Annotated in this window: 51 protein-coding genes, 10 tRNA genes, 2 pseudogenes and 2 riboswitches (2 of these 65 running past the window's edge); of the genes and pseudogenes, 60 read left to right on the plus strand and 3 right to left on the minus strand. The window is 35.5% G+C overall.

What is annotated here, in order from left to right; genetic code table 11:
* A protein-coding gene (locus TKV_RS02705; RefSeq protein ID WP_049684656.1) for a S8 family peptidase crosses the window boundary here: on the minus strand, positions 1-145 show its start. The gene continues 1,094 nt to the left of window position 1, outside the view; the window shows 145 of its 1,239 coding nt (coding positions 1-145); the start codon lies at positions 143-145; its stop codon lies off the left edge, out of view.
* A 305-nt stretch (positions 146-450) separates the two neighbouring features.
* On the opposite strand from TKV_RS02705, the gene TKV_RS02710 reads away from it, so the two are divergent.
* The 43 genes and pseudogenes from TKV_RS02710 (at position 451) to TKV_RS02920 (ending at position 49,112) form a co-directional block, all read left to right on the plus strand.
* Positions 451-636 (plus strand): hypothetical protein, encoded by a 186-nt coding sequence (locus TKV_RS02710; protein ID WP_049684657.1) that lies wholly within the window; start codon positions 451-453, stop codon positions 634-636.
* Positions 637-711: 75 nt separating this feature from the next.
* Positions 712-906 carry a hypothetical protein gene (locus TKV_RS02715; protein WP_049684658.1) on the plus strand — a complete coding sequence of 65 codons (195 nt, stop codon included), beginning with the start codon at positions 712-714 and terminating at the stop codon, positions 904-906.
* A 275-nt stretch (positions 907-1,181) separates the two neighbouring features.
* Positions 1,182-2,144 carry a hypothetical protein gene (locus tag TKV_RS02720; RefSeq protein WP_049684659.1) on the plus strand — a complete coding sequence of 321 codons (963 nt, stop codon included), beginning with the start codon at positions 1,182-1,184 and terminating at the stop codon, positions 2,142-2,144.
* Between the two features lie 244 nt (positions 2,145-2,388).
* Complete coding sequence (gene groES / locus TKV_RS02725) at positions 2,389-2,673, plus strand: co-chaperone GroES (RefSeq protein ID WP_049684660.1); 285 nt, start codon at positions 2,389-2,391, stop codon at positions 2,671-2,673.
* 14 nt (positions 2,674-2,687) lie between these two features.
* Positions 2,688-4,313, plus strand: a complete 1,626-nt coding sequence (gene groL / locus TKV_RS02730; RefSeq protein WP_049684661.1) for a chaperonin GroEL — start codon at positions 2,688-2,690, stop codon at positions 4,311-4,313.
* Positions 4,314-4,413: 100 nt separating this feature from the next.
* Positions 4,414-4,490: transfer RNA gene (locus TKV_RS02735), tRNA-Arg, on the plus strand.
* A gap of 145 nt (positions 4,491-4,635) precedes the next feature.
* Positions 4,636-4,737, plus strand: a riboswitch (purine riboswitch).
* A 164-nt stretch (positions 4,738-4,901) separates the two neighbouring features.
* Positions 4,902-6,356, plus strand: a complete 1,455-nt coding sequence (guaB, locus tag TKV_RS02740; RefSeq protein WP_049684662.1) for an IMP dehydrogenase — start codon at positions 4,902-4,904, stop codon at positions 6,354-6,356.
* Between the two features lie 13 nt (positions 6,357-6,369).
* Positions 6,370-7,908 carry a glutamine-hydrolyzing GMP synthase gene (guaA, locus tag TKV_RS02745; RefSeq protein WP_049684663.1) on the plus strand — a complete coding sequence of 513 codons (1,539 nt, stop codon included), beginning with the start codon at positions 6,370-6,372 and terminating at the stop codon, positions 7,906-7,908.
* An 84-nt stretch (positions 7,909-7,992) separates the two neighbouring features.
* Positions 7,993-8,094: riboswitch (purine riboswitch) on the plus strand.
* A 153-nt stretch (positions 8,095-8,247) separates the two neighbouring features.
* Complete coding sequence (locus TKV_RS02750) at positions 8,248-9,582, plus strand: NCS2 family permease (protein ID WP_148307238.1); 1,335 nt, start codon at positions 8,248-8,250, stop codon at positions 9,580-9,582.
* Positions 9,583-9,639: 57 nt separating this feature from the next.
* Positions 9,640-10,101 (plus strand): 5-(carboxyamino)imidazole ribonucleotide mutase, encoded by a 462-nt coding sequence (gene purE, locus TKV_RS02755; protein ID WP_049686182.1) that lies wholly within the window; start codon positions 9,640-9,642, stop codon positions 10,099-10,101.
* Between the two features lie 19 nt (positions 10,102-10,120).
* A complete protein-coding gene (gene purC, locus TKV_RS02760; protein ID WP_049684664.1) occupies positions 10,121-10,828 on the plus strand; it encodes a phosphoribosylaminoimidazolesuccinocarboxamide synthase in 708 nt (235 codons plus the stop codon).
* A 1-nt stretch (position 10,829) separates the two neighbouring features.
* Positions 10,830-11,078, plus strand: a complete 249-nt coding sequence (gene purS, locus TKV_RS02765; RefSeq protein WP_049684665.1) for a phosphoribosylformylglycinamidine synthase subunit PurS — start codon at positions 10,830-10,832, stop codon at positions 11,076-11,078.
* Between the two features lie 2 nt (positions 11,079-11,080).
* Entirely contained in the window at positions 11,081-11,758 is a 678-nt protein-coding gene (purQ, locus tag TKV_RS02770; RefSeq protein WP_049684666.1) for a phosphoribosylformylglycinamidine synthase subunit PurQ, read from the plus strand.
* Complete coding sequence (gene purL, locus TKV_RS02775) at positions 11,758-13,959, plus strand: phosphoribosylformylglycinamidine synthase subunit PurL (RefSeq protein WP_049684667.1); 2,202 nt, start codon at positions 11,758-11,760, stop codon at positions 13,957-13,959. Before purQ ends, purL begins: the two co-directional genes overlap by 1 nt.
* Entirely contained in the window at positions 13,938-15,335 is a 1,398-nt protein-coding gene (purF, locus tag TKV_RS02780) for an amidophosphoribosyltransferase (protein WP_049684668.1), read from the plus strand. Before purL ends, purF begins: the two co-directional genes overlap by 22 nt.
* A gap of 154 nt (positions 15,336-15,489) precedes the next feature.
* Positions 15,490-16,500, plus strand: a complete 1,011-nt coding sequence (purM, locus tag TKV_RS02785; RefSeq protein WP_049684669.1) for a phosphoribosylformylglycinamidine cyclo-ligase — start codon at positions 15,490-15,492, stop codon at positions 16,498-16,500.
* Positions 16,497-17,108, plus strand: a complete 612-nt coding sequence (gene purN / locus TKV_RS02790; RefSeq protein WP_049684670.1) for a phosphoribosylglycinamide formyltransferase — start codon at positions 16,497-16,499, stop codon at positions 17,106-17,108. The genes purM and purN overlap by 4 nt, the downstream gene beginning before the upstream one ends.
* Positions 17,109-17,149: 41 nt before the next feature.
* Positions 17,150-18,676, plus strand: coding sequence for a bifunctional phosphoribosylaminoimidazolecarboxamide formyltransferase/IMP cyclohydrolase (gene purH, locus TKV_RS02795; RefSeq protein ID WP_049684671.1), 1,527 nt, complete (start codon positions 17,150-17,152; stop codon positions 18,674-18,676).
* Between the two features lie 15 nt (positions 18,677-18,691).
* Positions 18,692-19,942: a phosphoribosylamine--glycine ligase gene (purD, locus tag TKV_RS02800; RefSeq protein ID WP_049684672.1), complete on the plus strand. Its 1,251-nt coding sequence runs from the start codon at positions 18,692-18,694 to the stop codon at positions 19,940-19,942.
* A gap of 259 nt (positions 19,943-20,201) precedes the next feature.
* Positions 20,202-20,996, plus strand: coding sequence for a glutamate racemase (gene murI / locus TKV_RS02805; RefSeq protein ID WP_049684673.1), 795 nt, complete (start codon positions 20,202-20,204; stop codon positions 20,994-20,996).
* Between the two features lie 18 nt (positions 20,997-21,014).
* The gene (locus TKV_RS02810) at positions 21,015-22,181 is read left to right on the plus strand and encodes a M20 metallopeptidase family protein (RefSeq protein WP_049686183.1); all 1,167 of its coding nucleotides are present in this window, start codon (positions 21,015-21,017) and stop codon (positions 22,179-22,181) included.
* A gap of 441 nt (positions 22,182-22,622) precedes the next feature.
* Positions 22,623-23,066, plus strand: a complete 444-nt coding sequence (locus TKV_RS02815; protein WP_049684674.1) for an S-ribosylhomocysteine lyase — start codon at positions 22,623-22,625, stop codon at positions 23,064-23,066.
* A gap of 51 nt (positions 23,067-23,117) precedes the next feature.
* Positions 23,118-24,674, plus strand: a complete 1,557-nt coding sequence (gene spoVB, locus TKV_RS02820) for a stage V sporulation protein B (protein WP_049684675.1) — start codon at positions 23,118-23,120, stop codon at positions 24,672-24,674.
* Between the two features lie 72 nt (positions 24,675-24,746).
* The gene (hydG, locus tag TKV_RS02825; RefSeq protein ID WP_049684676.1) at positions 24,747-26,147 is read left to right on the plus strand and encodes a [FeFe] hydrogenase H-cluster radical SAM maturase HydG; all 1,401 of its coding nucleotides are present in this window, start codon (positions 24,747-24,749) and stop codon (positions 26,145-26,147) included.
* A gap of 407 nt (positions 26,148-26,554) precedes the next feature.
* Positions 26,555-28,636, plus strand: a complete 2,082-nt coding sequence (locus TKV_RS02830; protein ID WP_049684677.1) for a BglG family transcription antiterminator — start codon at positions 26,555-26,557, stop codon at positions 28,634-28,636.
* 13 nt (positions 28,637-28,649) lie between these two features.
* A complete protein-coding gene (locus TKV_RS02835) occupies positions 28,650-28,895 on the plus strand; it encodes a hypothetical protein (protein WP_003870492.1) in 246 nt (81 codons plus the stop codon).
* A 22-nt stretch (positions 28,896-28,917) separates the two neighbouring features.
* A complete protein-coding gene (locus TKV_RS02840; RefSeq protein WP_003870491.1) occupies positions 28,918-29,244 on the plus strand; it encodes a PTS sugar transporter subunit IIB in 327 nt (108 codons plus the stop codon).
* Positions 29,245-29,256: 12 nt separating this feature from the next.
* Positions 29,257-30,573 carry a PTS sugar transporter subunit IIC gene (locus TKV_RS02845; RefSeq protein ID WP_049684678.1) on the plus strand — a complete coding sequence of 439 codons (1,317 nt, stop codon included), beginning with the start codon at positions 29,257-29,259 and terminating at the stop codon, positions 30,571-30,573.
* Positions 30,574-30,594: 21 nt separating this feature from the next.
* The gene (locus tag TKV_RS02850) at positions 30,595-30,912 is read left to right on the plus strand and encodes a PTS lactose/cellobiose transporter subunit IIA (protein ID WP_049684679.1); all 318 of its coding nucleotides are present in this window, start codon (positions 30,595-30,597) and stop codon (positions 30,910-30,912) included.
* 235 nt (positions 30,913-31,147) lie between these two features.
* Positions 31,148-31,450, plus strand: coding sequence for a YerC/YecD family TrpR-related protein (locus tag TKV_RS02855; protein WP_003868774.1), 303 nt, complete (start codon positions 31,148-31,150; stop codon positions 31,448-31,450).
* A gap of 37 nt (positions 31,451-31,487) precedes the next feature.
* A complete protein-coding gene (gene pcrA, locus TKV_RS02860; protein WP_049684680.1) occupies positions 31,488-33,623 on the plus strand; it encodes a DNA helicase PcrA in 2,136 nt (711 codons plus the stop codon).
* 17 nt (positions 33,624-33,640) lie between these two features.
* The gene (gene ligA, locus TKV_RS02865) at positions 33,641-35,629 is read left to right on the plus strand and encodes an NAD-dependent DNA ligase LigA (RefSeq protein ID WP_049684681.1); all 1,989 of its coding nucleotides are present in this window, start codon (positions 33,641-33,643) and stop codon (positions 35,627-35,629) included.
* Positions 35,630-35,703: 74 nt separating this feature from the next.
* Complete coding sequence (gene gatC / locus TKV_RS02870) at positions 35,704-35,991, plus strand: Asp-tRNA(Asn)/Glu-tRNA(Gln) amidotransferase subunit GatC (RefSeq protein ID WP_003868770.1); 288 nt, start codon at positions 35,704-35,706, stop codon at positions 35,989-35,991.
* A 12-nt stretch (positions 35,992-36,003) separates the two neighbouring features.
* A complete protein-coding gene (gene gatA, locus TKV_RS02875; RefSeq protein ID WP_049684682.1) occupies positions 36,004-37,470 on the plus strand; it encodes an Asp-tRNA(Asn)/Glu-tRNA(Gln) amidotransferase subunit GatA in 1,467 nt (488 codons plus the stop codon).
* Positions 37,470-38,897, plus strand: a complete 1,428-nt coding sequence (gatB, locus tag TKV_RS02880; protein ID WP_019907433.1) for an Asp-tRNA(Asn)/Glu-tRNA(Gln) amidotransferase subunit GatB — start codon at positions 37,470-37,472, stop codon at positions 38,895-38,897. Before gatA ends, gatB begins: the two co-directional genes overlap by 1 nt.
* 504 nt (positions 38,898-39,401) lie before the next feature.
* Positions 39,402-41,054 (plus strand): peptide ABC transporter substrate-binding protein, encoded by a 1,653-nt coding sequence (locus TKV_RS02885; RefSeq protein WP_049684683.1) that lies wholly within the window; start codon positions 39,402-39,404, stop codon positions 41,052-41,054.
* Between the two features lie 603 nt (positions 41,055-41,657).
* Positions 41,658-43,310: a peptide ABC transporter substrate-binding protein gene (locus TKV_RS02890; protein ID WP_049684684.1), complete on the plus strand. Its 1,653-nt coding sequence runs from the start codon at positions 41,658-41,660 to the stop codon at positions 43,308-43,310.
* A 95-nt stretch (positions 43,311-43,405) separates the two neighbouring features.
* Positions 43,406-44,335 carry an ABC transporter permease gene (locus TKV_RS02895; RefSeq protein WP_049684685.1) on the plus strand — a complete coding sequence of 310 codons (930 nt, stop codon included), beginning with the start codon at positions 43,406-43,408 and terminating at the stop codon, positions 44,333-44,335.
* A 2-nt stretch (positions 44,336-44,337) separates the two neighbouring features.
* The gene (locus TKV_RS02900; RefSeq protein ID WP_049684686.1) at positions 44,338-45,255 is read left to right on the plus strand and encodes an ABC transporter permease; all 918 of its coding nucleotides are present in this window, start codon (positions 44,338-44,340) and stop codon (positions 45,253-45,255) included.
* A gap of 12 nt (positions 45,256-45,267) precedes the next feature.
* A complete protein-coding gene (locus TKV_RS02905) occupies positions 45,268-46,299 on the plus strand; it encodes an ABC transporter ATP-binding protein (protein ID WP_049684687.1) in 1,032 nt (343 codons plus the stop codon).
* Positions 46,292-47,254, plus strand: coding sequence for an ABC transporter ATP-binding protein (locus tag TKV_RS02910; protein WP_049684688.1), 963 nt, complete (start codon positions 46,292-46,294; stop codon positions 47,252-47,254). The genes TKV_RS02905 and TKV_RS02910 overlap by 8 nt, the downstream gene beginning before the upstream one ends.
* Positions 47,255-47,851: 597 nt before the next feature.
* Complete coding sequence (locus TKV_RS14075) at positions 47,852-48,169, plus strand: recombinase family protein (protein ID WP_049684689.1); 318 nt, start codon at positions 47,852-47,854, stop codon at positions 48,167-48,169.
* A gap of 5 nt (positions 48,170-48,174) precedes the next feature.
* Positions 48,175-49,112: pseudogene (locus TKV_RS02920) on the plus strand (RNA-guided endonuclease InsQ/TnpB family protein).
* A 136-nt stretch (positions 49,113-49,248) separates the two neighbouring features.
* Here TKV_RS02920 and TKV_RS13125 read toward each other — a convergent pair.
* A complete protein-coding gene (locus TKV_RS13125) occupies positions 49,249-49,419 on the minus strand; it encodes a hypothetical protein (protein ID WP_173402320.1) in 171 nt (56 codons plus the stop codon).
* A 177-nt stretch (positions 49,420-49,596) separates the two neighbouring features.
* On the opposite strand from TKV_RS13125, the gene TKV_RS02925 reads away from it, so the two are divergent.
* From TKV_RS02925 to TKV_RS03005, 17 genes and pseudogenes are all read left to right on the plus strand, one after another.
* Positions 49,597-51,366, plus strand: coding sequence for an N-acetylmuramoyl-L-alanine amidase family protein (locus TKV_RS02925; protein WP_049684690.1), 1,770 nt, complete (start codon positions 49,597-49,599; stop codon positions 51,364-51,366).
* A 140-nt stretch (positions 51,367-51,506) separates the two neighbouring features.
* Complete coding sequence (gene rph, locus TKV_RS02930; protein ID WP_049684691.1) at positions 51,507-52,292, plus strand: ribonuclease PH; 786 nt, start codon at positions 51,507-51,509, stop codon at positions 52,290-52,292.
* A complete protein-coding gene (locus tag TKV_RS02935) occupies positions 52,252-52,851 on the plus strand; it encodes an XTP/dITP diphosphatase (protein WP_049684692.1) in 600 nt (199 codons plus the stop codon). Before rph ends, TKV_RS02935 begins: the two co-directional genes overlap by 41 nt.
* A complete protein-coding gene (locus TKV_RS02940; protein WP_049684693.1) occupies positions 52,848-53,348 on the plus strand; it encodes a metallophosphoesterase in 501 nt (166 codons plus the stop codon). Before TKV_RS02935 ends, TKV_RS02940 begins: the two co-directional genes overlap by 4 nt.
* A gap of 198 nt (positions 53,349-53,546) precedes the next feature.
* Positions 53,547-53,620: transfer RNA gene (locus tag TKV_RS02945), tRNA-Gly, on the plus strand.
* Between the two features lie 4 nt (positions 53,621-53,624).
* Positions 53,625-53,701: transfer RNA gene (locus tag TKV_RS02950), tRNA-Arg, on the plus strand.
* A gap of 11 nt (positions 53,702-53,712) precedes the next feature.
* Positions 53,713-53,789, plus strand: a tRNA-His gene (locus TKV_RS02955).
* Between the two features lie 3 nt (positions 53,790-53,792).
* Positions 53,793-53,867: transfer RNA gene (locus TKV_RS02960), tRNA-Gln, on the plus strand.
* A gap of 6 nt (positions 53,868-53,873) precedes the next feature.
* Positions 53,874-53,949, plus strand: a tRNA-Lys gene (locus TKV_RS02965).
* Between the two features lie 36 nt (positions 53,950-53,985).
* Positions 53,986-54,072, plus strand: a tRNA-Leu gene (locus TKV_RS02970).
* Between the two features lie 7 nt (positions 54,073-54,079).
* Positions 54,080-54,155: transfer RNA gene (locus TKV_RS02975), tRNA-Gly, on the plus strand.
* Between the two features lie 15 nt (positions 54,156-54,170).
* Positions 54,171-54,247: transfer RNA gene (locus TKV_RS02980), tRNA-Arg, on the plus strand.
* A gap of 36 nt (positions 54,248-54,283) precedes the next feature.
* A tRNA-Lys gene (locus TKV_RS02985) sits at positions 54,284-54,359 on the plus strand.
* Between the two features lie 419 nt (positions 54,360-54,778).
* A pseudogene (locus TKV_RS02990) lies at positions 54,779-55,813 on the plus strand (BglG family transcription antiterminator); the annotation flags it as partial.
* On the plus strand, positions 55,801-56,217 hold the full coding sequence (locus tag TKV_RS02995; protein WP_049684694.1) for a PTS sugar transporter subunit IIA: 417 nt from the start codon (positions 55,801-55,803) through the stop codon (positions 56,215-56,217). The pseudogene TKV_RS02990 and the gene TKV_RS02995, both read left to right, overlap by 13 nt.
* A 41-nt stretch (positions 56,218-56,258) precedes the next feature.
* A complete protein-coding gene (locus tag TKV_RS03000) occupies positions 56,259-56,750 on the plus strand; it encodes a hypothetical protein (RefSeq protein ID WP_236617314.1) in 492 nt (163 codons plus the stop codon).
* 129 nt (positions 56,751-56,879) lie between these two features.
* Positions 56,880-57,191, plus strand: coding sequence for a PTS fructose transporter subunit IIB (locus TKV_RS03005; protein ID WP_049684695.1), 312 nt, complete (start codon positions 56,880-56,882; stop codon positions 57,189-57,191).
* Between the two features lie 292 nt (positions 57,192-57,483).
* Here the strand turns inward: TKV_RS03005 and yfcE are convergent, their stop codons facing one another.
* Positions 57,484-57,671, minus strand: partial view of a phosphodiesterase gene (gene yfcE, locus TKV_RS03010; RefSeq protein WP_049684696.1) — the final stretch only. Its footprint extends 364 nt past the window's final position; the window shows 188 of its 552 coding nt (coding positions 365-552); its start codon lies beyond the right edge, outside the window; the stop codon is at positions 57,484-57,486.

Raw genomic sequence — 57,671 nt, forward strand, 5'->3', positions numbered from 1 at the left:
TATAGGGTAATCTTGAATATAAGATTACTGGTACACATTCACTTCTTAAATAAGCTACTTTATTTAATAATCTTTTGTCAATTTTGTTTTTAATAAATATGTCTTTCGCTATCTTAGAAAATACAAATATTGGTATCAAGTTCATTTGCGTACCTCCTTTCATACTATTAACAGAATATGTGGTAAATAAAAATTTGTTAGCCAAAATTTAAAAAGTGTCACCATCTGAAGTTATGACATATTATATAGTAGGTCTTGAAAGACCCACATAGAAAGGCTAAGACCTGAAAGGAGGAAAATTATTTATGCCTGTAGATAAAAGCGGAGCAGGATTTGCATGGTGGTTTTGGATTATAATTATAATATTGTTAATCTTCCTGTTTGTACCAGGTATCATTGTTGAAGAACCAAAGGCTTAAACATGTTAAAATTGTTTAAAGGGGGATTAATATGGCAGGAACAAGCTCAGTTTTTGGGCAAAGCAATTTGCTGTTTTTCTTCTTGATACTTGTTTTAGCTCTTGGTGGAGGCTGGCTTAATGTACCATGGTCATTAGAAACATTGTTGTTCTTCTTCATACTACTTGTAATAATAATGGACGGTGGATTAGGTTGGTTCTTCAATGAAGTCAAATAATTTTAAAGGGCTCTATCCTCCGGTAGAGCCCTTTTTACATGTGAAAGAAAAATAATCGCAATGGAGTGATATTGTATGTCCATATCCGGAGATACATTGTTGTTTTTCTTTGTAATATTGACCCTTTTGCTAGATGTGAGATTTGAGTTTGAAACTTTGCTGTTTTTCTTTATAATACTTGTAATTTTACAAGAAGAAAAAACTCGTAAAAAAGCGAGACGTTTTTTATGGTCTTTAGCAGGGATAAATTTTGGTAACACAAATCTTTAAATTACGTATTATATATTAGGTTGACAAAAGGATGAATAAATTAATTTGTCCGCAATTTACCTATTTGAAGGGGGGTATATCCAATGCCTGAAGAAAAAGGGGTAGGATTTGTTGCAGGTTGGTTCTGGATTTTTCTAATAATAATTTTAATACTCTTCTTTGTGCCGGGAATAATCATTTGTGAGAAAAATTAAGAAAATAAGGGGCAGTCTATAATAATAGACTAACCCCTTACATATATTTAGTAAGAGATTAAAAGGTAGGGGGAATTTCTATTGCAAAAAGAAATTTTATTAAAAGTACTTGCCATAGAATTTCTTATTATAGCTTTTGTAAGATTTCAAGTTTTGGGAGTGGAAAGAGAAAAGGTAGAAGTAGCAGATGGCAAAGAAAAAAATAAACTTGGCAAACCCGAAAAAGATAAAATAAATGTTGATTTATACGAAGTCATTACAAAAGGGAAAGACTTTGTAGGAAGTATAAAGCCATATTTAAACAAAAGAGACCAGTATTATGTAGATATTTTTTCGAAGATAGCAGAAATAGTTGAAATACAAAAGAATTTAATGAACCTTTCAGAAGAGGAAATCACGGCAATGGACAAAGCTGAAATAGATAAAATAGGGATTTTAAAAGCGATAAAACCTTACATAGCAGAGGATAAAAAAGTGGTTGTAGATAAATTTTTAAAATTTCATGAGGCGTTAAAGAATTTGCAACAAAAAATGGAGAAATATTCGAAAGAGGAAGGAAAGGACAATATTTTTGACAAAATAGTCGATATTTATGAAGCTATAAAGCCTATAATTCCAGAAGATAAAATGGAGACAGCTGATAAACTTGCGAAAAATATAAAATTATTGGAGGTACTTAATAAGGCAGAAGGAATTATGAATAGTATGAAGGAAGAGAAAGAGCAAAATCAACAGATTACCAGAAGCATGCCAGATGAAACGGAAGAAGCAGCTGAAGTAGTAAAATTAGAAGAAGAAAATCTTGAAAAAGAAGAGAAAAAAGAGGAAGTGTATGAGCAGCAGGAACAAGACGATGATAATACCACGTTGCCTCCAGACTTATCTGAGCAGCAATTAGCTGTCATTGACAATTTAAAATCCATGTTAACAAAAGAACAACAACAATATATGTATAACATGATAAATTATTTAAAACAACAAGGATTAGTCAATTCGGCTGACAAAAAAGAGGAAAAGGATAATGAAAAGGATAATAATTCATAATAAGGGGAGTGTATATTCCCTTGTTTTTTTATTTTAAAATGGAAGATTAAGAAATGTAGTTTAAATCGATAAATAATGGCATAAAATCAAAGTATTTGGGCAAAATCATAAATAATCGGATTATACAGCTGAAAATGAGCTGTAATGCAGTTTGATATGTTTTACTACTTAAATTAATATAGAGATTGGGATTAGCACTCACACAAGATGAGTGCTAACAAATGAAGGAGGAGGGATAAAGTATATGAGGTTAAAACCACTCGGAGACAGAGTTGTAGTTAAAGTAATACAGGCAGAAGAAGTTACAAAAGGTGGAGTTATTTTGCCTGGTACAGCTAAGGAAAAGCCACAGCAAGGAGAAGTTGTTGCAGTAGGGACGGGACAATACATAGACGGCAAGAAAGTAGAATTAGAGGTAAAAGTTGGCGACAGGGTTATTTTCTCAAAATATGCTGGAACAGAAGTTAAATTGGATGGGGAAGAGTATTTGCTTTTAAGAGAAAGCGATATTCTAGCAATTGTAGAATAAGGAGGTAGTTAAAGATGGCAAAACAAATCAAATATGGAGAGGAAGCTCGCAGAGCATTAGAAAGAGGAGTTAATGCCGTTGCAAATACTGTAAAAGTTACATTAGGACCGAGAGGCCGCAATGTAGTGCTTGACAAAAAATATGGCTCACCAACAGTTACAAATGATGGTGTAACGATTGCAAGAGAGATAGAATTAGAAGATCCATTTGAAAACCAAGGTGCACAACTCCTTAAAGAAGCTGCTACTAAGACTAATGATGTTGCTGGTGACGGTACAACGACAGCAACGCTTTTGGCTCAGGCAATGGTTCGTGAAGGATTGAAAAACCTCGCTGCAGGAGCTAATCCAATGCTTTTAAGAAGAGGAATTGCAAAAGCGGTTGATGCTGCAGTTGAGGGATTAAAGAGGATATCTAAACCCATTGACAATAAAGAGTCAATTGCTCATGTTGCTTCTATTTCAGCTGCCGATGAAGAAATAGGCAGGCTTATTGCTGAAGCAATGGACAAAGTAGGGAAAGATGGCGTTATAACTGTTGAAGAATCAAAGACGCTTGGAACAACCCTTGAGGTTGTTGAAGGAATGCAATTTGACAGAGGTTATATTTCTCCATACATGGTAACTGATGCAGAAAAAATGGAAGCAGTATTAGAAGAACCTGTTATACTCATAACAGACAAAAAACTCTCAAATATACAAGATTTGTTGCCACTGTTAGAACAAGTGGTACAACATGGTAAGAAACTCCTTATTATAGCTGATGATGTAGAAGGAGAAGCATTAGCAACATTAGTTGTTAACAAATTAAGAGGTACATTTACTTGTGTCGCGGTAAAAGCTCCTGGTTTTGGCGACAGAAGAAAAGAAATGTTGCAAGATATAGCAATATTGACAGGTGGCCAAGTAATTTCAGAAGAATTGGGTTATGACTTAAAAGATGTAAAATTAGAAATGCTTGGCCGTGCAAGACAAGTTAAAGTCACAAAAGAGACTACTACAATTGTTGATGGTGCAGGTAATCCTACGGATATTAAGAACAGAATCAATCAAATTAAAGCTCAGATAGAAGAGACCACATCTGATTATGACAGAGAAAAATTGCAAGAAAGATTGGCAAAATTAGCAGGTGGCGTAGCTGTCATTCAAGCTGGTGCTGCTACTGAGACAGAGCTCAAAGAGAAGAAACACAGAATTGAAGACGCGTTAGCAGCTACAAAAGCAGCAGTAGAAGAGGGGATAGTGCCTGGTGGCGGTATCGCATTGCTTAATGTAATGGAAGATGTACAAAAGGTTGTTGATTCATTAGAGGGCGACTTCAAGACAGGAGCAAAGATAGTGCTCAGAGCTTTAGAAGAGCCAATAAGGCAGATTGCAGAGAATGCCGGTGTTGACGGTTCTGTAATAGTAGAGAAGATAAAAGCAGCTAAAGATCCAAACTATGGATATGACGCTTATAAAGAAGAATTTACAGACATGTTCAAAGCAGGCATTGTAGATCCGACAAAAGTTACGAGAACTGCTTTGCAGAATGCTGCATCAATTGCTTCAATGATACTTACAACAGAGGCAATAGTTGTCGATATACCAGAGAAGAATACATCAATGCCTAATCCAGGCGCAGGGATGGATATGATGTAATAAAAAGGCTGAGCTTTAGCTCAGCCTTTTTGAGTTTATGACCTTGACAGGTTATTGATTGTCTGATAGAATATTTCTGTAACTGATTTGTGATATTTGTGCGCCCGTAGCTCAGCAGGATAGAGCAACGGTTTCCTAAACCGTGTGCCGGAGGTTCGAGTCCTCTCGGGCGCACCATGTAGAAGGTAGAAGCCTCAAAGTTTTGAGGCTTTTTTATTTTTTTATTGAGAAAAGCTTTAAATGTGTATATTGTATTTTTTGTACTGTTGACATGAACATTCAAATTTGATATATTGAATAGTAAATTCATATGGACAAGTTAATAATTTATTACTGGGAAGCTCATATAATCCCGTGAATATGGCACGGGAGTTTCTACAAAGCGGCCGTAAACTGCTTTACTATGGGTGGGATTTACTTTTGCCTTTTTTTGGCCTGAGGAAAATTCTACCCTCAGGCTTTTGACTTAAAAAGGCGTATAAACTTCATAGTTTTGAATTAATGTAATTGTATAAATTGTTTGATGTTATTAAGGATTTTCTAAAGTAAGTATGTTATAATATAAATATTAAGAAGGAGATGTAAAATATGGAGGAGAAGTTTGTCAAAGAAGGTTTAACTTTTGATGATGTGCTTTTGATTCCTGCTAAATCAGATGTGCTTCCTAAAGATGTAGATTTAAAGACAAAGCTTACCAAAAAAATTACACTAAATATTCCTCTGATGAGTGCGGGCATGGATACAGTTACAGAGTCGAAGCTTGCTATAGCTATAGCAAGAGAAGGCGGCATAGGTGTAATTCACAAAAACATGTCCATTGAAAGGCAAGCTTTGGAAGTTGATAAAGTCAAGAGGTCGGAACATGGAGTTATAACTGATCCCTTCTACCTTTCTCCCGATCACACCATAAGAGATGCAGCAGAATTGATGGCGAGATACAAAATATCCGGTGTTCCAATTACTGTTGATTCAAGACTTGTAGGTATAATAACTAACAGAGATATAAGATTTGAAGATGATTTAGACAAACCTATAAAAGAAGTCATGACAAAGGACAATCTTGTAACTGCACCTGTTGGCACAACTTTAGAAGAAGCTCAGAAGATACTTAAAAAGCATAAGATAGAAAAATTGCCTTTGGTAGATGAAAACAATGTTTTAAAAGGGCTCATAACAATAAAAGATATAGAAAAGGCAGTAGAATTTCCTAATGCTGCAAAGGACAGCAAAGGAAGACTTTTGGTAGCGGCTGCTGTCGGTGTTGGGAAGGACATGATGGACAGAGTTAAAGCATTAGTAGATGCAGGTGTAGATGCTATCGTGATAGATACAGCTCATGGGCATTCTAAAGGCGTATTAGAAGCAGTATCTAAGATAAAAGAGAAATACCCTGATTTGCAGCTGATAGCAGGAAATGTAGCTACTGCTGAAGCCACAAAAGACTTGATAGAAAGAGGAGCCGACTGCGTAAAAGTTGGTATTGGTCCAGGGTCAATCTGTACTACGAGAGTAATCGCTGGTGTTGGCGTACCGCAGATCACTGCTATTTACGATTGTGCACAAGAAGCGGACAAATACGGTATTCCGATAATTGCAGATGGAGGAATAAAATATTCGGGAGACATTGTTAAAGCTATTGCTGCAGGGGCTTCTGTTGTGATGTTGGGAAGTCTTTTTGCAGGTACAGAAGAAAGTCCAGGTGAAATAGAGATATATCAAGGAAGAAGTTACAAAGTGTATAGAGGAATGGGGTCTTTAGGAGCGATGAAAGAAGGAAGCTCAGATAGGTATTTCCAAGAAGATGTTACAAAGTTTGTGCCTGAAGGTGTGGAAGGGAGAGTACCATACAAAGGGCCTTTGAAAGAGACGGTGTATCAATTGGTTGGTGGTTTGAGAGCAGGAATGGGCTATTGCGGTGTCCGCAACATAGATGAACTTAGGACAAAAACAAAGTTTATAAAAATAACACAGGCAGGATTAACTGAAAGCCATCCTCATGATATAATTATTACAAAAGAAGCTCCCAATTATAATTTGAGATAAGAGGAGGATTTTAATGGGGATTAAGCGTGAAGTAATTTTGATTTTGGATTTTGGAGGCCAGTATACCCAACTCATTGCGAGAAGAATAAGAGAAGCAAATGTCTTTTGCGAGATTGTTCCTTACAATATTTCTCCAGAGGAGGTACGAAAAAAAGAGCCAAAGGGAATTGTGCTTTCTGGAGGACCTGCCAGTGTATATGCAAAAAATGCTCCTAAATGTGATAAAGAAATTTTTGAATTGGGTTATCCTGTGTTAGGTATATGTTATGGTGCACAACTTATGACAGAGCTTTTAGGTGGAAAAGTTGCGCCAGCACCTGTGAAGGAATATGGCAAGACAGAAATTGTCTTAAATAATACTATTCCTTTGTTTAAAGGGATAGAAAGAGACACTGTTGTTTGGATGAGCCATACTGACCACATAGAACTTCCTCCTCCAGATTTTAAGGTAGTAGCCTCTACTGACAACTGTCCTATTGCAGCAATTGCGAATGTAGAAAAGAAATTGTATGCGGTTCAATTCCATCCTGAAGTTTCACACACTCATAGAGGAACAGAGATTATAAGAAATTTCCTTTTTGAAGTATGTGATTGCGCGGCAGATTGGACAATGGAGTCTTTAATTGAGCAGACAGTAAAGGAAATAAAAGCGAAAGTAGGAAAACACAAAGCTGTATGTGCCCTGTCTGGCGGTGTAGATTCTTCAGTTGCTGCTGTTTTAGTGGATAGAGCCATTCACGACCAATTGGTATGCATTTTTGTTGATACAGGGCTTTTAAGGAAAAACGAAGGATATATGGTTATTGAAACCTTTAGAAAAAATTATGACATGAACATAATCCGGGTAGATGCAAAGGATAGATTTTTGTCACGACTTAAGGGAGTTACAGATCCAGAAGAAAAGAGAAAAATTATTGGTAATGTTTTTATAGATGTTTTTAAAGAAGAGGCCTTAAAAATAGGAGATGTGAAATTTTTGGTGCAAGGTACTTTGTATCCTGATGTAATAGAAAGTGGCAATGGCGTGTCTTCTACTATTAAAAGCCATCACAATGTTGGAGGTCTGCCTGAAGATATAGGTTTTGAACTTATTGAACCTTTGAGGATGCTTTTTAAAGATGAAGTAAGGCAAGTAGGAAAAGAATTAGGAATTCCTGAGGAGATATTATATAGACAGCCCTTCCCTGGACCAGGATTAGCAGTTCGAATCCTTGGTGAAGTTACAGAAGAGAAGTTAGAAATTTTGAGACAAGCTGACAGTATAGTTTTAAGGGAAATGAAAAAGTTTGGCTGGTACAATAAAGTATGGCAATCTTTCGCGATTTTGCCTGGCATAAAAAGTGTTGGAGTCATGGGGGATGAAAGGACTTACGCCTATGCCATAATTTTGAGGGTAGTAGATAGCTACGACGGAATGACAGCGGATTGGACAAAGCTTCCTTATGAAATTTTGGAGAGCATATCTACAAGCATTACTAATGAAGTGCCAGGAGTAAACAGAGTGCTTTACGATATTACTTCAAAACCACCAGCTACCATAGAATGGGAGTAAAAACCGAACATTAATTTAGTTTTTTATAAAAAAATTCGCAAATGAGGTTGACTAATATTAAAAAAGTTGATAAGATATAAGTGGGACAATTGAATAAAAAGCACTCATATAATCTCGAGAATATGGCTCGAGAGTCTCTACCGAACAACCGTAAATTGTTCGACTATGAGTGAAAGTGTACCTAGGGTTCCAGCCTAGTTTATAGGTGTTTGGACCGAGCGGTACAGGTATATGGGTTTTCATATACTACACCTAAGGGATAAAAGCCCGGGAGGATAGGTTTCACTCTATTCCTGCCGGGCATATTTTTTTCTTAAAATTGAAAAAGGAGGATAATTGATGAAAAACAAGTCAAATATGCAGAACGGACTAATTGAAAGATTATTTAAATTAAGAGAGAGAAACACAGATTTTAAGACAGAAGTTTTGGCAGGTACTACTACTTTTATCACTTTAGCTTATATAATATTTGTAAACCCACAGATTTTAAGCGAAGCCGGAATTCCAAAAGAGGCTGCAATTGCTGCTACTATATGGTCTTCGGCAATTGCTACGACTCTTATGGCTCTTCTAGCAAATTATCCTATTGCTGTTGCGCCGGGCATGGGGTTAAATGCTTTTTTTACCTATACAGTAGTTAAGCAGTTTGGACTGCATTGGACTGTAGCGCTAGGAGCCGTGTTTTTTTCAGGAGTAGTCTTTTTAGTTCTCACTGTCACTAAGATAAGAAGCTGGATAATAGAAGCTGTTCCTCCTTCACTAAGGTCAGCTATTCCTGTAGGAATAGGACTTTTCATAGCATTTATAGGACTTATAAATGCAGGGATAGTTGTAAAATCTGATGCTACTTTGGTAGCTTTTGGGCATATTTTAAAGCCCGAGACTCTCCTTTCTATTTTTGGACTTATACTGGCAGCTGTTCTGATATCTAGAGGTGTCAGAGGAGCTCTCATAATATCAATTCTAGCTACCACTGTGGTATCTATGATATTTGGCGTTTCACCTCTTCCTAAAGGGATAGGCGATGTGATAAGCCTTCACATACCGAGTCTTGCTCCCACATTTGGTAAACTTGATATTATAGGAGCTTTTCATTATGGACTTTTAAACATAATTTTTACTTTCACAATAGTTGAACTTTTTGACAACATGGGAACTTTGATGGGGCTTCTTAAGAAAGCAGGGTTGCTAGGAGAGAAAGATGAATCTCCAGCTTTAGGAAGGGCTTTTATCTCTGACTCTGTTGGGACGATGATTTCGCCAGTTTTAGGGACATGTACTGTGACTTCTTACATTGAAAGTGCTGCGGGCATTGCAGAAGGAGGAAAAACTGGATTGACAGGCATTACAGTAGCAGTGTTTTTCTTGTTGGCACTTTTCATAGCTCCTTTGGTAGGGCTAGTTCCAGCATTTGCTACAGCGCCAGCTTTAATAATAGTTGGAGCTTTGATGATGACGGAGATAGTACACATAAACTTTGAAGATTTTACAGAAGTTTTTCCTGCTTTTATTACTATAATAGGAATGCCTTTGACTTACAGCATTGCCACAGGATTGGGTTTGGGATTTATTTCTTATACATTGGTTAAATTATTATCGGGCAGAGCTAAAGAGATACATTGGATGATGTATGTAATTGCTGTTGCTTTTACAATAAATTTTGTTTTGAGATAAGAGGGGTTTTCCCCTCTTTTATAAAAATTTAAAACAGATAGGAGGTTTTTATTGAAAATGCCTAAAGTTGCAATAGTAATTGGAAGTAAATCTGATTTTCCTGTGATTGAAAGATGCACAAAAATTCTTGAAGAATTTGAAATTTCCTATGATGTTAAAGTACTGTCTGCTCACAGAACTCCTTTTGAAACGCAAGAGTTTGCTGTAAATGCCGATAAGTATTATGACATAATTATTGCGGCAGCAGGAAAAGCAGCTCATTTACCTGGGGTTATCGCTTCCTATACCTTACTTCCAGTTATTGGTCTTCCCATACAATCTTCTACCTTAGATGGACTTGATTCCCTTTTGTCAATTGTGCAAATGCCAAAAGGCGTGCCTGTTGCAACAGTAGCTATAGATGGGGCAGAAAATGCGGCGCTTCTGGCTTGTCATATCCTTTCGTTAAAATATCCTTACTTAAAAGAAATGCTTATGGACTATAGAAATCAAATGGCAGAAGAAGTGTTAAACAATTAAAAAGAAAAGGAGGGTAAAAATGAAAAAGACAGAATTGCTTTATGAAGGAAAGGCAAAGAAGGTTTATAAAACAGAGGATGAAAATTTTTACATCATTGAGTACAAAGACGATGCAACAGCTTTTAATGGTCTTAAAAGAGGTACAATACATCAGAAAGGCGTTTTGAACAATAAAATTTCGGCAATATTATTTGCACTTTTAGAGAGAAATAACATACCTACTCACTATGTAAAAAAATTGAGTGACAGAGAAATGCTAGTAAAAAAAGTAGAAATCTTGCCTTTAGAAGTCCTTGTAAGAAATTATGCTGCAGGAAGCCTTTCTAAAAGACTGGGGATTGAAGAAGGTAAAAAATTAAAAACAACTGTGTTAGAATTTTGTTATAAGAGCGATGAATTGGGCGATCCAATGATTAATGAATATCATATAGAAGCGATGGACCTTGCGACAAAGGAAGAAGTTGAAACAATAAAAAAGATGTCACTAAAAATTAACGACATTCTTTCAGAATATTTTTTATCTAAAGACATAATTCTTGTCGATTTTAAATTAGAATTTGGCAGATGTAGAGAAGGAGTTATTTTAGCTGATGAGATTTCACCTGATACTTGTAGATTATGGGATAAAAATACAATGGAAAAACTTGATAAAGATAGATTTAGAAGAGACTTAGGAAATGTAGAAGAAGCTTATATTGAAATTTTAAAGAGACTTGGAGGTATATGAAGTGGTGGTTGCAAAAGTTTATATAACACTTAAGAAAGGAATACTCGATCCCCAAGGAAAAGCAGTAAAAGGTGCGTTGCATTCAATGGGATATGAGGGTGTCAAGGATGTGAGGGTTGGAAAATATATTGAATTAACTTTTGAGGATGGTGATTTATCCCTCCTAGAGCAAAAAGTCGATGAGATGTGCAAAAAGATACTGACAAACCCCATCATAGAAGATTACACCTTTGAAATTGGGGAGGGATAAGGATGAAATTTGCTGTTGTAGTTTTTCCAGGGTCCAATTGCGATGTGGACTGCTATTATGCGGTTAAATATGGTCTTAATCAAGAAGTAGAATACGTGTGGCATCAAGAGAAAGACTTGAGCAAATACGATGTTATAATGCTTCCAGGCGGATTTTCATACGGAGACTATTTGAGGGCAGGAGCTATTGCGAGGTTTTCTCCTATTATGGAAGCTGTCAAAGAAGCCGCGGAAAAAGGAAAATATGTAATAGGTATATGCAACGGATTTCAAATACTTACTGAAGCAGGACTGCTTCCAGGGACATTGAGAAAAAATGAGGGACTGAAATTCATTTGTAAGACAGTGAGTATAATAGTGGAAAATGACAAAACTCCTTTTACTACAAGGCTTAAAAAAGGACAAGAGATAAGTCTTCCCATTGCTCATGGAGAAGGCAATTATTATGTAGACGGTCAAACACTGGAAGATATGAAGAAAAACGATCAAATTGTATTTAGGTACAAAGAAAATGTCAACGGTTCAGTTGAGAGAATAGCAGGGGTTATAAATAAGGAAGGCAATGTGTTAGGTATGATGCCACATCCAGAAAGAGCGTATGAACCTTTGCTCGGCAACACCGATGGTCTTTATATTTTAGGGTCCATAGTGGATAATTTTATAAAAGGCGGGGTTAATTGATGGAAAAGATATGGAGAAAACTTGGTCTTACTGACGAAGAATATGACAAAATAGTATCCATTTTAAAAAGAGAACCTAATATAACTGAGCTAGGAATGTACAGTGTTATGTGGTCAGAACACTGCGCATATAAAAATTCTAAGCCCATGCTAAAATATCTTCCTACAAAGGGAGAAAGAGTAATACAAGGGCCAGGGGAAAACGCTGGAGTATTAGATATTGGGGACAATTTAGCCGTTGTAATGAAGATAGAAAGCCACAATCATCCCTCCGCTATTGAACCTTATCAAGGAGCAGCGACAGGGGTGGGAGGAATAATAAGAGACATATTTACGATGGGAGCAAGGCCAATAGCTCTTTTAGACTCATTAAGATTTGGACTACCCGATGATAAAAGAACTAAATACATTATAGAAAATGTAGTTGCTGGCATAGCAGGGTATGGAAACTGCATAGGAATTCCGACGGTTGGTGGAGATACTTACTTTGACGATGCGTATAAAGGAAATCCCTTAGTAAACGCGATGTGTGTAGGAATAGTAGAAAAAGATAAAATAAAAAAAGGCGTGGCAAAAGGTATAGGAAATTCTGTAATGGTAGTCGGTGCAACTACCGGAAGGGATGGCATTGGAGGAGCAAGTTTTGCATCCCAAGAATTAAGTGAAGAGTCTGAAGAAAAGAGACCTTCTGTGCAAGTGGGAGACCCATTCATGGAAAAACTACTTCTGGAAGCTTGTCTTGAACTTTTTGAGACAGATGCAGTAGTTGCAATACAAGATATGGGAGCAGCAGGACTTACCTCTTCTTCTTGTGAGATGGCTTCTCGCGGCGGAGTTGGCATGGAACTTGACCTTGACAAGGTGCCTTTAAGAGAAGAAGGAATGACGCCCTATGAAATAATGCTTTCGGAATCTCAAGAGAGGATGTTGGTAGTAGTACAAAAGGGAAGAGAAGAAGAGGTACAAAAGGTATTCAAAAAGTGGGGATTAAATGCGGCTACAATAGGGAAAATCACTGATGATGGAATGCTTAGGGTTATCAAAGGAGGTAAAGTTGTTGCAGAAGTTCCTGTAAAATCTTTGACAGAAGATGCGCCACAGTATGTTAGAGAAGCAGAAGTGCCTGCATGGAAGGAAGAAGTTAACAAATTTAGTATTGACGAAATTAAATGCCCTGAGGATATGAATAAAACCTTGAAAGATGTCATTTCTTCTTTCAACATTACAAATAAAGAGTGGATATACAGTCAATACGATTATATGGTAAGAACAGACACAGTAATAGGACCGGGTATGGATGCAGCTGTTGTGAGAATAAAAGGAACTAAAAAGGCTATTGCTTTGACAACTGATTGCAATGGAAGGTATTGTTATTTAGATCCTTACAATGGGTCGCAAATTGCCGTTGCAGAAGCAGCGAGAAATCTCTGTATGGTTGGGGCGAAACCAATTGGTGTCACAGATTGTTTGAACTTTGGAAATCCTGAAAAGAAGGAAATTTATTGGCAATTTAAAAATTCTATATTTGGCATAGCGAAAGCTTGCGAAACGCTTGGAATTCCTGTAGTAAGCGGCAATGTAAGTTTTTATAATGAAAGTGAAGGAAGTGCTATTTATCCTACACCAGTGATAGGAATGGCAGGGCTTATAGAGGATGTGTCAAAAATTTGCACAATGGACTTCAAAGAAGAAAACGACCTTATCATAGTATTAGGTGAAAACAAAGGTGAAATTGGAGGAAGTGAATATCTAAAGGTCTACTTTGGGATAACAAGAGGACAAGTACCCCAAATAGATTTAGACAAAGAAAAAAGATTACAAGTTTTGGTATTAAAGCTTATAGAGGAAAAATTGATAAAGTCTTCTCACGACATTTCAGAAGGTGGTTTTGCAGTTGCATTAGTAGAAAGTGCGATTTTGGGCAAAAAAGGTGCTAAAATATCATTAGAAACTACTTTTAGGGAAGATGTAGAATTGTTTTCTGAATCTCAATCAAGGGCAATAGTCACTGCGAACAACAGCAATTTAGAAAGAATTCTTGACCTTGCTCACAAATATCAAGTTCCAGCTAAAGTGGTAGGGCATGTGACAGCGAAAGATATTGTAATTGATGTAAACAGAAAGAGAGTAATAGACATTCCTTTAGAAGTCCTAGAGGAAAGCTGGAGAGGGAGAATAAAATGGGAAATGGAGGCAAATTAAAAGAAGAGTGTGGAGTTTTTGGTGCATATAGCTTGACTACTTCTGTGCATTCTTACATTTACTATGGCTTACAAGCTTTACAACACAGGGGGCAGGAAAGTGCAGGTATAGCTGTTTACAACGGTGAAAATGTTCAGTGTGTTAAGGGATTAGGACTTGCTATAGAGGTTTTTAATAAAGAAAATTTAAAGATATTAGAAGGGAAAATGGGTATAGGCCATGTAAGGTATTCTACAACAGGAAGCAATGACATTGTAAATGCACAGCCCCTTGTGGCAAATTTTAAAAATGAGTACATGGCTCTTGCCCACAATGGCAATTTGATAAATGCTGAGGAATTGCGAAATGACCTTGAAAATGATGGTAGAATATTTCAGACGACGACGGACAGCGAAATAATACTCCATTTAATTGCCAAGAACTATCAAAAAGGGTTGATAGAAGCTCTCAAAGAGACTATAAAGCAAATAAGAGGTTCTTATGCTTTAGTGATTTTGACTGACAATAAGTTGATAGGGATAAGGGATGTTAACGGTATAAGGCCTCTTTGTATCGGCAAAAAAGATGACACTTATTTCCTATCTTCTGAGTCTTGTGCTCTTGATGTGATAGGAGCTGAGCTAATACGGGATGTTGAAGCAGGGGAGATAGTCATCATCGACAAAAGTGGGTTAAATTCTGTTAAATTAGAGACAAATAAAAAGAGAATGCCCTGTGTTTTTGAGTATATCTATTTTGCCAGACCAGATAGCGTTATAGATGGCAAAAGCGTTTATTTTACGCGATTTGAGATGGGCAAAAGATTGGCAATGGAAGCACCTGTAGAAGCAGACCTTGTGGTGCCTGTGCCGGATTCGGGGATTGCGGCAGCAAGAGGTTATTCAATACAATCGGGTATACCTATGGGAGAAGGACTTATCAAAAACAAGTACATTGGCAGGACTTTTATAGCGCCCGACCAAAAAGACAGGGAGACAGGAGTTAGGGTAAAATTAAATGTGTTAAAGGAATTGGTAAGAGGGAAAAGGATAGTTTTGATTGACGATTCAATAGTGAGGGGTACTACGATGAAAAGATTAGTTAATTTATTAAAAGTTGGAGGAGCAAAAGAAGTACACGTGCGAATAAGCTCGCCTCCTGTTAAATATTCCTGTTATTTTGGAATTGACACCCCTACAAAAAAAGAGCTAATAGGAGCCAGAATGACAGTTGAAGAAATGTGCAGATTGATAGGAGCTGATAGCCTTCAATTTTTAAGCATTGAAGGCCTTAAAAAAAGTGTAGGATTAGATTCTATTTGTGCAGGATGTTTTGATGGAGTATATCCTATGTATGTGCCAAAAGAAGGAAGTAAATATCTCTTTGAGAAGAAATAACACTTTTGCGATACATTTTATGCATAAAAGCATAGACTCACTTCTGTCATTCTGAGCCGAAACCTTGAGCATAAGCGAAGGGGTACCGAAGGACCTCGAAGAATCTCAGACCCGAAAGAAATGCCATAAAATATTAAAAAGTAGGTGTGTAATTATGAAATATAAAGACGCTGGGGTAAATATAGATGAGGGCAATAGGCTGGTGGAAATGATAAAGCCTATAGCAAAGCAAACTATGACAGACAATGTTTTAGAAGGCGTAGGAGGCTTTGCAGGGCTTGTTGAAATAAAAAATTACAAAAATCCTGTACTTGTATCCAGTACTGATGGTGTTGGGACCAAACTTAAGATAGCTTTTATGATGGACAAGCATGATACAATAGGCATAGACCTTGTGGCTATGTGTGTAAATGATATTATTGTAACAGGCGCAAAGCCTATTTTTTTCCTTGACTATTTTGCAACGGGAAAGTTAAAAAGTGAAGTGGCAGTTGAGGTAATTAAGGGGATCGCAGAAGGTTGTAAAATGGCTGGATGTGCTTTAATAGGGGGTGAAACAGCAGAGCTTCCGGGCTTTTACAAGGAAGGAGAATACGACCTTGCTGGTTTTGCGGTAGGTGTTGCGGAAAAAGAAGGGTTAATTGACCCAAATCGCATGTGTGAAGGTGATGTGATATTAGGACTTCCTTCTTCTGGCATTCACAGTAATGGCTATTCTTTAGTTAGAAAAATCTTTTTTGAGGAAAACAATCTTTCTGTTAAGGACTTTATACCTGAACTTGACATGAAATTAGGAGAAGTGCTTTTAACTCCCACAAAAATATATGTCAGGTCAATAGAGGCATTAAAGGGGTTAAAAATTAAAGGAATAGCCCATATTACAGGTGGAGGTTTTATTGACAACATCCCAAGGATTGTAAAGAAGGGGTTGTCTGCAAAAATAGATAAAGGTACATGGGAAATACCGCCTATATTTAAACTAATTCAAAAAATGGGCAAAGTTGAAGAAAGAGAAATGTTTAGAACATTTAACATGGGCATTGGCATGATAGTTATAGTAAGCCCTGAAGAAGTAGATGAAGCAATAAATAGATTAGGTCAAATAGGGGATAAAGTGTATGTCATAGGTGAAATACAAAAGGGTGAAGGCGGTGTAGTTTTATGAACCTTGTAGTAATGGCATCAGGAAATGGGAGTGATTTACAGTCAATAATTGATGCCATTGAGGAAGGTTATATTAAAGCCACTGTATGTGCTGTGATAAGTGACAAAAAAGAGGCATACGCTCTTGAAAGAGCAAAAAAACACGGAATTGCTGCTTATTGCCTTCCTAAAAAGGAATTAAAAGAGAGATTTCAACAAGAATTGTTAAAACTTCTTGAAAAAATAAACCCCGATGGAATAATACTTGCTGGCTGTATAACAATTCTCGACGAAAAAATCGTGCAAAAGTTTCCTAATAGAATAATAAACATACATCCCTCCCTCATTCCCGCCTTTTGTGGGGAAGGCTTTTATGGAATGAAAGTACATAAAGCGGTGTACGAATACGGAGTAAAATACACAGGCTGCACGGTTCACTTTGTGGACAGTGGTGCTGATACAGGACCTATTATCCTTCAGGAAGTTGTGAAAGTCGATGAAGAGGATACGCCAGAGACCATTGCCAAAAAAGTGCTTGAAGTAGAACACAAAGTTTTACCTTATGCAGTCAAGCTTTTTACAGAAGGAAAGCTCATAGTAGAAGGAAGGAAAGTGCGCATAAAAGGATAGACTTTCAAGAGAGTAAAAAAGAAAAAACAGGAGGTAGTTTTATGGCAAAAAGAGCATTAATCAGTGTCTCAAAAAAAGAAGGGATAGTGGACTTAGCTAAGAAGCTCAATGAACTGGGCTATGAGATAATATCAACAGGTGGGACTTATAACCTTCTTAAAGAAAATGGCGTAAATGTAGTAAAAGTATCAGACATAACAGGATTTCCCGAAATTATGGATGGAAGGGTAAAGACACTTCATCCGAAAATCCACGCAGGGCTTCTTGCTGTAAGAGATAATGAAGAACACATGAAAGCCCTTAAAGAGCATGGTATTGAGCCTATCGATATCGTCGTAATAAACCTCTATCCCTTTAAAGAGACTATTCTTAAAGAAAATGTTGCTTTAGAAGAGGCTATAGAAAACATAGATATTGGCGGTCCTTCAATGATAAGAGCTGCTGCTAAAAACTACAAGTATGTGACTATTCTTGTTGACCCAAAAGACTATGATATGGTTATAAGGGAAATAAAAGAGAACGGTAATACTAAAGAAGAGACAAGGTTTTATCTTGCGGCAAAAGCCTTTGGACATACAGCACTTTATGATTCTTTAATATACAATTACTTAATAGAAAAGACTGGTGTAGAGTTCCCAGAGGTTATGACATTTGCTTATGAAAAAGCCCAAGACATGAGATATGGCGAAAACCCTCACCAAAAAGCGGCTTTCTATAAGAATCATTTAAAAGCTTATGGTATTGCAGAATGTGAACAATTGCATGGCAAAGAGCTTTCTTTTAACAATATAAACGATGCTAATGCGGCGATAGAACTTTTAAGAGAGTTTGAAGAGCCTGCAGTGGTTGCTATAAAGCACACAAATCCTTGTGGAGTAGCTGTTGCAGATGACATATACAATGCTTACTTAAAAGCCTATGAATGTGACCCTGTATCCATATTTGGAGGTATTGTGGCATTAAATAGGACTGTAGATGTTAAAACAGCTGAAAAATTGATAAAGATATTCCTTGAAATTGTAATTGCCCCTGACTTTGAATCTGAGGCTTTAGAGATTTTAAAGAAAAAGAAAAACTTGAGAATATTGAAACTTAAAGAAGGATACGTGAGAGAATATGATTTAAAGAAAGTAGAAGGCGGACTTTTAGTACAAGAAAAAGATGAAGTAGACTTAGAAGAGGATAATTTAAAAGTAGTTACCAAAAAAGCACCCTCTCCAAAAGAAATGGAAGATTTGAGGTTTGCATGGAAAGTAGTAAAGCACGTAAAATCTAATGCAATTGTACTTGCAAAAGATGGCGCAACTGTAGGTATTGGCGTTGGACAAGTCAACAGAATATGCTCGACAGAACAAGCAATAAGACAAGCTGGTGAAAAAGCAAAAGGAAGTGTTCTTTCATCAGATGCCTTTTTCCCATTCCCAGATGTTGTGGAAGCAGCTGTAAAAGGCGGCATAACTGCTATAATTCAGCCAGGTGGCTCACAAAACGATGCTTCATCAATTGAAGCTGCGGATAAGGGCGGCATATCTATGATATTCACAGGTATAAGGCATTTTAAACATTGATGAGGAGGAATGTACATGAAAGTTTTAGTGATAGGCGGAGGAGGGAGAGAACACGCTATTGTCCACAAACTTTCAAAGAGCCCTAAGGTGGACAAAATTTACTGCGCTCCCGGAAATGCTGGAATAGCTGCCCTTGCGGAATGCGTCGATATAAAAGCTGGCGATGTTGAAAAACTTAAAGAATTTACTCTTCAAAATAACATTGACCTAACAGTTGTAGGTCCTGAAATGCCTTTAGTACAGGGAATTGTGGATGAGTTTGAAAAAGAGGGGCTTAAAATCTTTGGACCTAAAAAAGATGCTGCAGCGATTGAAGGAAGCAAATACTTTACCAAACAATTGCTTCATAAATACAATATTCCTACTGGAAGATTTAAAGCTTTTGAAAAATATCAGGATGCACTGAAATTTTTAAAAGAAACGTGGCATCCCGTTGTGATGAAAGCAGACGGGCTTGCACAGGGCAAAGGGGTGTTCATTGTAGAAAACTTCATAGAGGCAAAGGAAGTTCTTGACCTCATGATGAAGAAAAAAATATTTGGAACGGCAGGAGATACTGTCATCATAGAGGAAATGCTGTTTGGGAAAGAAGCATCTGTATTTGCTTTTACAGACGGTAAGGCTATTGTACCTATGGTTTCGGCTATGGATTACAAAAAGATTTACGAAGAAGACAAAGGGCCTAATACTGGTGGTATGGGCAGCATTGCACCAAATCCCTATTTTGACGACAAACTCTTAAAAGAAGTGATGGACAAAATATTGAAGCCAGTGATAAACGCACTACAAAAAGAAGGCATTGTATATAAAGGAGTGTTGTATGCAGGGTTAATGCTTACAAAAGAGGGTCCTAAAGTCCTTGAGTTTAATGCGAGATTTGGAGATCCTGAAACACAAGTTGTATTGCCTCTTTTAAAAACAGACCTTGTTGATATAATTGAAGCTATAATAGAGGAAAAACTTGATAAAATCCACATAGAGTGGGAAAATAAAGAAGCTGTATGCGTGGTTGCGGCATCTCATGGTTATCCAAGGGAATATCAAACAGGTTTTGAAATAACAGGGTTAGAAGATGTAAAGGGAGCTTTTGTATATCACGCAGGGACAGCTTTAAAAGAAGGGAAAATTGTAACGGCAGGAGGAAGAGTACTCGCTGTTACAGCAATTGGAGATTCATATAAAGAGGCGAGAGACAAAGTATATGAGGAACTTAAAAAAATAAATTTCAAAGGCATGTATTACAGGAAAGATATTGCTATAGTATAAGCCAGTCAAAGACTGGCTTTTAAATTTATACAAAGTCACATTAAAAAGGTCTCCGCTTTTATGCGTAAAGTGTATTGCGGAAGTATCTTAGTGTGTCTCCTCTGCACAAAATGAGCCATAGACACGACTTAGTGAGCCTGTGTTTTTAGACGTTGACTGTGAAACAGGTGCAAAAAAATGTGATATAATAGATATCATGAGTGCGTAAAGTCCATAATATAATAAGTAGGACTTAAATTCTTAATTGGGATGTGGTGAAATGGACTCAAGACCTATTGGGGTATTTGACTCAGGAGTGGGAGGACTGACAGTACTTAAAAGGCTTGTTGAGGTTTTGCCAGGAGAAGATTATATCTATTTTGGAGATACCAAAAGAGTGCCTTATGGTGACAGAAGCAGTAAAGAGATAAAGAAATTTGCAGAGCAAATCATAAATTTCATGAAAGAAAAAAAGGTAAAAGCTGTGGTAATAGCGTGTAATACCACTTGTGCTACTATAAATAAAGAAGATTACGATGTCATTCTCTTTGACGTTCTTCAAGCAGGTGCCCAAAGTGCGGCAGTGTTTACAGTAAACAAAAAAGTAGGAGTTATTGGAACTACAAGGACGGTTGAAAGTAAAAGCTATGAAAAAAACATAAAAAACATTGATAAAAATATTGAGGTTTACCAAGTTGCATGTCCGGATTTTGTTCCAATTATTGAAAAAGGTCTTTCCAATTCTCCTGTAGCCTACCAAGCCGCAAATAAGTATTTGGTAAGCCTCAAAGATAAAAATATAGATACACTTGTTTTGGGGTGTACTCATTATCCTTTGATGGCGGAGGTTATCGAAGAAATCATGGGAGAAAATGTGAAACTCGTTGACCCAGCGATTAAGTTGGCTTATGATGTAAAAGACTATTTGATTCAACAAAACTTATTAAATCCACAAGAAAAAGGGAGTATTCAATTTTTTGTAAGCGGTGATAAAGATAATTTCATAAAAACAGCAGAGCTGATATTGGGCGAAAAAGTTGACAATATTTATGTTGTGAATATAGAAAAATACTAAAAGTTGGGTGAGATTATGGTGGATATATTATCAGAGGTGAAAAAAATTGAAAAAGAAGTGATAGATTTAAGGCGGAAAATACACATGTACCCCGAATTGGGATTTGAAGAGACAAAAACTTCTGAACTTGTTTATGACTATTTAAAAAGTTTAGGAATTGAAGTGAAAAGAATGGCTAAAACTGGTGTTGTAGGTACCCTTAAAGGCGACGGCAGCAAGACGATAGCCATAAGGGCAGATATGGACGCACTTCCAATTCAAGAAGAAAATGATATAGAATACGCCTCTCAAATTCCAGGTAAGATGCATGCCTGTGGCCACGATGTTCATACAGCAGTTCTTTTTGGCACTGCTAAGATTTTGGCAAGTTTAAAGGACAATTTAAAGGGGAATGTTAAATTTATATTTCAGCCGGCAGAAGAAACAACTGGTGGAGCACTTCCAATGATTGAAGAAGGGGTTTTAGAGGACCCTAAAGTGGATGCTATTATAGGACTACATGTGGACCCTGAACTTCAGGTGGGACAAATAGGAATAACCTATGGAAAAGCTTATGCTTCATCAGATATGTTTGACATAATAGTAAAAGGCAAAAGCAGTCATGGAGCAGAGCCGCATAAATCAGTAGATTCGATAGTAATTGCTGCAAATATTGTAAATATGCTACAAACAATAGTTAGTAGAAATGCAAATCCTTTAAGCCCCATCGTACTTACTATAGGGACAATTGAGGGAGGACATGCGAGAAATATAATCGCTAATAAAGTTAGGATGTCAGGGATTATAAGGATGATGGAAGAGGATAAAAGAGACGAAGTTGTTGAAATGGCGGAAAAAATTTGTCAAAATGTAGCTAAAGCCATGGGAGGAGAAGTGGAGTTTAAAAGAATAAAAGGATATCCATGCCTTGTCAATCACAAAGAAATGACAGACCTTGTAAAAAAAGCTGCTTCTTCCGTATTAGGTTACCATAATGTGGTAGAAGTTGCACCTACAATGGGGGTAGAAGATTTTGCCTATTTTTTAGAAAGAGTGCCAGGGTGTTTTTATAAGCTTGGCTGTGGAAACAAAGAAAAAGGAATAGATAAGCCTATACACAACAACCAATTTAATGTAGATGAAGATTGCATTAAAATAGGTGTTGCTGTTAATGTGGCTACAGTGCTAAATTATCTAAGTGATTAAAAATTTTTTTAAGGAATTACAAATTATTTGGAAAAATTCATTGCACGTTGTTTATAAATATACTTTGTAAAACTGCAGAAAAAGTTTACTGCAGTTTTATTTATTTATAACCATTAATAATGTTGCAAAATTGCAGGAAATCCTTCATAAGAAAAATTTTCTTAAATAAATCTTGACATTTTTCTTCAATTGTTGCATAATATTTATCGTGAGCAAGTGATGAGGGATATTATTCATAATAATGCTCTTCACCTTGCTGATGGCGATTAGATGTGCAGAGGAAGCCGCTTATAATTATAAATTTTAAACCATAGATTGTGTACTTAACAAAAATTTCTCCCCCTAATCCCCCTTTAACGCCGGCTTAATGCCGTTTTTTTTATATTTGAGATAGTGTGTTAAAATAAATATAAAGTCAATACATTAGGAGGAAAGATAAAAATGGATATTAAAGTTGAAAGCTTTAAACTGGATCACAGAACTGTAAAGGCGCCATATGTGAGAAAAGCAGAGCAACTGGTGGGGCCAAAAGGAGACATTATAACGAAATATGATGTGAGGCTTATCCAACCTAACACTGATGCCATTCCAACAGGGGGCATGCATACGTTAGAACATTTATTTGCGACCTATTTTAGGGAATATTATGATGACATTATTGATATATCGCCAATGGGATGTAGAACAGGATTTTACTTAATAAAATTTGGAGATACTCCTTTAGAGGAATTGAAAGAGACTTTGAAAAAAGTCTTGCAAAAGGTCATAGAAACCAAAGAAGAGGAAGTACCAGCAGTAAACGAAATTCAGTGTGGCAATTATAAAGACCATTCCCTTTTTACTGCAAAGGAATACGCAAAGCAGGTGCTTTTAAAGCTTGAATGACTTTTTCATATATTAAAAGCACCGTGAATAAACTATTGTGAGGTGTCGTTTATGCACAATAGGTCTTTTATTCGCGGTGCTTTTATATTAACTGTTGCCAATATCATAGATAGAGGTATTGGTTTTGTTTTTAGAATAATTTTATCAAACATATTAGGGCCAGAGGGCACTGGAATATATCAATTGGTCCTTCCTATATACTTTGTGTCTATAACTTTTTTGACCTCCGGCATAATGGCTGTAACTTCTCGCTTTGTTTCAGAAGAAAGAGCAAAAGGAAACAAAAAAAATATGTTTAAAATTTTAAAAATTACTTTTTTGATAGTATTGATAATTGCTTTTACTATTTCTTCGTTGCTATTTTTTAATACTAAGTACGTAGCTGAAAAGTTACTTCACGAACCAAGAGCACTTTTATCAATTCTCATTTTTGCACCGGTGCTTATCATTGTTGCTTCTTCATCAGTGTTTAAGGGATTTTTTCAAGGAGTTATAAATATGATACCTGCTTCAGTTTCAGAAATTGTTGAACAAATAGTACGGGTATCAACAACTTTATATTTAATACAGCTTTTTACAGGAGCTAAACTTGAATATTTAGTAGCGATAGCTATATTTGGCATATCTGTAGGTGAAATTGTCAGTTTTCTTATGTACATACTTTTTTACAAAAGGGAAGTAAAAATTATAAACAAAGAAATGCCTTATGATGGAAAGGAATGGGATACTTTTTCTATAGTAAAAACGATAGTGGTTACTTCCATACCTATAACTTTTTCAAAATTAATTGTAAATGTGTTGGATTTAGCGGAATCTTTAATAATTCCTTCAAGACTTGTTGTCTCAGGTCTCACTCACAGTGAAGCGATGTCTGAATTTGGCAAAATGTTAGGTATGGCAGTGCCTCTTGCATACATGCCAGCAGTTATAACTTCAAGTCTTTCCACTACTGTACTTCCTGCAGTTTCTGAAGCAGCTGCTCTAAAAAAGTGGGATACAGTAAGACTTAGGATTAACCAAGCAATTGGCTATACTACTTTAGTAGCTTTTCCTGCTATAATTTTATTTTTAGCTCTTCCTGAGCAAATTTCTCAGCTTTTGTATCCTTCTTCCCCAGGAGTAGGGGCTTTTGTGAGAGTGATTTCCATGGGAAGTATTTTCGCCTTTCTAGAAGCAGTAGTAGCGAGTATTCTCCATGGATTAGGAAAACAAACTGTAGTTTTAAAGAATTCCATAATATGGCTAGGAGTCTGTATTATAGGTATGTATTACTTGACCGCTATGCCACAACTTAGACTTTTTGGATATATATACAGCTTTATATTTGCCGATGCTCTTATTTTAATGCTAAATATGTTTGAGCTCATAAAAATGACAGGATTAAGAATAGACTATTTAAATTGGCTTATAAAACCGATAACAGCATCAATAATTATGGGAATAATTGTTATAATTATCCACAGTAAATTGTTGACAGTTAATGTTAATATGTGGATAAATATTTTTTTATCAATTTTTATAGGAATTCCTGCCTATTTACTGCTTTGCTCTGCGCTGAAACTACCTTATCTTGAGGATTTAAGAAAAATAATTTTGTTGAAAAATTAACAATTATAGTATATAATAAAAATAAAACTAAGCCCAAGGGGATTTTCCTGAGGGCGAGGGAGGAGATAAAGTATGATAAAAGAAAAAGCGGATTTTATTGATGATGAAAAGATAAGACAGGATTTGGAAAAGGCTAAAAAAGCGACAAGTAAAGATGCATTAGAAATTATAGAGAAAGCTAAAAAACTAAAAGGCATTACTCCTGAAGAAGCAGCGGTACTTTTAAATGTAGAAGATGAGGGTTTGCTCAATGAGATGTTTAAAGTAGCAAGGTATATAAAAGAAGAAATATATGGAAATAGGATTGTAATATTTGCTCCCCTTTATGTAAGTAACTACTGTTTAAACAACTGTAGATATTGTGGTTACAGACATTCTAATGAGCAGGAAAGAAAAAAGCTTACAATGGAAGAAGTGAGAAGAGAAGTTGAGATTTTGGAAGAGATGGGACATAAGAGATTAGCAGTTGAAGCTGGAGAAGACCCTGTAAATTGCCCTATAGATTATATTATCGATGTAATAAAGACGATATACGATACAAAACTTAAAAACGGAAGTATTAGAAGAGTAAATGTCAATATAGCGGCGACTACTGTAGAAAATTATAAAAAACTTAAAAAAGAAGGAATAGGGACTTATATTTTATTCCAAGAAACTTACCATAGGCCCACTTATGAATACATGCATCCACAGGGACCAAAACACGATTACGACTATCATTTGACTGCTATGGACAGGGCTATGGAGGCAGGTATTGACGACGTAGGATTAGGGGTTTTGTATGGGCTTTATGATTACAAATACGAAACTGTTGCAATGCTTTATCATGCGAACCATTTAGAGGAGAAATTTGGAGTTGGGCCACATACTATTTCAGTACCGCGACTTAGACCAGCTCTTAACACTTCCATAGATAAATTTCCATATATTGTATCAGATAAAGACTTTAAAAAATTAGTAGCAGTCATAAGAATGGCAGTGCCCTATACTGGAATGATTTTGTCTACAAGAGAAAAGCCTAAATTTAGAGAAGAAGTAATAAGCATTGGCATTTCTCAGATTAGTGCAGGTTCTTGTACAGGAGTAGGTGGATATCATGAAGAGATATCCAAAAAATGTGGTTCAAAGCCACAATTTGAGGTAGAAGATAAAAGAAGCCCTAATGAAATTTTAAGGACTTTGTGTGAACAAGGGTATCTTCCAAGTTATTGTACTGCTTGCTACAGAATGGGACGTACAGGAGACAGGTTTATGACCTTTGCGAAATCAGGGCAAATACACAACTTCTGTCTACCTAATGCGATACTAACCTTCAAAGAGTTTTTGATTGATTACGGGGATGAAAAAACTAAGGAAATTGGAGAAAAAGCTGTAGCGGTAAATTTAGAGAAAATTCCATCAATAACTGTAAGGGAAGAGACAAAGAGAAGACTAGAAAGAATAGAAAATGGAGAAAGAGATCTTTTCTTTTAATATGCAAAATGCCAATAAAATAAAACTTATCAACAAACTTTCGTAAAGGAGATATTTTGCATAAGGAGCGACTTGTTACAAAGCGGTAACAAAACTTAGCAAGACCGAGGGTGGAGGCAGGGCCGAAGCCAAGGATGGCGGAGGCGGGCACCTTAAGGCATGGATGCCACCTGACGTAGGTACCCTGCCGGAACCTGAAGGTCGAGCTTTAGTTTTGTCGCTTTGGAACATCGGAGCGACGATGTAAAATATCTCCTTTGTATATTTTTACAATTAAAAATATGACACAATGCTAATGCCAGATGATTTACATCTTTTCCTTGTTAATTTAGCGATTAGGTGTATAATATAGACGTGAAAAGAGATACTATTATTAAATTAATGTCACAGAAAAGTGATGATGTAAAATGAATAAATTGAGAGGGCGCCAACTGCAAATTTTAAGAAAAATACTGTCCTCTTCAAATACAAGAATGGAAGACATTATGAAAGAATTTGATGTAAGCAAAAGGACAGTATACAGAGAAATTGCTTCTATAAATGAATTTGTTAAAAATTACAATTCAAAAATTGTAAATAAGACTGATGGGTTGGTTATAGAAGGCAATGTTGCTGATATTGAGAAGCTAAAGCTGGATATAGTAGGATATCCTTCAGAGTTTGAAACAGAAGAGAGAAGAAAAATGATATTGTCAGAGCTTTTGCAGCTAAATGAGCCTGTTAAATTAGAGTATTTCAGCAAAAAATTTGGCGTCACCACTTCTACAATAAGTTATGACCTTAAAGAATTAGAAAAGTGGATTGAAAAACAAGGATTAACTTTAATAACAAAGCCAGGTTATGGCGTTTATATATCGGGAAGCGAAAACTCTTTTAGAAGAGCTATAGCTAACTTTTTGTATGAGAATTTTGATACTGCAGATTTGATTGATTTCTTAAAAACAGGATATCTCGCAAAAAACAATATTGAAAAAAACTTAGATTTGAGGCTTTTAAACTTAATTGACTACGATACTGTCTTGAAAATAGAAAAGGCAATTTTAAAATTAAAATTGCAAATTGACTATGAAATTGTAGAGAGTTCTTATTTAGGCCTTGTCGTTCACCTTGCCTTAGCTATAAAAAGGCTTCAAAATGGTGAAACTATTGAAATGGGTGAAGACAATTTACAGGAACTTAAAAAAACTAATGAATACAAATTTGCTAAAAAATTAGCTAAATATTTACAAGAAGAATTGGATATACCTATACCTGAAGATGAGATTGGCTATGTGACAATACACCTTATAGGTGCAAAGTACAGGTCAACTACTCAAAATTACAATGACAAAGACATAGAGATTATTGCCCGGGACATGATAAAAGAAGCAGAAAAAATTTTTGATGTCAGTTTTTCAGAAGATGAGTTTTTGGAAGATGGCTTAAAGAGTCATTTAGTTCCGGCGGTGTACAGATTGGAGATGGGACTTGATATAAGAAACCCTTTGTTGGAGGATATAAAAACAAAATATCCTTTGCTCTTTGAAAAAAGTAATAGAGTTTGCGATGTTTTGCGAAAAAAATTAAACATGGATATTCCAGAAGATGAAGTTGGATATATTGCTATGCATTTTGGTGCAGCTTTAGAGAGGAAAAAAGAGGCTTCCCAAAGGTACAACATAATGGTGGTATGTGCTAGTGGTATTGGAACATCAAGGATGCTGATGTCAAAACTTCAGATGTTTCCACAAATAAACATAGTAGATGTTACCTCCAGCATAAAACTAAAAGATTTAAAAGTAAGAGATGATATAGACTTAATTGTTTCTACAATACCTCTTGACATAAAAGACAAAAAAGTCGTTGTAGTAAATCCCTTGCTTTTAAAGGAAGATGTAGAAAAGCTAAAGAAGGCATTAAATACAGACTTTATTATGGAATATGGAATAAAAAAAGAAGAAGAAGGCAATTTTAAAAAAGAGGCTTTACACATAGCCAATTATGGTAAGAGAATTTTGGAGCTATGCGACACCATAACTTACATGACTGCAAAAGGTGAAAATTCTTCTCAAATAATAGAATATATTCTTAAGAATTTGATAGATGAAAATTTAATTAATGAAAATCAAAAGGAGCAAATAAAAGAAAGACTTTTAAAAAGAGAAAGCTTAGGTAAAATAGTATTACCAAACAAAGGATTTGTCATATATCATTGCACAATTGAAAATATAGATTTTCCATTAGTAGTTGTAGGAAAAGTTATAGAGGAAGTAAAAATGAAAAATCTTGTAGGAGATTATGAAAAGATAAGGACAGCTTTTTTAATGGTAGCACCAGAAGGTGATAGAGAAGGAATTGAAGTTTTGGGAGATTTAAGTATGTCTTTAATTGAAAGAGAAGATTTAGTGAATACTCTTAACGAAGCACAGTCCCAAAAGGAGGTCAAAGAAAAAATAAAAGAAGTGTTATTGAAAAAATTTTATGAAGAAATAAAAAGGATAATTACTTAGGAGATGATCAAAAATGTTTAGCATATCGAGAGTTCAAAGAAAAATATTTTATTTGCTTTTGGGGGTAGTATGGTTTTCTACAGGATTTTATGCCATGTTTCATGATAGCTTCCTTAATGGCTTAAAAATAATGGCTTTTGGAAGTGCCTTTATGTTAATAGTGTTTGCAATACAGACTTATGTCATAAAAATGATACAACTTTATGATAGTAACCTACAAAAACAACATAAAAAGCTTAAAAAGAAAAAAATGAAATAATCTTTGAAAGGAGGTGTTAAAAATGGCAATAAGAGGAGTAATACTCTGCAGCTGGGGAGCAACTTCCAGTGCACTTGCTAAAAAAGTAACAGATGAAGCTAAAAAGCAAGGATTGGATGTTGTAGTAGATGCCGGCGGTACAGGAGAGTTTAAAAAGAAGGCAGAGGAATACGATGTAGCATTATTAGAACCACAAGTAAGACATCTCAAAAAAGAAATTGAATCAATCGCTTCTAAATACAATATCCCTGTTGATATAGTCGACATGCAGGCCTTTGCTATGATGGATGGCAAAAAAATATTAAATCAAATAATTGAGCTTGCTAAAAAAAGTGGAAAAGAAGTTTAAGGAGGGAATAAAATGAACGATAGGCTTTCAAACAATTGGTTTATGAAGTGGATGGAAGAATCTTTAATGCCAGTTCTTGCTCGTATAGCACAAAATGTGTATTTGCAGTCAATTAGAGACGCATTTTCAAGCTTTGCTTTGCCTGTGATTTTGACTGGTGCCCTTTTCTTAATTATAGCAAATCCACCAGAGGGAATTAATTGGGCACCTATACATGCATGGGCAAAAGCAGTAAAACCTATTGCAGCTCAAATCATGATACCTTTCCAACTTACTTTTGGGATAATGGCTATGATGGTAGCCTTTGGTACAGCTTATAGCCTTGCTACACGATGGGACCTCGACGAGACGATGACAGGAATTATTTCAATGTTGGCATTTTTTATAACAAGCTTTCCTGCAACAGATGTGACAAAAGTTACTTTTGGAGATGTACTAAATTACCTCGGCGGTCAAGGCTTGTTTGTAGCAATAATAATAGGCATAATTACAGCAATAGTTGTGAGATTCTTTAACAAAAGTGGTTTGGTAATAAAAATGCCTGAAGGTGTACCACCTTATGTGGTAAGAAGCTTCTTAGCATTAGTTCCTATGTTTGTAATGATAGTGTCAGCGTGGATTGTAGAATGGATTGTATGGGCAAACTTCCATATAACATTGCCACAATTGGTGCTTGACTTATTTAAGCCCCTTGTTGCTGCATCAAATAGTTATCCTGCAGCTTTAGCTGAAATAATACTCATGATGCTTTTGTGGTCATTAGGAATTCACGGTATGAATGTTGTTTCTTCAATTGCTTATCCTTTCTGGATGACACAATTGGCTGCAAATGCAGCGGCTGCAGCAAAGGGATTGCCTTTACCTGGTATTGTAACTGAACCTTTCTTCCATGTGTTTACCCACTTAGGCGGTTCAGGTACTACATGGCCTTTGACAATAATGTTTTTACTTTCTGCTTCTGCACAACTTAGAACAATTGGAAGAGCTGAGCTTATACCTGCAATATTTAATATAAACGAACCATTGATTTTTGGTGCTCCTATTGTGTTAAATCCAATACTCATTATTCCGTTTATATTAGCTCCAGCAGCTGTTGTAACAATAAATTACTTTGCTTTTGCTGTAAATTTAGTACCCAGACCTTTAATACAATTGCCTTTTACAGTTCCAGTTTTTATAAGCGGATTTTTATCTTCCGGTGGCCATTGGCAAGGAGCTTTGTTACAGCTGGTAAATTTAATTGTAACAGCGATTATATACTATCCCTTCTTTAAAATGTATGAAGCTCAACTTTTAAAGAACGAAAAAGAAGTAAAAGACCAAGAATAATTTGTGATGGGAGTGAAACTAATGGACTTAGAACAAATAATATACAACTTAGTATTGCATGGAGGAAATGCAAGAGCGGAAGCTTATGAAGCATTGGATGCAGCCGAAAGAGGAGATTTTGAAGAAGCTGAGAAGCATCTTGAAAAAGCAGATGAAGAGTTTTATGAAGGGCATAAATACCAAAATATGCTGACACAAGGAGAGCAAAGTGAAGCTCCTAATTTCCTAGTAATTCATGCTCAAGACCAGCTTATGACAGCCCTTGCTGAAAAAAACTTAATAAAAAGAATGATTGAACTCTATAAAAGAGTCAATCGATTAGAAAAAAGACAAAAATAGGAGACTCAATACTACCCGGAGAAAAACCGGGTAGTATTTTTTATAATAATTATATCACCTTTTTTCTTTTTTGTCATTATGACCCGAAGCTTTGAAAGTCATTTGTCCACAAAACAACTACAAATCTATTTTGTATACGTTATAAAAAAACGCTTTAAAGTATTGAATTATTTTTTAATATTTATTACAATATATTTGTAAACAATTAAATTATTTCATTAGGTGAGGGATAATTATGTATGAATCTAAAATTAAAGATGAACTTGTTGACCAGTTATTTGAGGCCATTTTAAAACTTAAAAACATAGAGGAATGTTACAGGTTTTTTGAAGATATTGCTACAATAAATGAAATAAAGGCATTAGCGCAGAGATTGGAAGTTGCAAAAATGCTTCGCCAAAAGAAGACTTACATAGAAATTGCAGAAAAGACAGGAGCAAGTACTGCTACCATAAGCAGAGTAAATAGGGCATTGAATTATGGAGCAAATGGATATAAAATTATATTAGATAGATTAGAAACAGAATCCCGGGATTAAAACCGGGCTTTTTTAAGACTAAATTGGAGTGAAAAAAATGAACAACATATTAGGTAACCTCAACGACAAACAAAGAGAAGCAGTTATGACTACAGAAGGACCTCTTTTGATATTAGCGGGAGCTGGAAGCGGCAAGACTCGCGTCCTAACTCATAGAATTGCTTATCTTATAAAAGAGAAAAAAGTATCCCCTTCTAACATACTGGCTATCACTTTTACAAATAAAGCGGCAGAAGAAATGAAAACAAGAGTAGAAGATTTATTAGGTTATATAGGTGACCTATGGGTATCTACTTTCCATTCTGCCTGTGTGAGAATTTTAAGGCGAGATATTGACAAAATAGGCTATGACAGAAATTTCGTCATATTTGATACTACTGACCAAAAGGCTTTAATACAGGAATGTCTTAAAGAGCTAAATTTAAGTGAAAAACAGTATCCTGTGAAAACTGTCTTAAATGCTATTTCTTCTGCAAAGGATAAAATGGTAACTCCAGAAGAGTATATTTATGTTTTTGGAAATGAGTATAGAAGTAAGAAAATAAGTGAAATATACAAATTATATCAAAAAAAGTTAAAGAAAAACAATGCCCTTGATTTTGATGACATAATTATAAAAACTATTGAACTTTTTAAGGAAAGTCCCGAAGTTTTAGACTTTTACCAGAGAAAATTTAAATACATAATGGTAGATGAATATCAAGACACAAATATGCCTCAATACCATTTTGTGAATATGTTAGCCCAGAAATACAGAAACTTATGTGTGGTTGGCGATGATGACCAAAGCATATATGGCTGGAGAGGGGCAGATGTAGGTAACATATTAAACTTTGAGAAGGATTATCCTGAGGCTAAAGTTATAAAATTAGAGCAAAACTATCGTTCTACCAAAACAATATTGGAAGCAGCCAATTATGTCATAGATAATAATATAAGAAGGAAGAAAAAGACTTTATGGACAAATAATGAAGAAGGAGAAAGGATAATTCTCTGTGAATTAGAGAATGAGAGGGAAGAGGCGGAATTTGTGATACAGGAAATAATCAACTTAAAAGAAAGAGAAAATAGAAGTTTTAGGGATTTTGCTATTTTATACAGGACAAATGCCCAGTCCCGTGCTTTTGAGGAAGCCTTAATGAGGGTGCGAATTCCTTACAAAGTGGTCGGAGCTTTAAGGTTTTACGACAGAAAAGAAATAAAAGACATAATTGCCTATTTGCGTATACTTGTAAATCCTTATGATGACATATCTTTTAAAAGGATAATAAACGTTCCTAAAAGAGGTATTGGAGCTGCAACCATTGAAGCATTAGAGGCTACAGCTTTGGAGAAAGACACCAGTCTTTTTTTTGCAATAGATGATGCAAAAGTAAGCCAAAGGGCTAAAAATAGCCTTTTAGAATTTAAGGAGTTTATTTTAGAATTAATTGATAAAAAAGATACAATGACTGTCAGTGAAGTAATAAATTACATTTTAGAAGAGACTGGATATATAGAGGAGTTAGAAAAAGAAGAATCAGAGCAAGCAGAGGGAAGAATAGAAAACCTAAATGAGTTTTTAAATGCGGCTTATGAATTTGAAGAGTCTTCAGAGGACAAATCTTTAGAAGCATTTTTGTCCGGCATAACATTGGTTTCTGATATTGACTTGGCTGGAGAGATTGGAGAAAGCGTTGTTCTCATGACTTTACATTCTGCAAAAGGATTAGAGTTTCCAGTAGTCTTTATGGTAGGTATGGAAGAAGGGGTATTTCCTTCTTTTAAGTCATTTACAGATGAATATGAATTAGAAGAGGAAAGACGGCTTTGTTATGTTGGTATTACGAGGTCTAAAGAAAAACTTTATTTGACCTATGCGAGGAGGAGAAATTTATACGGCAAATCTCAGTACAGCTCCTATTCCCGTTTTATAAGCGAAATACCTGAGAGGTTTTTAGTAAGATACCATGAGTTATCAAAGCCAAGAGAAGAGTATAGGCCTGTATCTAGCTATGTAGAAAGGAAAACTTATGAAAAGGCTCAATATAATTTAGGAGATAAAGTGGAGCATAAAATATGGGGGATAGGTACTGTAGTAAAAGTAGAAGGAGAAGAGATTACAGTTGCCTTTCCAAATGTGGGCATAAAAAAGTTAGACTTAAAGTTTGCTCCTATTAAAGCTATTTCTTAAGTTGTGGAGGTTGGATTATGGAGCCAAAAGAAAGGATAAAGGAATTGAGAGAAAAAATAAATTATCACAATTACAGATATTACGTTTTGGACCAACCAGAGATTTCAGACTATGAGTACGACATGCTGATGAGAGAACTTATAGAATTAGAAGAAAAATATCCAGAGCTTAAAACTCCAGACTCTCCATCCCAAAGAGTAGGTGGGGAGCCTTTAAAAGAATTTGAGCCTTTTACCCATGTAGTTCCAATGTTAAGTTTGGCTAATGCTTTTTCTGAGGGAGAACTTAGAGACTTTGATAGAAGAGTAAGAGAGGCAGTGGGAGATGTAGAGTACGTAGTAGAATTAAAAATTGACGGTTTATCTGTGGAACTAATTTATGAAAATGGCATATTTACTGTAGGTTCTACAAGAGGAGACGGGATCGTAGGAGAAAATGTCACACAAAATTTAAAGACTATAAAGTCAATTCCTTTAAGGCTTAAGGATGATGTGAGCCTTGTTGTAAGAGGAGAGGTCTTCATGCCACGCACTTCTTTTGAAAAATTAAATGAGGAGAGAGAAAAATTAGGGGAAAGCCTTTTTGCAAATCCCAGAAATGCTGCAGCAGGTTCTTTAAGGCAATTAGATCCTAAAGTGACGGCGAAAAGAGATTTAGACATTTTTATTTTTAACCTTCAGAAGATTGAGGATAGAAAATTTAAAACTCACATAGAGACATTAGAATTTTTGAAAGAACAAGGATTTAAAGTAATACCAATTCATAAAAAATGTAGCAATATAGATGAAGTAATAAAAGAAATAGAAGAGATAAGAAACTTACGAGATAAGCTGCCTTACGACATTGATGGAGCAGTTGTAAAAGTAAATGAACTTGAAAAGAGAGAAATTTTAGGACAGACTGCAAAAGACCCCAGGTGGGCTATTGCTTTTAAATATCCTGCTGAGAGGAAAAAGACAAAAGTCTTGGATATAATAGTTCAAGTAGGAAGGACTGGAGCTCTTACTCCTACAGCTATATTAGAGCCTGTAACTATTTCAGGTTCAGTTGTGAGCCGAGCTACACTTCATAATGAAGATTACATAAAAGAGAAAGACATAAGGATAGGAGATACGGTAATAGTTCAAAAAGCGGGAGAAATCATTCCTGAAGTAGTAGAAGTGGTAAAAGAAGAGAGGACTGGACAAGAAAGAGAGTTTGTAATGCCAGATAGATGCCCTGAATGCGGTGCTTTAGCTGTGAGGCTTCCGGGGGAGACTATAAGGCGTTGTACAGGTCTAAATTGTCCTGCACAGCTTCTAAGAGGCATTATCCACTTTGCTTCAAAAGATGCAATGGATATAGAAGGATTGGGGCCAGCTATAATAAATCAGCTTTTGTCAAAAGGTCTAATTCACAACATAGCAGATTTGTATTATCTTAAATACGAAGATTTAATACAATTAGAAAGAATGGGAGACAAATCTGTTAAAAATTTATTAAATGCTATTGAAGAAAGCAAAACAAGAGATTTAGATAGATTGCTCTTTGGCTTGGGTATAAACTTAATAGGCAGTAAAGCTGCCCAAGTGATTGCTGAGCATTTTAAGACAATGGACAATATCATGAAGGCAAAATTTGAAGACTTTACACATTTGCCTGACATAGGACCTAAGATGGCAAGAAGCATAGTTTCCTTTTTTGCAGAAAAACAAAATTTAGAGATAATTGAAAAACTTAAAAATGCTGGAGTAAACATGAAAAAGCTTTCAAAAGAAAAAGTAAGCAACATATTTGAAGGGAAAACTTTTGTTTTGACAGGAGCGTTGGAAAATTACACGAGAGAAGAAGCTACCAGAATGATTGAAGAAAGAGGTGGAAAAGTTACAAATTCAGTAAGTAAAAAAACGGACTATGTATTAGTAGGTAAAGATCCTGGTTCTAAACTTAAAAAAGCCCAAGAATTAGGAATAAAGATAATTGATGAAAAACAATTTGAAGAAATGCTAAAAGGTGAAAATATTTAAAAACTCTATCCTTCAAAAAATATGTTTTTGTGGTAAACTATAAGATGTGAATAATAAAGGAAAGGTGTGGTAACATGGCTATTAGCAGGAGCGAAGTTGAGCATGTGGCTAAACTGGCCCGTCTCAAATTTTCGCAAGAGGAAATAGAAGAGTTTACAGTGCAACTGAGCAAAATTATCGACTATGTAAACAAATTAAACGAATTGGACACTGAAAATGTAGAGCCTACAGCTCATATAGTGCCAATTCATAATGTATTTAGAGAAGACGAAGTAAAGCCTTCAATGGACAGAGACAAAATATTGATGAATGCACCTTATAAAGAGAACGGCTGTTTTAAAGTGCCAAAGATTATAGAATGAGGAGGTACATAAATGGAATTATATAGTTTGACAATTCACGAACTTAGAGAACTTCTCAAAAAGAGAGAAGTCAGTGCTTTGGAAGTGACAAAATCCTATCTTGAAAGAATAAAAGAAGTAGAACCTAAAATAGATGCTCTTATCACAATTACAGAGGATTTTGCCTTGCAAAAAGCAAAAGAAGCAGATGAGAAAATCAAAAAAGGAGAGGACACGGCCCTTACAGGCATTCCTGTCATAATAAAGGACAACATTTCTACTGAGGGAATAAAAACCACTTGTTCTTCTAAGATGCTAGAAAACTATATTCCTCCCTATAATGCCACAATAGTGGAAAAATTACTAGAAGAAGGAGTGATAATTTTAGGAAAATCCAATTTAGACGAATTTGCAATGGGCTCTTCTACAGAAAATTCAGCTTTTAAGACTACAAAAAATCCTTGGGACTTATCCCGTGTTCCAGGAGGGTCTTCTGGTGGTTCTGCAGCAGCTATAGCGGCAGACGAGGCGGCTTTTGCTTTGGGTTCAGATACAGGTGGTTCTATAAGACAACCAGCTTCTTTATGCGGTGTAGTAGGGATGAAACCTACTTATGGATTGGTGTCAAGATATGGCCTTGTAGCTTTTGCTTCTTCACTTGACCAGATTGGGCCCTTTACAAAAGATGTTACAGACTGTGCTATTGTATTAAATACAATTATAGGGCATGACCCCAAAGACTCTACTTCTTTAAAGATAGACAAGCCTGATTACACTTCTTATCTCAAAGAAGATATTAAAGGTTTGAGGATAGGAGTGGCTAAAGAATTTTTTGGCGAGGGAATAGAAGAAGGAGTAAAAGAAACTGTACAAGAATCCATAAAAGTTTTACAGGATTTAGGAGCAGAAATCATAGATATATCTATTCCTTATGTAGAATATGCTCTTCCAGCTTATTATATAATCGCTTCGGCAGAGGCTAGTTCCAACCTTGCAAGGTATGATGGCATAAGATACGGCCATATTGCAGAAAAATATGAAGATTTGATTGACATGTACATGGTTACGAGAAGCGAAGGATTTGGCAAAGAAGTAAAAAGAAGGATAATGCTAGGGACTTATGCTTTAAGCTCTGGTTATTATGATGCTTATTACAAAAAAGCATTAAAGGTCAGAACTCTCATTAAAAATGACTTTGAAAAAGCTTTTGAAAAATGCGATGTAATAATAGGTCCAACAAGTCCTACTGTAGCTTTTAAAATTGGAGAAAGGGCAAACGACCCGTTAGCCATGTATTTAGCGGATATATACACTGTATCGGTTAACATAGCGGGGCTCCCTGGCATATCCATACCTTGTGGTCTTTCAGATGGCTTACCTGTTGGACTTCAGATAATTGGCAGACATTTTGACGAAGGGAAAATATTAAATGTCGCTTATGCCTTTGAACAAGCTAACAAATTTAATGCTAAACCACAGGCCATAGGAGGTGCAAGATAATGAAGTACGAAGCAGTGATTGGCTTAGAGGTCCATGCCGAACTTTTGACAGAGAGCAAAATTTTTTGTAGCTGTACTACCAAATTTGGCGGTGAACCTAATACCCACGTATGTCCGGTATGTCTTGGACTTCCCGGCACTTTACCAATTTTAAATAAAAAAGTTGTAGAATATGCTGTAAGAGCGGGACTTGCTTTAAACTGCACAATTGCAAACTTCAGCAAGATGGACAGAAAAAACTACTTTTATCCTGACTTACCCAAAGCTTATCAGATTTCTCAATATGACCTTCCCTTGTGCAGCAACGGGTATGTAGAAATTGAAATAGATGGGCAGACAAAGAAAATAGGAATAAAGAGGATACACATTGAAGAAGATGCTGGAAAGTTGCTACATGAAAATACAGATGGTTCTTTAGTAGATTACAACCGTGCAGGAGTGCCTCTCATTGAAATAGTTTCTGAGCCAGATATGTCTACACCTGAAGAAGCTTATCAATACTTAACAAAATTAAAGAGCATTTTAGAGTATACCGAAGTTTCTGACTGCAAAATGCAGGAAGGTTCTTTAAGAGTTGATACAAATGTGTCTGTGAGGCCTGTGGGAAGTACTGAATTAGGGACAAAAATAGAGCTTAAAAATTTAAACTCTTTTAAAGCCGTTCAAAAGGCGTTGGAATATGAAATAAAAAGACAGATAAAAGTCTTAGAAGAAGGCGGAACAATAGTACAAGAGACAAGAAGATGGAATGAGTCAAAAGGAATTACTGAGCCTATGAGGACAAAAGAGGAAGCTCATGACTACAGGTATTTCCCTGAACCAGATTTAGTTCCAATAATTGTAACAGATGAGTGGAAAGAAGAGATTAGAAAGTCTTTGCCTGAAATGCCACACCACAAGAGAGAAAGATTTATTGCTGAGTACGGTTTGCCTGAATATGATGCTAAAATTATAACTTCTTCAAAGAAAATGGCCGACTTTTTTGAAAAGTGCGTTCTCGAATATGATTCTCCAAAGACTGTAAGCAATTGGCTTATGGGAGAATTTTCTCGCCTCATGAATGAGACAGGAAAAGAAATAGACGAAGTACCAGTAACACCGCAAATGTTAGTAAAGTTGCTTAAATTAATTGATAACGGTGTGATAAGCGGATCCATTGCTAAAACTGTTTTTGAAGAGATGTTTGGTACAGGGAAAGAGCCAGAGGTAATAGTAGAAGAAAAAGGATTGAAACAGATAGCTAATGAGAATGAATTAAGAGAAATTATCAAAAAAGTCATAGCAGAAAATCCTAAATCAGTAGAGGATTACAAAAACGGCAAAGAGAAAGCAATGGGCTTTTTAGTAGGGCAAGTTATGAAAGCGACCAAAGGAAAAGCAAATCCGCAGCTTACTAATCAGATTTTGAAAGAAGAATTGTCAAAGTAATAGCTAGTAATTATTAATAAAAAAGCAGCATACATTATATATGTAGGCTGCTTTTTTTATTTTATTCGTAAAAAAGCGACAATTACAAGTATATTTTATCATTTAAACATTTTTCACTGAATTCATAAAATAGTCTTGTATATGTAAACACTTGATGATATAATTATAAGCAAATTAGACAAACGTTATATTTTAGAATTCATGCTATTTATCAGTTCTTAATGGTGAAAAACAGATTTGATATATTTTAAATAGTTTATAAATTTCCAGTCAAAATAATGAATAATCAAATATAGTTTGTTTTTTTTGCATTTACAATTGTAGCAATAAAAAATTTATAAAATTTAAGCAGGAATTTTGTATATTTTATCTAATATATAAAATAGATAAAATTTATAATTTAAATTTTGCTGAAAATTTTTAAATATCAGCTGAGGGTGAGAGATGTGTTATAAACGAAAGTTCAAAAAGATAAATTTGTTAATAAGAGGGAGGAATTTTTTGATGAAAAGTAAAAAACTTTTAGTGTTGGGGATTGCTATTTTATTTATTTTGTCAGTGCTTTTTTCTGGTTGTTCAAAACAACAGACTGCTCCGAGTGAGACTTCTTCTCAAACCGAAAAGAAAGACGAACAGGTGTTGAATGTAAACCTTGGAGAAGAGCCACCAAACCTTGACCCGCAAAAAGCCACAGACGTTGTGTCTTTTGATGTTTTAAATGCCACATTAGAAGGATTGGTAAGGCTCAATAAGGAAGGAAAAGTTGAAAAAGGCTCAGGCCTTGCACTTGACTGGGAAATTTCTCCTGATGGATTGAGGTATGTCTTCCACTTAAGGGATGCCAAGTGGAGTGACGGTACTCCTATCACTGCTCATGACTTTGAATACGCGTGGAAGAGAGCCCTTGCTCCAGAAACAGCTTCACAGTACGCATATATGCTTTACTACATTAAAAATGCTGAGGCATATAATAGTGGCAAAGCAAAAGCTGAAGATGTGGGAGTAAAAGCCCTTGATGATAAAACATTGGAAGTCATCCTTGAAAAACCAGCTCCTCAATTTTTAGGGTTAACATCTTTTATCACATATTTGCCAGCGAAAAAAGCTGCTGTTGAAAAATATGGAGACAAATATGGTTCCTCACCAGATACAATGGTTTATTCCGGGCCATTCATAGTAAAAGAATGGAACCATGAACAAAACATTGTTCTTGAAAAAAATCCAAATTACTGGGATAAAGACAATGTAAAGCTGGAAAGAATAAATATGGATATGTTAAAAGATGAAAATGCCATTGTTCAAAAATACGAAGCAGGAGAATATGATAGTATAGGTGTACCAGGACAATATATTGACAAATACAAAGACGATCCAAATTTCCATCAAATGGCAACGGCTACAACGTCGTATTTACAATTCAATAATAAGAGCAAAATATTCTCAAATGTTAACATGAGAAAAGCTTTCACATATGCAGTAGATAGAAAAGCTTTTGTGGATAACATCCTCAAGAATGGTTCAATACCTGCTCTTTCATTTGTTCCACCAGGAATACCTGGTGAAAAAGAAGAGTTTAGAAAAGAAGGCGGAGATTTCTTTAAAGACAATGATGTAGCTAAGGCAAAAGAGCTTCTTGCAAAAGGAATGCAAGAATTGGGAATCGACAAGCTTCCAAAGATAAAATTTGTAGGTGGAGATAGTGACGCTGCTAAAAAGCATACACAGGCATTGCAGGAATTCTGGAACAAAAACTTGGGTGTAAGTGTTGATATTGTAAATGTCGCGTTTAAAGTGAGACTTGATATGATGGACAAAGGAGATTATGACATAGTATACGCTGGTTGGGCGGCTGACTACAATGATCCAATGACGTTTATGGACCTTTGGGTAACAGGTGGTGGAAACAACACAGCTTTCTACAGCAATCCAAAATACGATGAACTTATAAAGAAGGCTAACTCTACAAATGATAATTCAGTGAGAATGCAAGCAATGCACGAAGCAGAAAAGATTTTGATGGAAGACATGCCAATTGGTCCTCTCTACTTCGCAGGAAGAGCATACCTGCAAAGACCATACGTAAAAGACTGGGTAAGGTTCCCAGTTGGTGTGGACAACGAATGGAAATGGACATATATTGAGGGAAAGAATAAATAAAATTGAAGTGGAAAAATAAACATATCTCGTAAAAGCCAGGTCTTTTAAGGCTTGGCTTTTTACATTTTTGTGGCTCAAATAGAGCACAAAATATTTGTTAATATTTCAAATGTTATTATAATTAAACAAATGTTATTATAATTAAACAAAAAATTTAGTACTTACAAATAATTTGCTTGATTTGAAAAGATTAATGTAGATAATAATTAAAGTAGAGATTAAGTATATATATTTAGTTATATAAAACTTCAGTGCGTTAAAATCAAAGAATCAAGATAAAATTTGGGTTGAGTTTAGTTTTAATATAATGTTTACAAAATTTTTTAATAGTTAAACGAATTTTGAAGGATTTTTTTATTTTTTGTCTAAATATATTAATATATAAGGAAAAGCTTTTCGATTTGTGCATAATTTTGTGTATTGATTATTACCTTTAAATGATATAAAATTTATATATATTTAAGATGTATTGCACGCACAAGTCAAAGTTTACTTTACTGAGGAGGTGAAGTAAGCAACATAAAATAAGAACAATTTTTATATTTATTTTTAAGGGGGGCCAAGTCTTTTAAATTGAATTTTTAAAATAGGAGGAGAAAATTTATGTTAAGACACAAAAGAGCTATAGTGACGTTACTATCAATAGTTTTGGTTTTAAGCGCAGTACTTGCAGGTTGCAGCGGTCAAAGTAAGACTTCTACAAGTACAATTTCTGCAAATAACGCAAGCGAACAAGTTTTGAATTTAAATTTAGGTGATGAACCACCTACATTGGACCCGCAAAAAGCTACAGATGAAGTTTCTTTTACAATTTTAAATGACGTTTTAGAGGGTCTTGTAAGATACGACATGAATGGCAAGATTGAAAAAGGTTCAGGGCTTGCTAAAGATTGGGAAATTTCAGAGGACGGTCTTACCTATATTTTCCATTTGAGAGACGCAAAATGGAGCGATGGCAATCCTATCACTGCTTATGACTTTGAATACGCGTGGAAAAGAGCACTTAACCCCAACACAGCTTCACAATATGCCTATCAGCTCTTTTATATAAAAGGTGCTGAAGAGTATAACTCAGGTAAAGGTAGTGCTGATCAAGTAGGTGTTAAAGCTCTTGATGACAAAACTTTGCAAGTTACTTTGAAAGCACCAGCACCTCAATTTTTAGGACTTACTTCATTCCCGACTTATATGCCTCTTGAAAAGTCGATATATGAAAAATATGGTGATAAAGTTGGGTCAGATCCAAACACTTTAGTTTACAGCGGTCCATTTATAATTAAGTCTTGGGAGCATGAACAAAGCATTACTCTCGAAAAAAACCCAAATTACTGGGATAAAGATAATGTAAAACTTCAAACAATTAATTTTACGATGATAAAAGATAATAACTCTCTGGTGCAAAACTATGATACAGGAGCTCTTGATTCTATCTTTATTCCTGGAGATTATATAGACAAATATAAAGATTCACCTGAATATCACAACTATGCACTTGCGACTGTTTGGTATTTGCAATTTAATAATAAAGATAAAATATTTAAAAATGCTAATATAAGAAAAGCATTTACTCTTGCGATTAACAGAGAGCTTTTTGTAAAAGAAGTTGCCAAAAATGGTTCTATACCAGCAGAAGCCATAGTTCCTCCTGGAATTCCTGGCTACAACGGAGATTTTAGGAGTGAAGCTGGGCAAGGTTATTTCAAAGACAATGATGTGGCACAAGCAAAAGAATACTTGCAAAAAGGCTTACAAGAGCTTGGCCTTAGTAAACTACCTAGTATAAAATTCTTAACGGGGGATATAGATACTGCTAAAAAATACGCTGTAGCTTTACAACAAATGTGGAATCAAGCTCTTGGAGTACAAGTTGAAATTCAAAGCGTAGCATTTAAAGTAAGGCTTGATATGATGGATAAGGGAGATTATCAAATAGTTCTTGCTGGTTGGGGTGCTGACTATAATGACCCAATGACCTTCCTTGATATGTGGGAGACAAACAATGGTAATAATACAGCTTTCTACAGCAATCCAAATTATGATAAACTCATAGAGGAAGCAAAAGTAAATGGCGATTTGAAAGCAAGAAATGAAGAAATGATTCAAGCAGAAAAAATCTTAATGGAAGATATGCCAATTGGTCCATTGTGGTTCCAAGCAAGGGCGTATGTTGTAAAACCATATGTAAAAGACTTATACTTACCAACGTTTGGACCTGATTGGGAAATGAAATGGACTTACATTGAAGGTAAGAAATAAAAGGGATAAAATAAATAATATAAACGCGAATATATATGGCATAGGCCATATATATTCGCTGCATTTACATCAAACGCCATTGGAGGTGTAGGAATTTGTTAAGATATACTTTAGAGCGAACGCTATATATGCTTATAACTTTGTGGGTCATTGTCACTTTGACGTTTTTCTTAATGCACATGATTCCTGGTGATCCTTTTACAAGTGAAAAAAGGGTTCCGGAACAAATAAGGCAAAACATGTTGGCTAAATATCATCTTGATAAGCCTTTAATTGTGCAATACGGATATTATCTAAGAAATTTACTACATGGTGATTTGGGCATTTCATTAAAATATTTAAACAGAACTGTAAATGAAATCATAGCAAACGGTTTTCCGGCTTCTTTTCAGATAGGAATGCAATCAATAATAATAGGAGTATTTTTAGGATTGATTCTTGGAATTGTGGCGGCATTAAACAGAAATGGTTTTTGGGATTATGTTTCAATGATTTTGGCGATTATAGGAAGGTCTGTTCCTAATTTTATAATTGCTACATTATTGCAGTATTGGATAGCATCAAAACTAAGATGGCTTCCTGTGTCAGGATGGGGAACTTTTGCTCATACTATACTTCCATCGGTAGCTTTGTCTTTTGCTTCATTATCAATAATTTCTCGTTTAATGAGAGCAAGCATGCTTGATGTAATTGGACAGGACTATATAAAGACTGCTAAATCAAAAGGACTTTCTTCTTTTGAGATTGTTTGGAGGCATATGATAAGAAATGCCATTTTACCAATAATAACTGTATTAGGACCATTGATTGCGGGAATTGTGACTGGTACATTTGTTATTGAAAGAATTTTTGGAATACCTGGGCTTGGCAAGTATTTTGTTCAAAGTATATATAACAACGACTATACCATGATACTTGGGACAACTATTTTCTATAGCGTTATACTTGTATTTATGATGTTCCTTGTTGATATAACATATGGCTTCATAGATCCAAGAATAAGGCTTTCTAAAGGGGGTAAATAATTGTGGTTGAAATTACAAGAGAGAAATTTGAAAGAGTAGGACCAAATATTGAGGAAAGTCAAGCAATAATTCGTCCCAGTATGACTTACTGGCAAGACGCATGGAGAAGGCTTAAAATGAATAAAGTTGCAATGGCATCTTTGGTGTTTCTTATCTTATTGGGCATAATGGCGATCATAGGGCCTTATTTATTACCTTACAAATATTCTGACCAAAACCTTATGATGACAAATAAACCGCCATCTGCTGAGCATTGGTTTGGTACGGATTATCTGGGCAGAGATTTATTTGTAAGGACGTGGATGGGAGCAAGAATATCCCTTACTATAGGTATTGCAGCGGCTTTACTGGATGGTATCATTGGTGTAATTTACGGGGGAATTTCAGGATACTTTGGAGGACAAGTTGACAATGTTATGATGCGTATTGTAGATATTTTGTATGGAATACCTTATCTTATATTAGTTATTTTGCTTATGCTTGTTATGGGACCTGGGATTGTTACTATAATTACCGCAATGGTTATAACAGGTTGGGTAGGAATGGCAAGACTTGTAAGAGGGCAAGTTTTGCAGTTAAAAGAACAAGAATTTGTGATGGCGGCGAAAACTTTAGGAGCTTCTCCCGGAAGAATAATTATGAAGCACTTAATTCCAAATACTTTAGGTCCAATAATAGTTTCTATAACTTTCGACGTTCCTGCTGCAATTTTTACAGAAGCTTTCTTAAGTTATATAGGTTTAGGTGTACAGCCTCCTTTAGCAAGTTGGGGAACTTTAGCTAATGATGCTACAAATGTATTGCTCATGTATCCTTACCAATTGTTCTTCCCGGCGTTTTTCATAAGTATAACAATGCTCTCTTTCAACTTATTAGGTGATGGTTTAAGAGACGCTCTTGACCCAAGGTTGCGCAAATAAGGAGGAATTGACATGGAAAAAAAAGAAGTATTGTTAGAAGTAAGAGATTTGGAGTATTCTTTTGATACCTATGCCGGGGAGGTTAAAGCCGTAAGAGGCGTAAGCTTTGAAGTGTATAAAGGAGAAGCCTTGGCAATCGTTGGCGAATCTGGTTGTGGTAAGTCTGTGACAATGCATGCAGTAATGAAACTAAACCCTGAACCTCCAGGGAGATTAAAAGGTGGGAAAATCATATTTGATGGAAAAGATATAACTAATTATACAGATAGAGAGATGCAATCAATAAGAGGTTCAGAAATTGGTATGATATTCCAAGATCCTATGACTTCTTTGAATCCTACAATGACAGTAGGTAATCAAATTGCTGAAGTAATTTTAAAACATGAAGATGTAACTAGAGCAGAAGCTATAAAAAGGGCTAAAGAAATGTTGGACATTGTTGGAATTCCAAATGCTGAAAAAAGAATTCATCAATATCCTCATGAATTTTCAGGTGGAATGAGACAGAGGGCGATGATCGCTATTGCTCTAGCTTGTAAACCTAAATTATTAATTGCAGATGAGCCAACTACAGCTTTAGACGTTACAATACAAGCTCAGATTTTAGATTTGATGAAAGATTTGCAAAAACAATTTAATACTTCAATAATTATTATTACTCATGACCTTGGAGTTGTTGCTGATATAGCGGATAGAGTTGTGGTAATGTATGCAGGTAAAATTATTGAAAGAGGTACAGTAGATGAAATATTTTATAACCCACAACATCCTTATACTTGGGGGCTATTAAAGTCGGTTCCTCGCTTAGATGCAAAGAATAAAGAAAAACTTGTACCGATTATTGGGACACCGCCTGACCTTTTTGCACCACCTGTTGGATGTCCTTTTGCAGTAAGGTGTGATTATGCTATGAAAATATGTTATGAAGCTCCGCCAGAGGTCACTAAAGAATCAGAGACTCAGCAAGTTGCTTGTTGGCTTAAACACCCCTATGCTCCAAAAGTTGCTAATCCATTTGGAATGGGGGTAACAGTAGATGAGTGATAACAAAGTTTTGCTCGCGGTAAAAAATCTAAAAAAATATTTTCATGTTAGTGGTGGCATTTTAAAAGCTGTAGATGATGTAAGCTTTACCATTAAAAAAGGAGAAACATTAGGTTTGGTGGGAGAGTCGGGGTGTGGCAAATCTACGACTGGCCGTACCATAATAGGACTTTATGAGCCAACGGCAGGAGAAATTATATTTGATGGAGAAAAAGTTAACCATCTAACTTACGAAGGAAGAAAGAAATTTGCCCGAAGAGCGCAAATGATTTTCCAAGACCCCTATGCCTCTTTAAATCCCCGTATGACGGTTGGGGATATCATTGGTGAAGGAATTGACATACACGAACTTTATACTGGAAAAGAAAGGATGGAAAGAATATATCAACTTTTAGAGATGGTAGGATTAAATAGAGAACATGCTAATAGATTTCCTCACGAATTTTCAGGTGGTCAGAGACAAAGAATTGGTATAGCGAGGGCAATGGCTATAGAACCAGATTTTATCATAGCTGATGAACCTATATCTGCTTTAGACGTGTCTATACAAGCTCAGATTGTAAATCTTTTGATGAATTTGCAACAAGAAAAAGGTCTTACCTACTTGTTTATTGCTCATGACCTGAGCATGGTAAGGCATATAAGTGATAATGTTGCTGTAATGTATTTAGGAATGATTGTGGAAATGACTAGTAGCGCTGAGCTTTACTCTAATCCGCTACATCCTTATACTCAGGCACTTTTGTCAGCGGTACCTATACCTGACCCTAATGTAGAGAGAAAAAGAGAAAGAATAATACTTGAAGGTGACGTGCCAAGCCCAATAAATCCACCCCCTGGTTGTAGATTTAGAACGAGATGCAAATATGCGATGGATATTTGCAAAGAACAAACTCCTCCACTTAAAGAAGTGGGTAGCGGTCATTTTGTTGCTTGTCATCTTTTTAATAAATAAAAAGGCACTTGTAGCGAGTGTCTTTCAGACTGTTGACAAACTTTCGTAAAGAAGATATTTTGCATAAGGAGCGACTTGTGACAAAGCGACCCGGCACTCAAGTAAGTATGCTTGTTTTTTCTATTTTTGCTTTATCAAACTCTCCTACTTGAGTGCCGGGAAACTTAGCAAGACCGAGGGTGGAGGCAGGGCCGAAGCCATGGATGGCGGAGGCGGGCACCTTAAGGCATGGATGCCGATTGTGCCCGGTACCCTGCCGGAGCCCGAAGGTCGAGCTTTAGTTTTGTCGCTTTGGAACATCGGAGCGACGATGCAAAATATCTCCTTTGAATATTTTTTAACTTTGTCAACAAACTGAAAGGCACGTGTAGCGAGTGCTTTTTTTTAAAATTCTAAAAAGAAGGGATAAAATGTCTAAAAAGGCTGTGTCAATTCTATTAGTCGTGATAATTTCTCTCCTCTTAATTTCTTATCATTTTTATGAGTTTTTAAAAGTTTTTTCGAGTAATCCTTCCGATATGTGGAGCAGAGACTTGACTGTTGGTGAGAAAAATTTAAATATGCCTTCACCCCTTTTTTGGGATGGGGGAAGTGTATATGGAATTTGGACTAATGATACCGGTTTTGCAATATCGCAAATTTATCCTTCTCAAATGGCGTAAAAAAAATTTTCATAAAAAACTTTATTATCTTTCCTATGACATAAAAGCACAAAGGTGGTCTATTCCTGTAGAGTTATGCAGAGTAGGATTTGAGTTGTTTAAACATTTATTTAGAAAATTTAACACTGAGATAATTGTTGTATCAGAAGTTGGAAATGAGAAACTTGATTCTCAAGAAATAATTGAAGAAATTATAAGTTTACTGAATTGCTATAAGAAAAGTTCAAAAAATAAAAAAACTTTTAGAAAGTGAGGTGTTTGATGATAATAACCAAGAGAGTAGAACAAATTCAGATAAATAGAAATCATGAGCTGTGGCAGTATTGTGATAAAATATGCTTTGCGACAAAAAATCTATATAATTATGCTAACTACATCATAAGACAGAGTTTATAAATAACAACAAATGGATAAGATACAGAAAGCTCAATGGAATATTAAAAGAACACGAAACTTATAAAAATCTGCCTGCCCAGACTGCACAACAAACCCTAAGACTTCTCGATAGAAATTGGAAATCATTTTTCAGAGCAATAAAAGAATGGGAAAAGGATAAAAAGAAGTTTAATGGTAGACCTAAACTACCAAAATATAAAAAGAAAAATGGTAGAAGTGTTGCTATTAATGGCAAAGTTATTAAGTCAATAAATCAGTATTACAACAAGAAAAAAGCAGAATTGATGAGCTATGTAGGTAATAGAGGTAGCAGCAACAGAATCAAAAAGTTATCAATAAAAAGAGACAACAAGATAAAAGACCTTATGCACAAGATAAGTAGATTCATAGTTAATTGGTGTAAACAATACGACGTAGATACACTTGTAGTTGGATACAATTCTGGATGGAAGCAGGAAATAGAATTAGGAAAAATAAACAATCAAAACTTTGTAAGTGTTCCTTTTTATGACTTTATAAACATGCTCAAATATAAATGCGAAGAAGAAGAGATAAACTTCATACTTGTAGAAGAGAGTTACACCAGTGGTTGCAGTTTTTTAGATGGAGAAGAAGTTAATAAAACAAACTACAATCCACATCGAAGGATAAAGAGGGGACTATTTAAAAGTAATAAAGGAATTTTAATAAATGCAGATGTAAACAGCGCGTACAACATTATAAGAAAAGTATTCCCCAAAGCATTTGCGGAGGGGATAGAGGGTGTGGGGTTACACCCAGTTAGGCTGAACATAGCCTAACAAAGAATAGTGTTTAATAAAATTTTGAATGGTTTTTAATATTTTAAACACTATTCATAACCTGGTAATTGTAGATGCGTTGTTTACCAATTTGTTTTATGCGCCTTTTCTAATAAAATAGCCCTTTATACAGCAGCTAAAATTGCTGCTTTTTTTTTCTATAATAAGGGCAATCAATGGTAGTATTTTTATTGTTAGAGTCATTGCCAATGTTATTATCAATTTTTGTAGCCTCTGAAATGTTATATAAAGTACACTTTCCTTCTTTTTGGTAAATACAATCAGCTGTGCAATTTATGTTAGTCACAATTTTCACCTCCAATTTTATTTTTCCTAAAACTCAAAAAACTAATCCATTTAACCGATACCATATATGTAATTACTAATAAAGTTAAGAAATTGTAATGAGTTTGTAATCATTTTGTAATATTGATGTATTATGATATACTTGAAGTCGATTTTTTCACAAAAAGGGGGGCTTTTCGTGAAAAAAATAGGATTATTTGTTGCAGTGGTTGTAGCAATTTTAGCATTTTACAGTACGGTTTTTGCTTATAAGAACACTATTTTAGTAGACAGCAAGCCTTTTTATTATAACGTGCCAGATGTCACAATTAAAATAGATGGTCAAAATTTTGACACAGGCAAGACCCCGCCTTTGATTTTAAAAGATAGCACATTAATTCCTGTGAGAGTAATTTCAGAAAATGGATTCGGAGCTAAAGTAGAGTGGGATGGAAATACTAAATCTGTCACTATAACAAAAGATAAGACGGTTAAATTGACCATTGGAAGTGATATTGCTTTAGTAGATGGGAAAGAAGTTAAGTTAGTAGCTCCTGCGAGAATAATAGAAATTGGCAACGAAGGATATACATATATCCCCTTTAGATTTTTATTTGAAACCTTTGGGTACAAAGTAGAATGGGACCAAAAAAATTACCAGATAAATACCACTTCTCCGCCTAAAATTACAAATATAACGGATTTTAGTACAAGCTATAATAGCGGTGTGTTTTCTGTGAATATTAGAGCAGACAAGCCTATAAAGTACAATCAAGGAATGATAGAAGAACCTGGGAATATTAGAATTTATGTGGATGTAGAAAACGCCATATGGAGTAAAGGGAAAACAAATATAAATATAAATAGAAAAAACCTGGTAAATGCGGTAATCGCACAAAACCAAACGCAACCTGTTCCTAAAGTGCGAGCGGTAATATATTTAACAGATGTGGTTCCTTATAATATTACCCAATCGCAAGACAATACCAGCTTAACGATTTATTTTGATGTTGGGACAAGCGAGGTAACAGGAATAAGTTTTGTAAAAGAAGGAGATTATGACAAAGTTATAATCAATTGCGATGCAGAACACTTTAATACTCAAAAAGTTGGAGATAATAAGATAGTTGTTGACATATCAGATGCTATTCTTAAAATGCCAGATGGAAGTAAAGCTGGTCAGATAACAGTGCAAGGAAATGTTATAACGGCTATAAGGTATTCACAGTATAACAACGATACAGTGAGAGTGGTGGCAGATACTACTGGGAAAGCGGATTATTCTGTAAAAATACTCGATAAAAACATTATAATGTTGGTCTTGAAGTCTCAGTCGAATGAAATGCCCCTTATTTACATAGATCCTGGACATGGGGGAAGTGACCCTGGTGCGACAGGGGTAGGAAATATAAGAGAATCTGATATAAATTTGGCGATTGCTTTAAAGTTAAATAATCTTCTTACAAAAGGCGGATTTAGAACTATGATGTCTAGAGATTCTGACGTGTTTGTAGACCTTATTACAAGGTCACAGGAAGCAAACAATTCAGGAGCAGATGTATTTATAAGCATACACACCAATGCTTTTGGGACTCCAACTCCTAAAGGCACAGAAATATGGTATTATCCAAATGGATACAAGGGAGACACAAGAGACAACAAGACTTTTGCTCAAATCATCCATGACAACTTAATGAAAGAGATTAACACTGTAAACAGAGGGCTTAAAGAAGGGCCTAATTTGTCAGTGTTAAAAAATACAAAAATGCCGGCAATACTTATCGAAACAGCTTTTATAACCAATCCTGATGATGCTGCTTTGCTTCAGGACGATGCCTTCCAATGGAAAGTAGCTCAAGGAATATATAATGGAATTGTAGAATATTTTAAGAGATTAAAAGAGGGCTCTATTTCTACGACTGTTTCTAATTCAGTATATAACACAAATGATGCAAATAATAATCGTTAACGGTCTGGTTTTTTTTAAACCAGATTTTTTTACCTTCATGTTCTTGTAAAATATTAATAAAGGTTTTAAAATAATATTGAATGACAAAACAGGATAAATTAACATTAAACTATTTTTTATAAAACGAAAGGGTTGAAGAAATGAACAGGATTGATGGAAGAGAATTTAATGAACTGAGACCTATAAAAATTACGAGAAATTTTAATAAGTTTGCTGAAGGTTCAGTGCTAATTGAGATGGGAAACACAAAAGTCATTTGTACTGCCTCCATTGAGGATAAAGTACCTCCATTTCAAAAAGGCACAGGTAAAGGATGGATAACAAGCGAATATGCGATGTTGCCAAGGGCAACTGAAACGAGGACGCAAAGAGAAGTGACAAAAGGAAGGCCATCAGGAAGGACAATGGAAATACAGAGACTTATAGGAAGGGCATTGAGGTCTGTCGTAGATTTACATGTGTTAGGAGAAAAAACCATATGGATAGATTGTGATGTCATTCAAGCAGATGGTGGTACAAGGACTGCATCTATTACTGGTTCTTTTGTTGCGCTGGCGGATGCCCTTTACAAACTTGTGGAAAAAGGCGATATTTCTAGACTTCCACTTAAAAGTTTTGTAGCAGCGGTTAGTGTAGGCATTGTAGAGGGAAACAAACTTTTAGATTTGTCTTTCAATGAAGATTCGAATGCATTGGTGGATATGAACGTGGTAATGACGGACAAGGGCGAAATCGTCGAAATTCAGGGTACAGGAGAAGGAGGACCTTTTACCAAGGAAAATTTAACTGAACTATTGAATCTTGCAGAGTATGGAATTGAACAGATTATCCGAATACAAAAAGAAGTTCTTTCTGACATTGCTGATAAAATAGGAGTTGATGCAGTTGAAAATAGCGGTAGCGACACACAATCCTCACAAAGCTGAGGAAATAAAGAAATATTTTGAGGGTTATCCGGTGGAAATTTATTCTATGGCAGATTTGAACATAAAAGAGGATGTAAAAGAGATGGGACATACCATTGAAGAAAATGCACTTATTAAAGCGCGGTTTTTAAAAGGCAAAGTTGATGCAATAGTTATAGCAGATGATACAGGTCTTTTCGTAGAGTATTTAAATGGTCAACCAGGAGTTTATTCTGCGAGGTTTGCAGGAGAAAATGCTACTTTTGAGGACAATAACAAAAAGTTGCTACAAATGTTGGAAGGTGTTCCTTTTGATAAGCGAAAAGCGTATTTTAAAACGGTTATAGCAGTTATCAACAAAGATGAAGAAGTTGTGTTAGAGGGAAGACTAGATGGGTATATTTTGGACCATCCCAGAGGACAAAACGGTTTTGGCTATGACCCAATATTTTACGTAGAGGAATTAGGAAAAACCTTGGCAGAGCTCAGCATGGATGAAAAAAACAAAATAAGCCACAGGTCGCTGGCTCTTAAAAAACTTAAAAATTATCTTTTTAAAGGTTTGGAGGAAGATAAATGATTTTGGCAGTTGTTAGCGATACCCATGGCATGCTGACGTTAGTGAGAAAAAAAATGCGCGAACTTAAAGGGATAGATTATATTATCCATTTAGGAGACAACGCGTCAGATGTCATTCAATTATCACAAGAATTTGGAATTCCATTGGAGTATGTAAAAGGAAATTGTGACTTTCCTACAAAAGATGAATTGGAAAAAATAATTGAAATAGAAGGCAAAAAAATATTATTAACTCATGGCCACAGGTACTACGTCAAATACGAGTACCAAACGATTTTAGAAAAAGGTAGAGAATTAGGAGTAGATGCAGTCTTTTTTGGACACACTCACATTCCTATGATTTCAAGGCATCAGGATATTTTACTTTTAAATCCTGGGAGTCCGTCACTGCCAAGAGAAGGGTCAAAAAGGACTATAGCTTTAGTCACGATTGATAAAAGCGGCATATTCCCACGGCTTATAAATTTAGAAGAAGTAGCAGTCATGAAAGAAGCATAAAAGACAGGTGTAAGAGTATGCTCTAAGCATACTCTTACACGACTTGTCTACGACTAAAGGAATAATTATACAATAAAATTTTTTTAGAAAATGAGTGTTGACAAAGAGAATGGCATCTGATATAATCTAAAAATGTCAGACGGATTAAGAAACTAAGTGAGGAACTACCAGACTTTGACTCTGGCAATTAATCGATGTGCGGGTGTAGCTCAATGGTAGAGCCCCAGCCTTCCAAGCTGGTTACGTGGGTTCGATTCCCATCACCCGCTCCAGTATGCGCCTGTAGCTCAGTTGGATAGAGCAACGGCCTTCTAAGCCGTGTGTCGGGAGTTCGAATCTCTCCAGGCGCACCATTTATTCTGTGGTGGATATAGTTCAGTTGGTTAGAGCGCCAGATTGTGGCTCTGGAGGTCGTGGGTTCAAGTCCCACTATCCACCCCATGCTGGGATGTAGCCAAGTGGTAAGGCACCAGACTTTGACTCTGGCATTCGTAGGTTCGAATCCTGCCATCCCAGCCAATACATGACCCATTAGCTCAGGAGGTAGAGCACCTGCCTTTTAAGCAGGGTGTCCCGCGTTCGAGTCGCGGATGGGTCACCATTTTCAAGAGATTACAGAGTAAGGGTTTAAATTTAAGCGGGAGTGGCGGAATTGGCAGACGCGCTAGATTCAGGTTCTAGTGCCTAAAGTGGCATATGGGTTCAAGTCCCTTCTCCCGCACCATGAAAATGCGGACATAGCTCAGTTGGTAGAGCATCACCTTGCCAAGGTGAGGGTCGCGAGTTCGAGTCTCGTTGTCCGCTCCATTTTAATTAATTATTGCGCCCTTAGCTCAGTTGGATAGAGTGACAGGCTTCGAACCTGGAGGTCGTGGGTTCAAATCCTACAGGGCGCACCAGATGAAAGAAAGTTAAATAATAATATTATTTTCCGTGCGCCATTAGCTCAGTTGGTAGAGCAGCTGACTCTTAATCAGCGGGCCTGGGGTTCGAGTCCCTAATGGCGCACCAGTATTTATGCGAAATGTAAGGGTATCGGCATTGTGTCGAACCCTTTTTGTGTGCGAAATCAAAATAACATTTCCTCAACCTTTGCTGTAGCTTGTTTTTGCATATCAGGTAAAAGCACTTCGAATAATGCTCCTAGTCTATTGTAAGGACAGGCTTCTAAAAACTTTTTGGCTTGCTCTGGTGTTAGTACTTTATTTTCTGCCTTGTTTGTTTTGGTAGATCTATATTGTCACACGGATTAGTTTTTATCATCTGCCATTTAATAGCTTGGCTTAATGCAATAAAGGAAGAAACAAAATTGCCATATATGAAGTGTGAAAAAGGCTTAAAGAAAAGACTGGGAGAATATTTTCCTGGTCTTTTTTGTTTTATCTTTTGATATAGTTACCACATTAAATGTGGTAAAAGGGTGATTAATTATGGATAGGATACTTGAGATTATAAATATGCTTTTAAATAGCGAACAGCCACTTACGGTTGATTATATCGCAAATACACTGAAAGTATCGAATAAAACAATAAGGAATGATTTAAAAAAAGCTGAAGAATTTGTACAACAAAAAGGCGTAAAAATTATCAAAAAACCAAGAGTAGGTATTGTACTAGAGGGGCCTAGAAATAAAAAGCTTGAGCTTGCTGATGAGATTAAAAAGAGTTTAGACTTTGAAGAACCTTTTTCGCCTGAAGCAAGAAAAAACTACATTTTAAAGCGATTGTTTATGAGTAAAGGAAGTGTAACTACAAAAGAACTAGCGGAGGAACTTTATGTAAGTAGGGTTACAATACACAAAGACTTACAAAGTGTTGAAAAATGGCTTAACAAATTTAATCTAAAACTTCTAAAAAAACCTAACTATGGCATTAAAGTGGTAGGCGATGAAGAGAATTGGCGAAATGCAGTGGCAAGCTTAATTGTTTCAACTAAAGAACAAAAAGAATTAAAAGAATTTTTATATAATGATTACACTGGTAGGATAGATTATAGAACATTAATGCAATTAAGGGAACTTTTTGATATTGATTACAAGCAACTTGAAAAAATAGTTAGTAATGCTGAATCAAAACTCAAATTTAGATTTTCGGATGAGGCTTTTATAAGTTTGGTTATACATGTAGCTATTTCTATCGAAAGACTAAAGCATAAAAAAGATGTTAAATTATCAAAGGCGGTCTTAAATAATCTAAAGCAAAAAGATGAATATGTAATAGCTCAACAGATGGCGAAAGAGATAGAAGCGAAATTTAATGTAGTTCTTCCTGAATCAGAAATAGGATATATTGTATTGCATATCATTGGTACTAAAATGCAGCAAAATAAAATTGAAGATGTGAATTTAGAGTTGGAAGATGAAGAAAGTATTGAGCTAGCGGTTATTATGTCAAAAGAAATTATAAATATTGCTGAAAGGGCATTATCTCTTGATTTAAGCAATGATAAGCAATTGTTAAATGGTACAAAGAAGAGGCAATTATAAAATTGGCGGAATTAGCGCAAAAAGAAGGGAAAATAACTTCTGTAGAGGAGTATGCGAGAAGTGTGCTTGATAGAGAAAAAGCATATACAACGGGGGTGGGGAATGGAATCGCAATACCACATGGAAAATCAAAAGCTGTAAAGGAGGCGATGATAGTATTTGGTAAAACAACTGATGGAATAGAATGGGATTCATTAGATGGCAAACCTGTCAATTTAATTTTTCTCTTAGGGGTGCCTGAAGAAAATGTGGATAATGTTCATCTTAAGATATTGTCACAGTTATCACGAAAATTAATGAATGATAGTTTTATTGAAATGCTAAAAAAAGCAGTAACTGTCGAGGAAATTTTAAATGCTTTAAGTGATATCCAAGTAAGTTAAAAATAAACAAAAACAAAATAGATAAGGAGGATAAAAATACGATGAACGAAGAATTAAAAAGGATTAGAGAATATTTAATGACAGGCGTATCTTACATGATACCTATAGTTGTCATAGGTGGTGTTTTAATAGCTTTTTCAATTGCATTAAGTGGTGTGCAGGCTGGTAAAGGTGCAGTTGTTACAAATCCAGTGTTAAAAAGTATGATGGATATTGGTACAGCTTCTTTTGGGATGGGTGTTGCTACATTGTTAGCACCAAACAAGTACACTAAAGCAGAAAAGGAAGCAGGGTATGGTGCACTTGCAATGGGGATGATTGGTATCACAGAAGGTGCTATACCTTTTGCTGCAGCCGATCCATTAAGAGTAATACCATCTATAATGGTAGGCTCATCTATAGGTGCTGCGATAGCAGCAATAGGGAAGGTTGGAGACCATGCACCACATGGTGGACCTATTGTGTTACCAGTTGTAGATAATAAAATCATGTTTATAGTAGCTGTACTAATAGGTATTGCGGTTACTCATTAATGGTAAATGCATTAAAAAAACCTGTTATTGAAGAAGTTGAAGATGAAAGTGAAGTTGCTGAGTAAAACTAAAAATAGTTTCAAGATTATGTAAATAATTTACAAAATTTTATAGAAAGAGGGATGGAATATGAAAATAGTTGCAGTTACAGCTTGTCCTACAGGTATTGCTCATACCTATATGGCGGCTGAAGCATTAGAGAGTGCAGCAAAAAAACTTGGGCACAAAATTAAAGTTGAAACGCAAGGTTCAATTGGCATAGAGAATAAAATAACTCAGAAGGAAGTTGATGAAGCAGATCTTGTTATTTTCGCAGCAGATGTAGCAGTTAAAGAAGAATCTCGATTTAAAGATAAGCCCATCTATAAAGTTGAAGCTCAAAAAGCTATAAAAAACGCTAAAGCTGTTATTGAAGAAGCATTGAAATTGGTTAATAAATAAAGAACTGATTGTTGAGTCAGGAAAGGGATTGCCTTTCCTGATTTTACTTTTGCGGCTATCTAAAAATGATTTGTCAAATTTGCTTTATTTTTTTATTTTATCTTGAATTCGGCAGGTAAAATAACAAAATAGCTGAATAGAGGCATAAGGAAGTTAACTGTAAAAAGCAATATAGCAATTGTTACCACAGTGAAACTATATAATTTTCAAGTGCAAAGTTCGCAATAAAGCATCAATATTTTATATTTATGGAAGTTAAATTTTAATTTGCCTACTACTTGCCAAATCTAAGTTAAAATTCAAGAAATAAAATATCTTTTCCTGTTTCCAAGTCTATTATTTGGACAGTTCTCTCTTCAATAAGTCCTACCGAATTAATTTCATCCTCACGTTTGCTGAGAGATGTTGAACCGGGATTAATCAATACACAACTATCGATTTTTTTTAGTAGAGGAATATGGGTATGTCCTGTCACAAAAA

Source organism: Thermoanaerobacter kivui (assembly GCF_000763575.1).
In the GTDB taxonomy this organism is placed as follows: Bacteria; Bacillota; Thermoanaerobacteria; order Thermoanaerobacterales; family Thermoanaerobacteraceae; genus Thermoanaerobacter; species Thermoanaerobacter kivui.

Coding starts and splice junctions, on each gene's coding strand:
- TKV_RS02710 (WP_049684657.1), top strand. CDS start 451: ATGGCAGGAACAAGCTCAGTTTTTGGGCAAAGCAATTTGCTGTTTTTC.
- TKV_RS02715 (WP_049684658.1), top strand. CDS start 712: ATGTCCATATCCGGAGATACATTGTTGTTTTTCTTTGTAATATTGACC.
- groES (WP_049684660.1), top strand. CDS start 2,389: ATGAGGTTAAAACCACTCGGAGACAGAGTTGTAGTTAAAGTAATACAG.
- groL (WP_049684661.1), top strand. CDS start 2,688: ATGGCAAAACAAATCAAATATGGAGAGGAAGCTCGCAGAGCATTAGAA.
- guaB (WP_049684662.1), top strand. CDS start 4,902: ATGGAGGAGAAGTTTGTCAAAGAAGGTTTAACTTTTGATGATGTGCTT.
- guaA (WP_049684663.1), top strand. CDS start 6,370: ATGGGGATTAAGCGTGAAGTAATTTTGATTTTGGATTTTGGAGGCCAG.
- TKV_RS02750 (WP_148307238.1), top strand. CDS start 8,248: ATGAAAAACAAGTCAAATATGCAGAACGGACTAATTGAAAGATTATTT.
- purE (WP_049686182.1), top strand. CDS start 9,640: ATGCCTAAAGTTGCAATAGTAATTGGAAGTAAATCTGATTTTCCTGTG.
- purC (WP_049684664.1), top strand. CDS start 10,121: ATGAAAAAGACAGAATTGCTTTATGAAGGAAAGGCAAAGAAGGTTTAT.
- purQ (WP_049684666.1), top strand. CDS start 11,081: ATGAAATTTGCTGTTGTAGTTTTTCCAGGGTCCAATTGCGATGTGGAC.
- purL (WP_049684667.1), top strand. CDS start 11,758: ATGGAAAAGATATGGAGAAAACTTGGTCTTACTGACGAAGAATATGAC.
- purF (WP_049684668.1), top strand. CDS start 13,938: ATGGGAAATGGAGGCAAATTAAAAGAAGAGTGTGGAGTTTTTGGTGCA.
- purM (WP_049684669.1), top strand. CDS start 15,490: ATGAAATATAAAGACGCTGGGGTAAATATAGATGAGGGCAATAGGCTG.
- purN (WP_049684670.1), top strand. CDS start 16,497: ATGAACCTTGTAGTAATGGCATCAGGAAATGGGAGTGATTTACAGTCA.
- purH (WP_049684671.1), top strand. CDS start 17,150: ATGGCAAAAAGAGCATTAATCAGTGTCTCAAAAAAAGAAGGGATAGTG.
- purD (WP_049684672.1), top strand. CDS start 18,692: ATGAAAGTTTTAGTGATAGGCGGAGGAGGGAGAGAACACGCTATTGTC.
- murI (WP_049684673.1), top strand. CDS start 20,202: ATGGACTCAAGACCTATTGGGGTATTTGACTCAGGAGTGGGAGGACTG.
- TKV_RS02815 (WP_049684674.1), top strand. CDS start 22,623: ATGGATATTAAAGTTGAAAGCTTTAAACTGGATCACAGAACTGTAAAG.
- spoVB (WP_049684675.1), top strand. CDS start 23,118: ATGCACAATAGGTCTTTTATTCGCGGTGCTTTTATATTAACTGTTGCC.
- hydG (WP_049684676.1), top strand. CDS start 24,747: ATGATAAAAGAAAAAGCGGATTTTATTGATGATGAAAAGATAAGACAG.
- TKV_RS02830 (WP_049684677.1), top strand. CDS start 26,555: ATGAATAAATTGAGAGGGCGCCAACTGCAAATTTTAAGAAAAATACTG.
- TKV_RS02835 (WP_003870492.1), top strand. CDS start 28,650: ATGTTTAGCATATCGAGAGTTCAAAGAAAAATATTTTATTTGCTTTTG.
- TKV_RS02840 (WP_003870491.1), top strand. CDS start 28,918: ATGGCAATAAGAGGAGTAATACTCTGCAGCTGGGGAGCAACTTCCAGT.
- TKV_RS02845 (WP_049684678.1), top strand. CDS start 29,257: ATGAACGATAGGCTTTCAAACAATTGGTTTATGAAGTGGATGGAAGAA.
- TKV_RS02850 (WP_049684679.1), top strand. CDS start 30,595: ATGGACTTAGAACAAATAATATACAACTTAGTATTGCATGGAGGAAAT.
- TKV_RS02855 (WP_003868774.1), top strand. CDS start 31,148: ATGTATGAATCTAAAATTAAAGATGAACTTGTTGACCAGTTATTTGAG.
- pcrA (WP_049684680.1), top strand. CDS start 31,488: ATGAACAACATATTAGGTAACCTCAACGACAAACAAAGAGAAGCAGTT.
- ligA (WP_049684681.1), top strand. CDS start 33,641: ATGGAGCCAAAAGAAAGGATAAAGGAATTGAGAGAAAAAATAAATTAT.
- gatC (WP_003868770.1), top strand. CDS start 35,704: ATGGCTATTAGCAGGAGCGAAGTTGAGCATGTGGCTAAACTGGCCCGT.
- gatA (WP_049684682.1), top strand. CDS start 36,004: ATGGAATTATATAGTTTGACAATTCACGAACTTAGAGAACTTCTCAAA.
- gatB (WP_019907433.1), top strand. CDS start 37,470: ATGAAGTACGAAGCAGTGATTGGCTTAGAGGTCCATGCCGAACTTTTG.
- TKV_RS02885 (WP_049684683.1), top strand. CDS start 39,402: ATGAAAAGTAAAAAACTTTTAGTGTTGGGGATTGCTATTTTATTTATT.
- TKV_RS02890 (WP_049684684.1), top strand. CDS start 41,658: ATGTTAAGACACAAAAGAGCTATAGTGACGTTACTATCAATAGTTTTG.
- TKV_RS02905 (WP_049684687.1), top strand. CDS start 45,268: ATGGAAAAAAAAGAAGTATTGTTAGAAGTAAGAGATTTGGAGTATTCT.
- TKV_RS02910 (WP_049684688.1), top strand. CDS start 46,292: ATGAGTGATAACAAAGTTTTGCTCGCGGTAAAAAATCTAAAAAAATAT.
- TKV_RS14075 (WP_049684689.1), top strand. CDS start 47,852: ATGGAATTTGGACTAATGATACCGGTTTTGCAATATCGCAAATTTATC.
- rph (WP_049684691.1), top strand. CDS start 51,507: ATGAACAGGATTGATGGAAGAGAATTTAATGAACTGAGACCTATAAAA.
- TKV_RS02940 (WP_049684693.1), top strand. CDS start 52,848: ATGATTTTGGCAGTTGTTAGCGATACCCATGGCATGCTGACGTTAGTG.
- TKV_RS03000 (WP_236617314.1), top strand. CDS start 56,259: ATGAACGAAGAATTAAAAAGGATTAGAGAATATTTAATGACAGGCGTA.
- TKV_RS03005 (WP_049684695.1), top strand. CDS start 56,880: ATGAAAATAGTTGCAGTTACAGCTTGTCCTACAGGTATTGCTCATACC.